49 protein-coding genes and 1 pseudogene are annotated in these 53,807 nt (G+C 57.2%); 21 read left to right on the top strand and 29 right to left on the bottom strand.

Annotated elements, in window-relative coordinates:
- The coding region (locus PFY00_RS18450; RefSeq protein ID WP_271434075.1) for a serine/threonine protein kinase at positions 1-775 on the top strand (775 nt) is incomplete at its 5' end.
- 15 nt (positions 776-790) lie between these two features.
- Here PFY00_RS18450 and PFY00_RS18445 read toward each other — a convergent pair.
- Complete coding sequence (locus PFY00_RS18445) at positions 791-2,764, bottom strand: sensor histidine kinase (protein ID WP_271434074.1); 1,974 nt, start codon at positions 2,762-2,764, stop codon at positions 791-793.
- Positions 2,765-2,971: 207 nt separating this feature from the next.
- Between PFY00_RS18445 and PFY00_RS18440 the strand changes: the two genes are divergently transcribed.
- Positions 2,972-3,163 carry a hypothetical protein gene (locus PFY00_RS18440; RefSeq protein WP_271434073.1) on the top strand — a complete coding sequence of 64 codons (192 nt, stop codon included), beginning with the start codon at positions 2,972-2,974 and terminating at the stop codon, positions 3,161-3,163.
- A gap of 295 nt (positions 3,164-3,458) precedes the next feature.
- Here the strand turns inward: PFY00_RS18440 and PFY00_RS18435 are convergent, their stop codons facing one another.
- The 14 genes from PFY00_RS18435 to PFY00_RS18365 all read right to left on the bottom strand — a co-directional run bounded on the left by PFY00_RS18435 (position 3,459) and on the right by PFY00_RS18365 (position 18,850).
- Complete coding sequence (locus PFY00_RS18435) at positions 3,459-4,019, bottom strand: hypothetical protein (protein ID WP_271434072.1); 561 nt, start codon at positions 4,017-4,019, stop codon at positions 3,459-3,461.
- A gap of 399 nt (positions 4,020-4,418) precedes the next feature.
- Positions 4,419-4,826 (bottom strand): universal stress protein, encoded by a 408-nt coding sequence (locus tag PFY00_RS18425; RefSeq protein ID WP_271434071.1) that lies wholly within the window; start codon positions 4,824-4,826, stop codon positions 4,419-4,421.
- Positions 4,827-4,880: 54 nt separating this feature from the next.
- Complete coding sequence (locus tag PFY00_RS18420; RefSeq protein ID WP_271434070.1) at positions 4,881-6,674, bottom strand: thiamine pyrophosphate-binding protein; 1,794 nt, start codon at positions 6,672-6,674, stop codon at positions 4,881-4,883.
- Positions 6,674-8,194: an aldehyde dehydrogenase family protein gene (locus tag PFY00_RS18415; protein WP_271434069.1), complete on the bottom strand. Its 1,521-nt coding sequence runs from the start codon at positions 8,192-8,194 to the stop codon at positions 6,674-6,676. The genes PFY00_RS18420 and PFY00_RS18415 overlap by 1 nt, the downstream gene beginning before the upstream one ends.
- Positions 8,109-8,984 (bottom strand): sugar phosphate isomerase/epimerase family protein, encoded by an 876-nt coding sequence (locus PFY00_RS18410; RefSeq protein ID WP_271434068.1) that lies wholly within the window; start codon positions 8,982-8,984, stop codon positions 8,109-8,111. Before PFY00_RS18410 ends, PFY00_RS18415 begins: the two co-directional genes overlap by 86 nt.
- A gap of 89 nt (positions 8,985-9,073) precedes the next feature.
- Positions 9,074-10,258 carry a Gfo/Idh/MocA family protein gene (locus PFY00_RS18405; RefSeq protein ID WP_271434067.1) on the bottom strand — a complete coding sequence of 395 codons (1,185 nt, stop codon included), beginning with the start codon at positions 10,256-10,258 and terminating at the stop codon, positions 9,074-9,076.
- Positions 10,259-10,261: 3 nt separating this feature from the next.
- The gene (locus PFY00_RS18400) at positions 10,262-10,921 is read right to left on the bottom strand and encodes a hypothetical protein (protein WP_271434066.1); all 660 of its coding nucleotides are present in this window, start codon (positions 10,919-10,921) and stop codon (positions 10,262-10,264) included.
- The gene (locus PFY00_RS18395) at positions 10,918-12,096 is read right to left on the bottom strand and encodes a Gfo/Idh/MocA family protein (RefSeq protein WP_271434065.1); all 1,179 of its coding nucleotides are present in this window, start codon (positions 12,094-12,096) and stop codon (positions 10,918-10,920) included. Before PFY00_RS18395 ends, PFY00_RS18400 begins: the two co-directional genes overlap by 4 nt.
- Before the next feature lie 4 nt (positions 12,097-12,100).
- The gene (locus PFY00_RS18390) at positions 12,101-12,901 is read right to left on the bottom strand and encodes a citryl-CoA lyase (RefSeq protein ID WP_271434064.1); all 801 of its coding nucleotides are present in this window, start codon (positions 12,899-12,901) and stop codon (positions 12,101-12,103) included.
- On the bottom strand, positions 12,898-14,781 hold the full coding sequence (locus PFY00_RS18385) for a bifunctional sugar phosphate isomerase/epimerase/4-hydroxyphenylpyruvate dioxygenase family protein (RefSeq protein ID WP_271434063.1): 1,884 nt from the start codon (positions 14,779-14,781) through the stop codon (positions 12,898-12,900). The genes PFY00_RS18390 and PFY00_RS18385 overlap by 4 nt, the downstream gene beginning before the upstream one ends.
- The gene (locus tag PFY00_RS18380; RefSeq protein ID WP_271434062.1) at positions 14,781-16,076 is read right to left on the bottom strand and encodes a TRAP transporter large permease; all 1,296 of its coding nucleotides are present in this window, start codon (positions 16,074-16,076) and stop codon (positions 14,781-14,783) included. The genes PFY00_RS18385 and PFY00_RS18380 overlap by 1 nt, the downstream gene beginning before the upstream one ends.
- On the bottom strand, positions 16,073-16,630 hold the full coding sequence (locus tag PFY00_RS18375; RefSeq protein WP_271434061.1) for a TRAP transporter small permease: 558 nt from the start codon (positions 16,628-16,630) through the stop codon (positions 16,073-16,075). Before PFY00_RS18375 ends, PFY00_RS18380 begins: the two co-directional genes overlap by 4 nt.
- Before the next feature lie 27 nt (positions 16,631-16,657).
- Positions 16,658-17,668: a TRAP transporter substrate-binding protein DctP gene (gene dctP / locus PFY00_RS18370; protein ID WP_271434060.1), complete on the bottom strand. Its 1,011-nt coding sequence runs from the start codon at positions 17,666-17,668 to the stop codon at positions 16,658-16,660.
- 96 nt (positions 17,669-17,764) lie between these two features.
- Positions 17,765-18,850 carry a Gfo/Idh/MocA family protein gene (locus PFY00_RS18365; RefSeq protein WP_271434059.1) on the bottom strand — a complete coding sequence of 362 codons (1,086 nt, stop codon included), beginning with the start codon at positions 18,848-18,850 and terminating at the stop codon, positions 17,765-17,767.
- A gap of 164 nt (positions 18,851-19,014) precedes the next feature.
- Here PFY00_RS18365 and PFY00_RS18360 point away from each other — a divergent pair, with 164 nt between their 5' ends.
- Positions 19,015-19,668: a GntR family transcriptional regulator gene (locus tag PFY00_RS18360; RefSeq protein ID WP_271434058.1), complete on the top strand. Its 654-nt coding sequence runs from the start codon at positions 19,015-19,017 to the stop codon at positions 19,666-19,668.
- 55 nt (positions 19,669-19,723) lie between these two features.
- A complete protein-coding gene (locus PFY00_RS18355; RefSeq protein WP_271434057.1) occupies positions 19,724-20,461 on the top strand; it encodes a ribonuclease activity regulator RraA in 738 nt (245 codons plus the stop codon).
- Here the strand turns inward: PFY00_RS18355 and PFY00_RS18350 are convergent.
- From PFY00_RS18350 to PFY00_RS18335, 4 genes are read right to left on the bottom strand one after another with little or no spacing between them, the layout of a single operon-like run.
- Positions 20,458-21,723, bottom strand: coding sequence for a flavin-dependent oxidoreductase (locus PFY00_RS18350; protein ID WP_271434056.1), 1,266 nt, complete (start codon positions 21,721-21,723; stop codon positions 20,458-20,460). The two genes, PFY00_RS18355 and PFY00_RS18350, sit on opposite strands and share 4 nt — an antisense overlap.
- The gene (locus PFY00_RS18345) at positions 21,720-23,264 is read right to left on the bottom strand and encodes an acyl-CoA dehydrogenase family protein (RefSeq protein ID WP_271434055.1); all 1,545 of its coding nucleotides are present in this window, start codon (positions 23,262-23,264) and stop codon (positions 21,720-21,722) included. The genes PFY00_RS18350 and PFY00_RS18345 overlap by 4 nt, the downstream gene beginning before the upstream one ends.
- A gap of 5 nt (positions 23,265-23,269) precedes the next feature.
- Entirely contained in the window at positions 23,270-24,448 is a 1,179-nt protein-coding gene (locus PFY00_RS18340) for a cytochrome P450 (RefSeq protein WP_271434054.1), read from the bottom strand.
- On the bottom strand, positions 24,448-25,332 hold the full coding sequence (locus tag PFY00_RS18335) for an amidohydrolase family protein (protein ID WP_271434053.1): 885 nt from the start codon (positions 25,330-25,332) through the stop codon (positions 24,448-24,450). Before PFY00_RS18335 ends, PFY00_RS18340 begins: the two co-directional genes overlap by 1 nt.
- A gap of 128 nt (positions 25,333-25,460) precedes the next feature.
- Between PFY00_RS18335 and PFY00_RS18330 the strand changes: the two genes are divergently transcribed.
- Positions 25,461-27,299, top strand: a complete 1,839-nt coding sequence (locus PFY00_RS18330; RefSeq protein ID WP_271434052.1) for an FAD-dependent monooxygenase — start codon at positions 25,461-25,463, stop codon at positions 27,297-27,299.
- 20 nt (positions 27,300-27,319) lie between these two features.
- Here the strand turns inward: PFY00_RS18330 and PFY00_RS18325 are convergent, their stop codons facing one another.
- The 3 genes from PFY00_RS18325 to PFY00_RS18315 all read right to left on the bottom strand — a co-directional run bounded on the left by PFY00_RS18325 (position 27,320) and on the right by PFY00_RS18315 (position 30,100).
- Positions 27,320-28,054 (bottom strand): metallophosphoesterase, encoded by a 735-nt coding sequence (locus PFY00_RS18325; protein WP_271434051.1) that lies wholly within the window; start codon positions 28,052-28,054, stop codon positions 27,320-27,322.
- Positions 28,055-28,125: 71 nt separating this feature from the next.
- The gene (locus PFY00_RS18320; RefSeq protein ID WP_271434050.1) at positions 28,126-29,133 is read right to left on the bottom strand and encodes an NAD-dependent epimerase/dehydratase family protein; all 1,008 of its coding nucleotides are present in this window, start codon (positions 29,131-29,133) and stop codon (positions 28,126-28,128) included.
- A 364-nt stretch (positions 29,134-29,497) separates the two neighbouring features.
- Positions 29,498-30,100, bottom strand: coding sequence for a response regulator transcription factor (locus tag PFY00_RS18315; RefSeq protein WP_271434049.1), 603 nt, complete (start codon positions 30,098-30,100; stop codon positions 29,498-29,500).
- A 156-nt stretch (positions 30,101-30,256) separates the two neighbouring features.
- On the opposite strand from PFY00_RS18315, the gene PFY00_RS18310 reads away from it, so the two are divergent.
- Both PFY00_RS18310 and PFY00_RS18305 read left to right on the top strand, forming a co-directional pair.
- Positions 30,257-30,862: a molybdopterin-dependent oxidoreductase gene (locus PFY00_RS18310; RefSeq protein ID WP_271434048.1), complete on the top strand. Its 606-nt coding sequence runs from the start codon at positions 30,257-30,259 to the stop codon at positions 30,860-30,862.
- A gap of 157 nt (positions 30,863-31,019) precedes the next feature.
- The gene (locus PFY00_RS18305; protein ID WP_271434047.1) at positions 31,020-33,077 is read left to right on the top strand and encodes an ATP-binding protein; all 2,058 of its coding nucleotides are present in this window, start codon (positions 31,020-31,022) and stop codon (positions 33,075-33,077) included.
- Between the two features lie 59 nt (positions 33,078-33,136).
- On the opposite strand, the gene PFY00_RS18300 is transcribed toward PFY00_RS18305, so the two are convergent.
- A complete protein-coding gene (locus PFY00_RS18300) occupies positions 33,137-34,135 on the bottom strand; it encodes a ParB/RepB/Spo0J family partition protein (protein WP_271434046.1) in 999 nt (332 codons plus the stop codon).
- Positions 34,132-35,334 (bottom strand): AAA family ATPase, encoded by a 1,203-nt coding sequence (locus PFY00_RS18295; protein WP_271434045.1) that lies wholly within the window; start codon positions 35,332-35,334, stop codon positions 34,132-34,134. The genes PFY00_RS18300 and PFY00_RS18295 overlap by 4 nt, the downstream gene beginning before the upstream one ends.
- A 614-nt stretch (positions 35,335-35,948) precedes the next feature.
- Here PFY00_RS18295 and PFY00_RS18290 point away from each other — a divergent pair.
- Positions 35,949-36,965, top strand: coding sequence for a replication initiation protein (locus tag PFY00_RS18290; protein ID WP_271434044.1), 1,017 nt, complete (start codon positions 35,949-35,951; stop codon positions 36,963-36,965).
- Between the two features lie 42 nt (positions 36,966-37,007).
- On the opposite strand, the gene PFY00_RS18285 is transcribed toward PFY00_RS18290, so the two are convergent.
- The 4 genes from PFY00_RS18285 to PFY00_RS18270 are packed head-to-tail and all read right to left on the bottom strand — an operon-like array spanning position 37,008 to position 39,532.
- Positions 37,008-37,520, bottom strand: a complete 513-nt coding sequence (locus tag PFY00_RS18285; protein WP_271434043.1) for a DUF6505 family protein — start codon at positions 37,518-37,520, stop codon at positions 37,008-37,010.
- Positions 37,517-38,239, bottom strand: coding sequence for a biotin/lipoate--protein ligase family protein (locus PFY00_RS18280; protein ID WP_271434042.1), 723 nt, complete (start codon positions 38,237-38,239; stop codon positions 37,517-37,519). The genes PFY00_RS18285 and PFY00_RS18280 overlap by 4 nt, the downstream gene beginning before the upstream one ends.
- Before the next feature lie 27 nt (positions 38,240-38,266).
- Positions 38,267-39,337: an Mrp/NBP35 family ATP-binding protein gene (locus tag PFY00_RS18275; protein ID WP_271434041.1), complete on the bottom strand. Its 1,071-nt coding sequence runs from the start codon at positions 39,335-39,337 to the stop codon at positions 38,267-38,269.
- Between the two features lie 3 nt (positions 39,338-39,340).
- Positions 39,341-39,532: a DUF6494 family protein gene (locus tag PFY00_RS18270; protein WP_271434040.1), complete on the bottom strand. Its 192-nt coding sequence runs from the start codon at positions 39,530-39,532 to the stop codon at positions 39,341-39,343.
- A 57-nt stretch (positions 39,533-39,589) separates the two neighbouring features.
- On the opposite strand from PFY00_RS18270, the gene PFY00_RS18265 reads away from it, so the two are divergent.
- Entirely contained in the window at positions 39,590-40,330 is a 741-nt protein-coding gene (locus PFY00_RS18265; RefSeq protein ID WP_271434039.1) for a cytochrome c family protein, read from the top strand.
- On the opposite strand, the gene PFY00_RS18260 is transcribed toward PFY00_RS18265, so the two are convergent.
- Positions 40,324-42,273: a 4Fe-4S binding protein gene (locus tag PFY00_RS18260; RefSeq protein WP_271434038.1), complete on the bottom strand. Its 1,950-nt coding sequence runs from the start codon at positions 42,271-42,273 to the stop codon at positions 40,324-40,326. The two genes, PFY00_RS18265 and PFY00_RS18260, sit on opposite strands and share 7 nt — an antisense overlap.
- Positions 42,274-42,637: 364 nt before the next feature.
- Here PFY00_RS18260 and PFY00_RS18255 point away from each other — a divergent pair, with 364 nt between their 5' ends.
- The 12 genes and pseudogenes from PFY00_RS18255 to PFY00_RS18200 all read left to right on the top strand — a co-directional run.
- Positions 42,638-43,183 (top strand): DUF3305 domain-containing protein, encoded by a 546-nt coding sequence (locus PFY00_RS18255; RefSeq protein WP_271434078.1) that lies wholly within the window; start codon positions 42,638-42,640, stop codon positions 43,181-43,183.
- Positions 43,183-43,815, top strand: a complete 633-nt coding sequence (locus PFY00_RS18250) for a DUF3306 domain-containing protein (protein ID WP_271434037.1) — start codon at positions 43,183-43,185, stop codon at positions 43,813-43,815. The genes PFY00_RS18255 and PFY00_RS18250 overlap by 1 nt, the downstream gene beginning before the upstream one ends.
- 14 nt (positions 43,816-43,829) lie before the next feature.
- On the top strand, positions 43,830-44,435 hold the full coding sequence (locus PFY00_RS18245) for a TorD/DmsD family molecular chaperone (protein ID WP_271434077.1): 606 nt from the start codon (positions 43,830-43,832) through the stop codon (positions 44,433-44,435).
- 127 nt (positions 44,436-44,562) lie between these two features.
- On the top strand, positions 44,563-44,748 hold the full coding sequence (locus tag PFY00_RS18240) for a twin-arginine translocation pathway signal protein (protein WP_271434036.1): 186 nt from the start codon (positions 44,563-44,565) through the stop codon (positions 44,746-44,748).
- Between the two features lie 133 nt (positions 44,749-44,881).
- Positions 44,882-47,776 (top strand): formate dehydrogenase subunit alpha, encoded by a 2,895-nt coding sequence (locus tag PFY00_RS18235; protein ID WP_271434035.1) that lies wholly within the window; start codon positions 44,882-44,884, stop codon positions 47,774-47,776.
- Between the two features lie 12 nt (positions 47,777-47,788).
- Complete coding sequence (gene fdh3B, locus PFY00_RS18230) at positions 47,789-48,382, top strand: formate dehydrogenase FDH3 subunit beta (RefSeq protein ID WP_271434034.1); 594 nt, start codon at positions 47,789-47,791, stop codon at positions 48,380-48,382.
- A gap of 202 nt (positions 48,383-48,584) precedes the next feature.
- The gene (locus PFY00_RS18225) at positions 48,585-49,799 is read left to right on the top strand and encodes a formate dehydrogenase subunit gamma (RefSeq protein ID WP_271434033.1); all 1,215 of its coding nucleotides are present in this window, start codon (positions 48,585-48,587) and stop codon (positions 49,797-49,799) included.
- 7 nt (positions 49,800-49,806) lie between these two features.
- Positions 49,807-51,084: a c-type cytochrome gene (locus tag PFY00_RS18220; RefSeq protein WP_271434076.1), complete on the top strand. Its 1,278-nt coding sequence runs from the start codon at positions 49,807-49,809 to the stop codon at positions 51,082-51,084.
- A 28-nt stretch (positions 51,085-51,112) separates the two neighbouring features.
- The gene (locus tag PFY00_RS18215; protein ID WP_271434032.1) at positions 51,113-51,238 is read left to right on the top strand and encodes a hypothetical protein; all 126 of its coding nucleotides are present in this window, start codon (positions 51,113-51,115) and stop codon (positions 51,236-51,238) included.
- A 73-nt stretch (positions 51,239-51,311) separates the two neighbouring features.
- A complete protein-coding gene (locus tag PFY00_RS18210) occupies positions 51,312-52,646 on the top strand; it encodes a sigma-54-dependent transcriptional regulator (RefSeq protein ID WP_271434031.1) in 1,335 nt (444 codons plus the stop codon).
- A gap of 106 nt (positions 52,647-52,752) precedes the next feature.
- Entirely contained in the window at positions 52,753-53,142 is a 390-nt protein-coding gene (locus PFY00_RS18205) for a hypothetical protein (RefSeq protein ID WP_271434030.1), read from the top strand.
- A 211-nt stretch (positions 53,143-53,353) separates the two neighbouring features.
- Positions 53,354-53,807, top strand: a pseudogene (locus tag PFY00_RS18200) (serine/threonine protein kinase); the annotation flags it as partial.

Raw genomic sequence — 53,807 nt, 5'->3', positions numbered from 1 at the left:
AGTTGGGTCGGAAATCCTTGAGGCAACGATGTCTTATCGCTGCCGTTGGTTTGAATATTTGAACTACCGCCCTTTGATGCAGCGCTATTGGGAAGAAGACCCGAACTTTCGCCACGAAGCGGCGCCCAAACCGCGTTTGACTGATGCGGATTATCATCCTGACTACCTGTCCGAAAAGATCGGAGAGGCCAAGCGGCTGGAATGGGCGGCCGAGAAGTTTTTTGTCACGACCGAGGAAGAGCCGCTGTTCGATGCCGCTGATGTTCTGCGGTTCGGCAAGGATCTGGTGGTGCAGCATGGCTTTACAACCAACCTCAAGGGCATTGAATGGATTCGCCGCCACTTCCCGGATCATCGGGTTCATGCGGTGAACTTCCCCGGCGATCCCTATCCGATCCACATCGACGCAACCTTTACGCCGTTGCGTCCCGGTTTGATCCTGAACAACCCGCAGCGCCGGTTGCCCCAAGATCAGCGCGAGATGTTCGAAAAGAATGGCTGGGAAATCGTGGATGCTGCGCAGCCGGCGCACAATCAGCCACCGCCGCTTTGCTATTCGTCGGTTTGGCTGTCCATGAACGTTCTGGTTCTGGACCCAAAGACGGTCTGCGTTGAAAAGTCCGAAGTCTATCAGGCCGAGCAGATGGACAAGTTGGGTATGGAAGTCGTCGAGGTCGAATTGCGCGATGCCTACGCCTTTGGTGGCGGCCTGCATTGCTGTACCGCGGACGTCTACCGTGAAGGCAAGTGCGAAGACTACTTCCCGAACCTTTGACCGACGGGCGGCGCGTTATTGCGCCGCCATTTCCCGGCCTGCTGTCTGGGGTAGCCAAACTTCGAAAGCGGCCCCACCAGCCTCCAGGTTTTTCGCTGAAATGATCCCGCCGGCACGTTGAACAATGGTCTGGCTGATTGAAAGGCCCAGCCCGGTGCCTTCGGCTATTTTGGTGGTGTAAAACGGGTCAAATACCGAGGCGATGCGATCCGCCGGTATGCCAGGGCCAGTGTCCTGCACGGTCAGGCACGCACCGGGTACACCTTCTCGAGATTGTGGAGACACTTTCAAAGTCAGCCGGCCCTGATCGCCCATAGCCTGCAAAGCGTTGACGATCAGATTGATGACGACCTGTTGCAGTTCTCCGGGATCAATTCGAACAGAAGGCACCTGATCCAGGACCGTAACGGTTTCGATTTGGCTGCGTGTGAGCATGTGTTCGACCAGAACAAGGCAGTCCGCAACGATTGGAGGGATGTCGACCGCAGTCGCAGTTTCCGCGTATTCGCCGGGGCGGGCGAACTGCAACAGCTTTCCGACGATCGCGGAAATGCGTGTCACCTGCCGGTCGATCAGATCCAGCTCGGTCCTCACGGGTTCGGCGTTGTCAGCCAGCGTTTCGCGCATGACGTCCACATTGCCCTGAATCACGGCAACCGGGTTATTGATCTCATGCGCGACACCGGCGGTAATTTCGCCGATGGAAGCCAGTTTTTCGCTCATGACCAGCTGTTGAAAGGTCTGTTCCAGTTTGGCGTTTGCTTCGCGCAGTTCTGCGGTGCGCTGATCGACCCGTTCGTTCAATTCTCCGGCCCAAGTTCTGAGATCTCTGTCCCGATCCTGTATCTGGTTCAAAAGGCTGTCGAGGTGCGCCGCAACCTGACCGATTTCGTCGCGTGACCCGATGCTGCCGTTGCGTGCTGACAAATCGCCATCTTCAACCCTTTGCATGGTCTGGGTCATGCGTTCGAGCGGGGCAAAGATGCCACCGGCGAGCCACAGGAAAACCGGAACCGAAATGGCCAGAACCGCAATAAATGCGCCGATCATCCAAAGGTAGGCTTCGCGTTTGGCAGCGGCAAAAGGTGCCTCCAGAAATCCGACGTAGAGCATGCCGACACGCTCACCAAAGCTGTCGGTGATTGGCAGGTAACCCGAGATGTACCAGTCGTTCACAACAAAGGCCCGATCCAGCCAGGTTTGGCCCTTGTCCAATACGCCACTGCGGACAACAGCGGATACGCGAGTGCCAAGCGCGCGAACGTCTTCGAACAGTCGAACGTTTGTCGATACGCGCACATCCTCAAGAAACAGGGTCGCCGTGCCCTGACGTTCGCCACCAGTGACGGCGTTCAGATAGACCAGCGCGTTGATCGTATCGATAAAGTCCAGATTCCGGTTCAGGAGAATGCCGCCAACCAAAACGCCATCATGTCCGGGCACGCGCACAGGGGCGGCGGCGTGGACGACCATGCCGCGGTCTTCGACGGTTCTTTGTGTTGGAACGGCTGCTTCTGTTGCAATCAGCTGAATACGGGCGCGTCCTGCCAGTCTGCCCGGCAGCGCCTCAAGGTCTTTTGCGGCAAAGATATCAACGGCGGTGCGAGGTGTGCCCTGCAAAGCGGTTTGCACAACGGGCCACCGTTCAGCAGCGTCCTGTGCGGCGCCCCGTGGCAGGTAGTACAGAAAGTCGAGACCAAGCTCAGCGCGCTTGGTTTCGAAGAACTGGCCGGCCCGCTCGGGTTCCTGCATCAGGATGTTGGTGAAGTCCGCCGCTTCGGAAATGCCGCGCAAGTCCAAGCCGGTGCCTTCCATAATCCGTGCGAGATATTGCTCGGCAATGCGCAGGTCGCTTTCCACATTGGCAATCAGCACTTCGTCGTAGTCAGCCGTCCAGCGCGTCATTCCAAGAATGAGCAGCAAAGGCATGAGCACGATCAACGGCAGCAAGGCCAAGGTCAGCAATCGAAGGCGGACTGAGGTTAACATGGTTTGAAAAGCTTAGAGCAGGGCAGTCGATAACCGCAACAAAACACTGCCCACGTACAGAAAACGCCATTCAGAAATGTCACCGGGTTTGCAAAGCGGGAGTGTCACTGTGATTGCAACTGTAGCATGACTTGTAAGCCCGTAGCCCCCGCATTTCGAAGGGATGAAAAGCCTTGCGGCGGTCGGTGGATTTCGCATGCTGTCCTTATGACTGTATTTGTTAAAAAGTTATCCGTCTGGACAATTGCCACGGCTTTGATTTCAGCTGCTTTCTTTGGTCTAGGACTGACTGTTGGTATTTCTTTGGGTAGTTTGAACGCAGAGATCGATTTTTGCGCGGATTCGACATCCGGCCGCTATATCTTTGATGACAGTGCGCGTCGCGACGTTTGTGATTGATAGCGTTGAAATCTTGACGACCAGTCGCGACAGCTGGTGATTGCAGCATGGGTGGCGCGCTTGTTCATCATGAGTTCGTTTTGCGAGGAGAGTGATGCCGTTGTCTTGCGGCTACATGCGCAACGCGCGTAATCCGTTTTATGTTAAGTGATTGTAGTGCTTTTGTTTGGAGGTCCTCCAGATTATTCCAAACACTTCTTGAACCGCTCGACGCAGCGGGCCGGACCGTCGTGCTTTTAAGCGTTCTTTTTGGGGTCAGTTGCGGACAGGGGCGAAATCCTGCGCTAAGGGATTTTTAGTCTCCATATCTCAAACGAACAGCGAGCCGAATTTCAGGTGCATAGATATGCATCACTTGATGCTCACTGCTTCCGTGGATGGAAAACCATGCACCCGGGTGTTGTAGAATGTCCCAGATTTCCTCGCCGTAGCCGTCGATGCCTATGCCGTCGGGCTTATAGGGGAAGTCGGCCATGCCAATAAGACAATTCTTTCGGCCGCGAAGATCTGTGTCGGAGGGGACAGGCGTAGCCCGCCAAGCACCCAATTTTGCAAAGTTTTGGCTATACCCTCGGGACATCAAGCGAATATTTGGCGGCGTTTGGGGGCTGCCTTCCGCGATACGAACAACGACAAAGGTACAACCATAGGCGTGGAATTTCCCTGTTCTATGGGTTCTTTTGATCGCCAAGACGCGTGAGATTTGGATATCCTCAAAGACGTGTTCGGCTAACTCTCTGCCACTGCGTGGCAAGCAAGATGTTAGAAACATCATTGAAAGCATAACCGTGAATTTCGCCAATATTGGAATGAACCGGCGCTGATCAATTTTGCCATGACCGTGGGGTATCTTCATGAGGCAGCCCTTTGACGTTTGGCAATGGCGAGGACAGTGTTTTTGCTGATACCGAAGTCGCGGGCGATCCATCGGTAGGTGCGACCCTCTTCGATAAGCGCCCTGACTTTGGGCGTTGACCGGGTTGGCGGCCGAGCTTTTTGCCGCGCGCCTTTGCGGCTGTGAGGCCGGATTTGATGCGCTCGCTCATAAGGTCGCGTTCGAACTGGGCGATGACCGCCAGCTTGCAGCCAGCCTTGTCGGTCACTGCGTTTGGACAGAGCTCGGAACCGTGCAGGCGGCATCTTGGACCGATACCACTGAATATTCAGCGCATTCGTTGCATCAGCCAGTGGTGGGTGCTCTGACATGTCCCTGCCCTCCTGCGGAAATCATGTATTCATGTACAGAGCCTAGCGGCTATCGCAGGACCAGTACAGCGCAGGGTGCCCGCCGAACCACGCGAGATGTGGTGGACCCAAGAAAATAGTCTTCGACGCCGGGCTTGTGCGAATTGATCACAATCAGATCCGCGCTTGTCTCGGCCGCCAAATCAGGGATGGCAACGCCGGGTTTTCCTGTGAGCACCGAAACCGCAAGCCCGTCCTGCCCTTTGGCAATGTCTTTCAGGCGGTTTTTAAGGGTCTCACGAATATGCTCGGCTGGTTTTACAGCCGCGTATTCAGCGACATAGGCAGGCACGTCTTCAAAGACGGCGACCAAGGTCATCGTGCCACCCGGTGCCAGAAGCTTGCGGGCGGTATCAATCGTCGCTTTGACGTCTATTTCGTGATCCAGCGCTATCGGGATCAATATGGATTTGAACATGGGGCTATCCTCAAAAAAGCCAGGCGCATGAGGACGCCTGGCTTTGATCTGGTGTTATGTCGCAACGTGGCTGACGTCTTTGTCCGGCGAGTAGATGTCCAGAATGTTCCAATGCCCCGTGGTCGGCGTTGGGTTGTTGATCATCGGAACATCGAGAACGGTTGGCTTGCCACTGGCAATTGCGGCCTGCAAGGCTGGCAACAATTCGTCTGCAGCACTGATCCGGATGCCTTCTGCTCCATAGGCTCGTGCAATTTCCGCGTATCCGGGGCCGTTGGTGGGCGCGTCAGGTGTGCCGGGGAATGTTGTCCCGTATGTCAGGCCGTAGTGCGCTTTTTGCAGCCCTGCGATTGTCCCGAACGCATTGTTGTTCATCACCAGCCAAATAATGCCGAGGTTCAGTTCGACCGCGGTGGCCAGCATCGAAGGATTTTGGCCAAAGCCACCATCGCCGACCAAGCTGATCACGACGCGGTCCGGCGCGGCAAGCTTTGCGCCCAAGGCTCCGGGAGGACCGAAACCCATGGTCGCGAAACCACCCGGTGTCAGGATCGATCCCGGCGTCAGAATATCGAATTGCTGACCAACGCCATTCTTGTTCCAACCCACGTCCGTCGTGATGATCGCATCATCTGGCAAGGCTGCGCGGGCGTCTGCCAGAATGCGTTCTGGCATCATTGGAAAGGCGCTCGAGGTTTGCATCTCGACATTCGATGCTTTGAACGCTGTCCGGAACGCGGCGATTTCGGCTTTTTTCTCGCTGCGGTCAAAGCCTTCGGGATACATTTCCTTGGCAACGCGCGTCAGAACCCGCAGCGCTGCCTTTGCATCGGCAACAACGCCGATTTCTGTCGGATAGTTCCGACCAATTTCCTGCGGCTCAATATCGATGTGGATGACCTTGGTGTCGTTGCCTTCAGCGCCGATATTGAAGGTGTAACCCGGGTACCAGCTGGAACAATCGGCTTCTTTGAACCGTGTCCCGACCGCGAAAACGTAATCCGCGTTCAGGCAGCTTTGATTGACGAGTTCGGTACCCCAGAACCCGGTCATACCCATCACCAGCGGATGATCGTCGCGCAAGGCGCCCTTGCCCATCAATGAATGCGCGACTGGCAGCCCCATGTGCTCTACGAAAGCACGCAATTCTTCGCTGGCTTTGCTCAGCAGAATGCCGCCGCCTACGTAGGCAACCGGTTTTTCCGCTTTGGCCAGCGCAGCGACAATTTCCCGTGCCGTGTCATCATCGATAGAGGGCTTGCGAAGCGCAGCCGTGTTGCGGGCCACGCGGTCGAATGTGTCTGCCGGGATGACCTCGCTGAAGATATCCATCGGAACATTCACCAGAACCGGGCCGGGCTGACCGCTCTCGGCAAGATGAAAAGCCTTCTCGAGGATTTCCGCCATCAGGTCGGCACGATCCACCCGCCAAGCGCGTTTGACAAAGGGGCGGTAGATTTCCCACTGGGCTGCATCGGCATGCAGGTTCACCTCTTGGTGCGGATGCTTGCCATAATAATGCGTTGGAATATCGCCTGCGATAACCACCATCGGGATGCAATCAAGCGCCGCGTTGGCAACACCTGTTGCGCAGTTTGTCAGACCCGGGGAGAGGTGGGACAGAACAACCGAAGCCCTGCCCTGTACACGCGCATAGGCGTCTGCGGCGTGGCTGGCAATTTGTTCGTGGCGAACAGTTACGAAATCAATCGGGCTCTCCGCCAAGGCTGCAAGCACCGAAATATTCGTATGACCACATAGCCCGAAGACATGCGTGACCGAGCGCCGTTCGAGAAAGTCGACGATGTGCTCGGCGACTGTTTTTCCGGTCAGTTTGCTGCCGTCCATTATGCTACCTCCTGACCAAAGAACTCACCAAACAGCTCTTCTTCAGAAGGGCGGTCTTCGGCGATGGGGCGGCTGACCCACGTGTAGTTCATCATGTGCTTCATGGTGACGTTTTCGTTGGTGATGTTCCCACCCCAGATCCCGCAACCGAGACTCGAGGTCATGGGCATCCCGTTGGTCCAGGCGCCTGCATTGGCCTTTGACTGCGGTTGACGCACCATCATCCGGCTAACGGGCGCAAGGCGCGCAAGGCGGTCGATGTTTTCGTCATTGTGGCTGTAGATGCCACAGGAATGTCCAGTGCCACCGACCGCATAGATCTGGCTGACCGTCTCCAGAGCATCGTCAAAGGTCTCAAAGTGGTAGAGCGCCATCAGCGTTGTCAGTTTTTCTTTGCTGAACTTGTGCTCTGGGCCAATCTGCCCCTGATTTTCGACCATCAGAAACTTGCGGTCTTCCGGGATTGAAAAACCGGCGACGTCCGCTGTTTGCTGGGGGCGACATGCAATCGTCGGGAAGGTGCGATTGCCCTTTTCGTCCCACATGGCCTTTTCCAGCAGGGCCTTTTCCTCGGCCGAGCACAAATACCCGCCTTCTGCCTCCAATGCGGCCACCATCTGATCGTAGATCGAGCGCTGAATGATGATGTTGCCATCAGCGGAACAGCCCGACCCAAAGTCAGAGGTTTTCGATATCCGGGTATTCTGCGCGGCAATGTCGATATCTGCCGTTTCATCAATCACAATGGAAGAATTGCCCGCGCCAACACCATAAGCAGGCTTGCCGCTGGAGTAGGCTGCCTGAACCATGGGTTTGCCACCCGTCGCCAATGTCAGATCGCAGATTTGCATCAGATACTGAGTCAGCGGGATCGACGGCTGACGGATGGCCTGGAACAGATCCTCTGGCGCGCCTGCAACGCGACAGGCGTTGCGCATAACTTCGGTCATTTCCCAAGTTGTCTGAGCTGTGCGCGGATGCGGAGAAAAGATAACCGCGTTGCGCGCATTGGCAGACGAAACCCCGGTTACAGGTGGGGTCATCGCCGGGTTGGTCATTGGGATGAGCGAGGCAATCACACCCGCAGGCTTGGCGTATTTGACCAGACCCCGCGCTTCGTCGACTTCGACAATGCCGGTGGATGGGGTACGCAGCACATCGCGCAGAACCATGTGGATCTTGAAACGTTTTGCCGGGCGTCCCGCGCGGTCGCCAATGCCGGATTCATCAACGCCCTGCTGTGCCAGACGGGTAAACGTCTTTTCGTTGCCAGCGTGCCAGGCAATGGCCTGACTGAGGCGATCCAGTTGCGCCTGGCTCCAGTCTTCGATCTGTTTTTGCGCAACGCGGGCGCGTGCGACCATATCCTCGGCCAATGCCCGTTCGTCTTCGGTCAGTTCTCTTGCCATGTCAGGCGTCCTTCTTTGTGTATTTTCAAGCTGCGTTCGCCAGGGGCGTGCGTCGTTTGGATCTGGCTGATCCAAAGGTCTGCCTGGCGTGATCGAGGCATCGTCTGGCATGTTCCTCGTAACCGAGTTCTGCGACACGGCTCTGGTTCGGAAGCTCGATCGAATAGTTCATCGGGGGGCAGCGTTCGATTATTCCCTGAAAATCGATCCAGCCCTCGCCGGGATAAAGACGGGCATCTCTGGCCAGTTGGATCATGCCTTCGCGCGTATCCGCGATACCCGGCAGGCAATCCGAAATATGCAAGAAGTGCAGCCATTCCTGCGGCACATGCAGCAGTTCACCCAGATCAACCCGGCTGAGATGCAAATAGAGGGTATCAACCAGAATACCGCCGTTGGGGCGGTCAGCGGCGCGCACGATATCAAGCACTTCGTCCAGTGTGCGCAGCCGGGAAAAAGATGGAAATTCCAAATCGACCGTCAAACCGTAGGGCGCAGCCAAGTCACAGGTTTCCGCGTAGGTATCGAGGATAAAGTTGCGGTCGTCGCGGCGCGGCGTCCAAGCAGACATGATCATGTGCCGCGCGCCCAGCTCCCCGCCCAGCTCCAGCGCAGGCTCAAAATCGCGTGGATCGCAGTCTTCGGTGATCCGTGCCAGTTCGATGTCCAGCACGTCCAAACCGGTTGTCGCCAACGCTGTCTTGGTGGCCTGCACTTGCGCGGGATCCAAAGGGGAATGCGCAAACTCACCTGGTACGTTCATCGGAATGAAACGCGGACTGACCGCATCATACCCGGCCCGCGCCGCCACATAGACGAGCTCGGCAGGCGTGCAATTGATCAGCGTCAGATGAGCCAGCGAAAAGAGCGGCTCTTCGTTCATTGGATTTGAAACAGGCATAGGACGCACCCTCCGACTCGGCAATTGTGCGGTATGCCCTATGATTTACAAAATATCAGATATTTTGTAAATCATCATTTTCGTTGCCTTCATACGGAAACCCAGTCGCCCCCGGACTCGTGCGACCGAACCGTGGCGTCGATGAACCTGACACCGTCTGCGCCCTGCTCCACGCGGGGCATGTCCAACCATGTCAAAGGAACGGATCGCCCGTCCTTGCGCGCCGCAACGGCCATGGCAAACTCGGTATAGAGGTTGCCCCAGGCTTCAATAATGCCTTCGGGAAAGCCGCGCGCCGTTCTGACCAGCCGTTCCACACGGCCAGTCACACCATGCCCGTGGCCCCGCGACAGTATTTGATCCGGTTGGCCAAAGCGGTTGAATTTAAGCTGATCGCACTTTTCCAGATCCCACTCCAAACCACCTTCTGACCCGAAAATCCGCAGCCGCAGACCACCCCTGTTTCCCGGTGCAAGACGGGTCGCCATCAGCGTTCCGGGCACAGAATTGTCAAAGCGTGTCCAAGCGAAAAAGGTATCCTCCAAGGGTTTTGGCGCACCGCACACATGAAACTCTGCCCGCAACTCAGACAGTGGCAGATGGCTTACGAAACTGGCCAGATGGGCCGCGTGTGTACCGATATCCCCAACACAGGACGTGCGCCCGGATTTGGCGGGATCCAACCGCCACTGAACATGGGGCGCATCGGCGACGTTGTCAGGCGTCATCCAATCCTGCATGAACTCCACATGAATCTGATTGATTGCTCCGATGCCGCCGTCTTCAACGATCTGACGCGCCTGCCGGATCATCGGAAAGCAGGACATCACGTAGGAAACGCCAAAAACACTGCCGGTTTCCCGGGCAAGCTCAACAAGTGTCTGAGCTTCATCGATCTCATTTGTCAGCGGCTTGTCACAGAGCACGTCTATACCGGCCTCAAGGAAGGCTTTCGCAGACGAAAAATGGACATGGTTGGGTGTGGTGATCATCACGGCATCCACACCGTCTGGGCGCTTTGCCTCTGCCTGCGCCATTTCCTGAAACGATGCATAGCAGCGGTCTTGCGGCAAATACCAATCGGCAGCGGCTTTCTTGGCCCGGTCTGGATCAGACGAAAAAGCCCCGGCGGTGATTTCCCACATGTCTGTTAGCCGGGCGGCCGTTGCTTGCATTCCGGAAATGCGGCCACCTCCGACAACACCCAACCGAAGCCGTCTGGACAGACGCGGGAACGGTCCATCAAAATCGATCTTTTCAGGCAGAATAGACATAGATCAGAGCTCCGGAGGTGTCGCGCCGTCAGGCAACATTTCGACGGCCATGAAAACAGAAGGCGTGATGGTTTCAAACTGGTGCCAAGGATAGTTGCCCTCAGCATCATACATGGGCTTATGCGTCGTGCCGGGTGCCATAGGTTCTTCGAGATAGAGTGTCCCGATATCCTTCTCGCGGCATTGCTGCATTTTGCCGAAACCGACGATCTGGGTGTGCACTTCACGAAACCCCGGAACCGGGCAAAACGCGTGCTCTTTGTGCAAACCGACATTCAACGGCACAGAAGCCGAGTGATAAAGCGTGAAGCCGAATTGTCCGAGCCAGACCTTGGGCGACATGTAGTGTTCAACACCGCGCAGGCGTTCCTCGCCGCGCACTTCAAACGCCGATGGCCAGGTTTTCCTGATCGCCGCCATCAACAACTCATCGTCACTGTGACGCGACAAGCCTTCGATCACGATCGCATGTTTCACATTCTCGATCGCTGTTTGATACAGGACCACGGACTCAAGCGGCCCGACAGTCTGCTCGCGTACGGTGATCGGCGCATCTGACAAATTCAAAACAATCGTCTTGTCGTGAATGTCATAGCGATCTTCGTCTTGCAGAACGCGCAGTGCAAAGAAAGGATCGCCAATTGTCAGGTTTTCCACGGTCATGTGTTCACTCCCAAATCGACATTCAGACCAGTCTGTTTTGTTTCCGGCAGCAGCGGCGGCCGTTCGCATGTGCTTTGGATGTTAACGAACTGACCCAGTCCCGGACTATCCAGCATACCCTGCATCACCTCACACAAATGTTGGCCCAATGCGCCGCTCGCCCTTGGTGATCTACCATCGCGAATGGCCTGCACCATCTCGGCCAGACCGACTCCACGGGCATCAAAATTCAAACCGTGCGTATTCTCTGCTATAGCCCAGTCGGCAGGTGCTGCTGGACGGGGGCGCATGGTCCATCGTGAGGTTGCCCGAGTGCGCAACCAGACCGGACCTTGAAAGATGTTTGCTCCATCACCGGGATCCGGATCAGGGATGCACAAAGTGCCATCAGTCCCGTAGATTTCGACACGGGGTGTTTCGCTTTCCCAGACATCAAAGCTCACCATCATCTGCCCGATGACGCCACTTTCGAACTCGATAAGACTCAGGCAGTGGGTATCAACTTCCACCGGCATCATTTGACCGTTGCGCGGCCCGTTTTCGATCATGCGTTCAGGGAAGGTTTTGCGCGACAGGCCCGCAACCCGGGCAATCGGCCCAAGACAAAAGACCATGGCCGCCAGATAGTAAGGGCCAAGGTCCAGCAAAGGGCCGCCACCTTTCGCATAGTAGAAATCCGGGTTTGGATGGTGCCGTTCAACCCCATGGGTTGGCACGAATGCGCTGACACCTGTCACCTCACCAATTGCACCGGCATCAATGTATTTGCGAAGTGTTTGCCAACGCCCCCCCAGAAAGGTGTCAGGCGCGTTGCCCACCGCAAGGTTTCTCGCAGCCGCGAGATCAAGGACTTTCTGACCATCCGCCAGATCCGTCACAAATGGTTTTTCTGAATAGACGTGCTTGCCAGACTCAAGCGCAGCGATTGAGACGCCAGCGTGGGCCGCAGGAATTGTTAGGTTCAGAATACCGTCAATATTCGGGTCCGCGATGATCGCATCCGGGGTCGCAACGTTGGGAATTCCAAATTGCGCCGCCTTCGCCTTGCTTTCTTCCATATTGAGGCTGCCGCAGCACATGATATCGAGGCCTTCGAAATCTGCGCAGTTCTTCAGATACACGTCGCTGATTTTGCCCGTGCCGATCAGCCCGACACGAAAAGGATTGGTCTTCATTGGTTTATCTCGGTTCAAATTCCGGCAAATAAGCAGGTGGCATTGGGCCTTTGTTCCGGCCGCCTTGCTGCATCTGTTCCCACCCATGAGACAGAACCCCAACAGAGCGTGAGAGACAGAAAAGACCACGCGACAAAGGTGGCGGGAACCCGAGTTCGCAGAAGATGACGGCCGTCGCACCATCAATATTCATCGCGATTTCTGTTCCCCGTTGCGACCCTATTTCGGCCTGAACAGCCTCGCCAATGTCAGCAAAGCGGCCCGATACAGCACCGTCACTCGCGGCTTGGCGCACAAGTGCCATCAGTCTGGGCGCCCTTGGGTCGACGGGTTTATGGAACCGATGACCAAAGCCGGAAACGATCTTGCCATATGTTTCACGCCAATGGGCTATGCCGTCCCGCGTGGCTGTTTGCAGGTCAGCCCCATCGTCCATGCGGGCGGCAATATCGAGGTAGAGTTCGGCGCATTGTTCACCCGCGCCGCCATGAACGTCCCCCAGCATGTTCACGCCAGTCGCCATGACGTTGTTCAACCCCACACCACAGGTCGCTGCCATACGCGCAGCGGCAATGGATGGCGCTTGTGGCCCATGGTCCACCCCTGCCACCAGTGCGCTTTCCAACAACGCGGCCTGTTCCGGACTGGGCAAATCCCCACGGGTCATAAGCCAGATCATCTGGGCGAAACTGACGTTGCCGATCAGATCCTGAATCGGATGTCCGCGAAAGGCGATGCGACCCGGCTCCATGTCAATGATTGACGTGCGCCACCAATGACGGACCGCTTTTGCATCTTCGCTCATGATTGCTGCCTTTCTTTTGTGTCCCGCATTTGCGCCGCCAGCCTGATCGGCGCGTTGCGCGCACCGTAACCTTGGTATCCGGATTTTCGTTCGACAATCTCGAAAAAGAAGCCGCGGAAAATCGGGGCGCTGTAGATCTGAAAGTACTCTGTATCGCCTTCTCGGTCATACAGAATATGCCCGGCCTTCAGCCGCTCGACGAAAGTGGGCTCAAGCGCAAAGGTCACGGCCAGATCGTCATAATAGTTGTCGGGCATTTTCAGGCGCGGAAACCCGGCGCTTTGCAAATGATCCGATGTCTCAAGAATATCGTCGGTCAGAAATGCGATGTGCTGAACACCAGCGCCGAATTGATCGGCTAGGAACGCACCGGCAAAGGTCCGGCGTTCTCCGGCACCGTTCAGGTTCAGACGGACCTCGCCTTCTGGGCTGGACAGAGCCTGAGAAAGCGTAACACCCGATGGATCAGCCACATCAACTACTGGCGCTTTTTCCATTTCGAAGGTCGACGTGTAGTAGGTCAGCCAGCTCTGCATGTCCTGATACCGCATCGTCTGCGCGACATGATCGATCCGGCGCAACCCAGCCGGGGGATGAACCTTCGTCCGTGGAACCGGTTCAAATTCGATATCCCACACACGATGCAGATCCGACTTCTCGTCGATGAAGTGGACAACGCTGCCGCCTACCCCTTTGACTGCGGGAATATCCAGCTCTCCTGTCCCAACAGGTTGAGAAAAAGGCGGCGCGCCCAGCATGGTCGCGCGGGTGACGGTCTGTTCAGCGTCACTGACCCGCAGCCCCATATCGCATACGGATGGTCCATGCCTATCCAGCGCGCTGGCCGCGAAACCAGTGGCCTCGGAATTCAGAACAAGGTTGATCGCACCCTGACGCCATAGCTCGACCGATTTGGACACATGTTGCCGTTCCTTGCGAAAACAAAGTCCGGTCAGCAAATCAGTCAATGCGGTCTTGGATGCTTTATCAACGGCAAATTCGACAAACTCGATCCCTTTGGGAGTAACCCGACCCGGCAAACCACTCAGTGGATGATCCAGCGCGGGCTCGGTTGTTGCAACCTCATCCAGTAGGGACACCAAGGCTCGAAAACCATCGCGAGTATAGGTATCGCGGCTGCCTTGTGCGGTGTCACTGATCCGTGCCAGAGACCATGGCCCTGAATACCCGGTGCGCGCCACAACCCGGATGAACCCGGCAAGGTTCAGACCCCCCTGCCCCGGCAAGACGCCAAAATGACTTTTGAGCTTGGAAATATCCAAATTCATCGCAGGCGCGTCAGACAGCTGGACATGGAACAGTCGGTGGCCTGGAATGTCGCGCAAGCGTGCAGGACGGGACCCATCGGCCAGCGAAAAGAATGAATTGAGCGCCAGTCCGAGGTGTGGGCTATCGATTGCCTCAACGATCCTGAGGGCATCCAATTCGGTTCGGATGTGCTTGGCCCAAGGCAGGGCAATCAGCGCAGCGCGCAGACCCATCTGACCTGCCCGATCCGCCAATTCTGCAAAATCCGTTTGAATGGCCTCTGGATCACCTGATGCCTTGGCGTGCGTAGAAGTCCCTACCAGCAGCGTTTTCGCGCCCAACTTTTGCATCAGGGCGAGCTTGGCATCCAGTCTTTGAAAGGCTTGCAGTCTCGCGTCGCCCTGCAAACCCTCGAAGTCATGGAACGGCTGCAAAACGTCTATGGTTAGACCGAGGTCAGCGGCGCGTTTGCCAATCTGCTCTGGCGTTTCAGCGCAGCCTGTCAGGTCTGGTTCGTTCAGCTCAAGGCCGGTGAAACCGTTCCCGGCGATCGTTTCCAATTTATCAAACAGATCGCCGGGAACAGATGTTGTTGCCACGGATAAATGCATCAGCCTTGATATCCGAAGACCCTTGGCAACCAGAGCACCATGTCTGGCAACAGAAGCATGGCCAGCAATGCCACGATGAGAACCGCAAGGAAGGCCCAGATTTCCGAGATGATCTCGCGCAGCGGGATATCCGTTACGGCATTAATCACAAACAGCAGGATACCGTAGGGTGGGGTGATCAAGCCGATCATGGAATTGACCACGACCAAGACACCAAAGTGGACCAGATCAATTCCCAAGGCTTCACAGGTCGGTATGAACAATGGGACGATCACGAGAATGATGGTCGTCGCATCCAGAACGCATCCCAGCAGCAGGATCAAAACGTTGACCATAATCAGGAACACGATCGGACTGATGTCAGCGCCTTCCAACAAGGCCGAAATCGACTGCGGAATTTGTTCCTGAATGACGATGAAGTTCAGAATGAACGCGCCGCCGATCACGATGCCAACAGAGGCTGACGAACGGGCGCTGTCTACGAATACGCGGTAGAGACCACCAAGGCTGATTGCGCGGTAGAACATCGCCGCCAGCATCAACGCATAGAATGCCGCGACCGCTGCCGCTTCGGTGGGCGTCGTAACCCCGCCATAGATCCCATAGAGCAGAATGGCCGGCATCAGCAGCGCAGGGAAAGCATTGGCTGTTTTGGCCGGAAGCTCACGCAGTGGAACTGGTTCTTCCAAAGCAAAACCGCGTTTGCCAGCCAGGTAGGTGTTCATGGCCATAAGAACACCGCCCATGATCAATCCTGGCAGAATGCCTGCAAGGAACAGCGATCCGATCGATGCTTTGGACACCAGCGCATAGAGAACCATGGGAATCGACGGCGGAATGATCGGGCCAATTGTTGCGGACGCGGCGGTAATGGCTGCGGCGTATCCGCGGCTGTACCGGTTTTCCTTGGTCATCATCTCAATGATGATTTTGCCAATGCCTGCGGCGTCTGCAACGGCCGAACCGGACATGCCGGAAAAGATCAGCGAGGCGACGACATTCACATGCCCCAGACCGCCTTTGAACCGGCCCACCGCAGCGACGCAGAAGTTCAGCAGGCGATCGGTGATCGATCCCGCGTTCATGATGTTCGCGGCGACGATGAACAGCGGAACCGCCAGCAGGATTGTGCTTTTGTAAAAACCCTGAAGGATCTTTTCACCGGCCAAGGCGACGTCGAGACCGGCAACCGCCAGATAGGCAACCGATGCGAGCAGGATCGAGTAACCAATCGGCGTTCCGACACCTGCCAGCAAAAACAGGGTGAACAGGCAAACAAGAAGCTCATAGCTCATGACTTGTCTCCTTCTTTGTCCTGATCGTTTTCGTGGACAGCCTCGACCACCAGCTCAAGTTCGGTCTTGGGGGGGCCGTTTCTCAAAACGTCGAAGAACAGCCATGCATAGCGCGCCGCAACGGCAACGATGAAAACGCCATAGATCGAGAAAACAGTCCGCATCGGGATCTTGTCGCCAGTGAACGGATTGCGCACCGTCGTCGTTTTACGGATCTTCATCCAGTCGATGTAATCCCACGTCGGCAGAAGCGTGTAGAGCATGCCAAGCGCGATGGCTGCTGCTGCAATCAGCGCGAATATCTGACGGGTCCGCTTGCCCACCGAAAGATAGATAATGTCGAATTTCACGTGATCTGCTTCGCGCACGACAAAGGCACAGGCGAAAAAGATGACCCAGACCCAAAGGATGCCGATCAGTTCAAGCGTCCATCCCGCTGGCGTGAAAAAGTAACGCAACACGATCTGCAAGAGAAAGATTGCGAAGATTGCCGCCAGCATCCCGCCGGCAATCGCTTCTGCTAATCGGGAGAACCCCCTGATTACATTTTTCATGGTGGTTCCCCCCTATTTTAGCGCGGCTTAGTTGCCCAGTGCGTTGATCTGGTCCAACACGCCTTCTGGCCATGTTTCTGCGAATTCGCTTTCGAGATACATGGACTGCACCTGATTGCGGAACGCAGCCAGATCAGGCTCGTAGATGCTCATGCCTTGCTCTTCGAGGAAAGCAACGAGATCAGCCTCTTTCTGAAGCTGCTTCTGGCGACCGGATTCTGCCGCAGCATCTGCCGCTTTCTGAACGGTGGCCTGCTGTTCTGCGCTCATGCCATCCCAAACACCTTTGCCGATGGCAATGTAGTTCAGGTCAACAAGGTGCGACGTCAGAACAATCTGGTTGGTCACTTCATAGAACTTGGCATCCACAACGGTCGGAAGCGGGTTGTCCTGACCGTCAACTGCGCCTGTCGACAAGGCGGTGTAGACTTCGGAGAAGGCCATTGGTGTCGGCGCTGCGCCCAGAGCCTTGCCGAGGAACTGCCATGCATCGGTGCCCGGCATACGCAGGTTCACGCCATCCAGATCTGCTGGTGTGGACACTGTCAGCTCATCTTTGGTCTGACGCAGGTTCACCTGACGACGGCCAAGATACATGACAGACAACAGCTTTACGCCCAGCTCATCTTCGGCCTTCTGCTTGAACGCATCCATGAGAGGGTCATTGAAAACCGCAACCTGATGTGCTGCGTCCTGATGAACATAGCCTGCTGTAAAGATCGAAAACTCGGGGAAGAACTGTGCCAGTTCCTGCGCCGATGTGATCGACATTTCGAGGTTGCCACGGCTGATGGCGTCCAGCTCGGTGCCCTGAGCAAAGATCGTGCCGTTGTAGCTGGGCTGGTAGTCGACGAAGTCTGCAACCATCGGTGCGAACACTTCGGCCATCGCAACAGATCGCTGATCCGTTTCAGAACCCGATGTCGCCATGCGCAGCTGAATTTTTTCGTCGGCCAAAGCAGGGCCAGCAACGCTTGCTGCAAGGCTCAGAGCTGTGAGCGACGCGATGGTCGCACGACGGGTGAGTTTGGTGATCATGGTTTCCTCCCTTTGATCAGTCCGTAGCTATTTGATCGAGTCAGTTATTGCGGATTTTTTACTGTTTGCAAGATATTTTGTAAAACGTCTGACATTTTAAGCAGCTGGTTTCTGCGCAGGCTCTCTGCTCTGTGCATCAGATTTTTGTATCGAAACGGCATCGCCGGTGGCCGCCGAGATGGCGATCGCCTCGACGACTTCCAGCGACCGCATGCCCTCAACTCCGGAAACCAGCGGCTGGCACTTGCCCTGAATCACTTGTGCGAAATGGTGCATCTGGGTCGCCAGAGGGTCTTCGAAACTGCGAAGCAAGGTTTGCGAACCGATTGGCGTCCACCAATCCTGTGTCTCTTCGTGGCGCCAGACCCGCAAATCGGGCAAGGACAGCCCGCCTTCGGACCCGCCAATCAGGTAACAGCTTTCATTAGTCGCGGGATAAGCCGGATTCTCGCAAGAGGTCAGCTCCCAGCTCCACGGAGCGACAATGCTGTCCGACACCGAAATAGTCGCAACACAGCCTTGTTCGAATGTCAGGATTGCCGTTGCCAGATCTTCATTCTCAAATCCACGTGCAGACGGAACGGCAATCGCCTGAACAGAGCGGACCTCACCACAGAAGTGACGAAGCAGATCAACATCATGCACGAGGTTGACCGAGATCGGCCCCGCCCCCTTGTGTTTGCGCCATGGTGCAGCATCGAAGTAGTAGTCCGGTTTATAGAACCAGCACGTGGCCTGAACCGCCCGGATTGATCCGATTGACCCATTGTCAATTGCCGCTTTGGCCGCGCGCACCATGCCGTTGTGTCGCCGGTGATGGCCAACCAGCAAAGCCACATTGGCCTGTTCCGCCGCCACGGTCAGCTGTTCGGCTTCTGCCGCCGTCACTGCAATGGGCTTTTCGATCAGAACAGGACAATTGTTGGCAATGCAGCAAAGCCCCTGCTCCAGATGCATCGGGGTGGGTGTCGCCAAAACGACTCCGTCGGGTGGCGCTTGTTCGAACATCTGCTCGAGCGATTCAAATGCCGCGTAACCCATGGCAACCGCCGCCGCCCGGGATTCTGCGTCCGGATCCACCACCGCGGCCAGTGCAAGGCCCGGTGACCGGCGCAACACCTCTGCATGACGCTTACCAATAAGCCCAAAGCCCACAACGGCGATACGCGTTTCGTTTTGCATGGGTTGTGTCCCTCGAATCTCGACTTCGAGCGCACACTAATCACTTCAACTGATGTTAACAAGAATGTCTGATATTTTTTATTTCACCCTTTAAATCTTCAAACTTGGAGCCCCGTCATTCTGTGGTATGTATAGGATGAAACCGGAAATCTCAGGCCCAAGTCATGGCAAAATCACTCAACGAAATCGGGTCCTCCACGTATCAGCGGATCAAGCGCGACATCATATTCGGAGAACTTGAACCCGGCTCCAAGCTCAAACTTGAAGGATTGCGGCAGCGGTATTCGGCCAGCATGTCGACCCTGCGTGAGACCCTGAACCGACTATCGAGCGAAGGCTTTGTCGATGCCCAGGATCAACGCGGATTCTTTGTGACCCCGGTATCCCGTCAGGATCTGATCGAAATCGCCAATCTGCGTGTACTGCTCGAATGCCATGCCCTGCGGTTGTCCGTCGAAAAAGGCGACACGGACTGGGAAGGCAATCTGGTTGCTGCGCATCACAAACTGCACCTCATGGAACAAAAGATGATGGGCGGCGACGACAGTCAGAAAGAGGACTGGAAGCGATACGACTGGGAATTCCACAAAGCATTGATCCAGGCTTGCGGGTCACAGAACCTGCTGTCTTTGCACGCAGTGCTCTATGACAAATACCTGCGTTATCAGATGCTCGTTCTGACCTACCGTGGCGACGAAGCCGTGGAAGAACACCGCCAGATGTTTGACGCCGCTTTGGCAAGAGACGTGGATCGTGCATCCACTGTGCTGCAAACGCATATCGAAAAAGGTCTGGAACACACGTTGGCGTCGTTCTGAATCCTCAATCAGCTCACTACCGCCCTTTCGCAACCGTCCACGAAGCAGGTCAAAGATGCCCAACCCTCCTCATGCTGACACGATATCGCTGAAAGCAGACACCCTGCACCGTCTACAGGGCGCAAGCACCGCAACCGTTGCGACGCTCTTGTTCAAACGCGGCTATCAAAACGCGTATATTCAAGGCGCGCTTCCGCTGGGTACAGGCAAGAAGACCATGGTTGGGCCAGCTTATACGCTGCGCTACATCCCGACCCGCCCCGACACCGACCCGCTCGAGGCGTTTCGCGAACCGGATCACCCGCAGCGCGTTGCTGTCGAAGAATGCCCCGAAGGCGCAGTTCTGGTCATGGATTGTCGGGGGGATGCCTCTGCGGCCTCAGCCGGATCAATCCTGCTGACCCGGATGCAGGTCCGCGGTGTTGCCGGGGTCGTTTCTGATGGTGGAATACGCGATGCCGAAGGGGCCGCTGCACTGGATATGCCGGTCTTTGCCGCCAAACCATCGGCCCCGACGAACCTAACGAAACACCATGCCGTGGACATCGGGCTGCCAATCGCTTGTGGCGGCGTCGCAGTCTATCCCGGCGATATCCTTCTGGGGGATGCGGATGGGGTCATGGTCATCCCGCGGCATCTGGCCGATGAAGTCGCCGAAGAAAGCATTGGCATGGAACTATTCGAAGCGTTTGTTCTGGAAGAGGTAAACCGGGGGGTGCCCACCCGTGGGCTCTATCCGCCTACCGATCCCGACACGCTGGTTCGTTTCGAAGCATGGAAAGCTGATCGCTAACCCCGGACTTGCGCGCCTTCTTCAATCGTTGGCGGGGCGGCGTTCAACTGCTCCATCGCAAAACCAGCCGCCGCCTTGTATTTGGCCATGAACTCGCGCCGTTCCTCTGCGGGCAGCACGGTTTCGATGTCATCAAAGACGCCGCCGCATCTTTCGTCCAGCATGTTCAAAAGCCCGAACGGCCCTGCGCCGCGATTGCGCAGAACCAGTTCCGAAACCGGCCCGCACAGCTGTTCGTCATAGGCTTCCAGAGCGGCAGGTGTTGCGCCGTGTCGTACAATCTTGGCGCCCAGCACGCGCGCATCCACAATGGCCTGACTGGCCCCGTTTGACCCCGTGGGATACATGGCGTGGGCCGCATCGCCCATCAGCGCAACGGGCCCTTGTACCCAAGTGTCGACAGGATCGCGATCGATCATCGGATTTTCATAGGCACAATCTGCCTGTGCCAGCATGGCTGGAACGTCCAGCCATTCGTAGCGAAAGTCTTCGAAATGATGCACGAAATGCGCCAGCTCAACGGGTCTGAACCAGCCATCGTGTTGCCAACCCTCGGCGCTGTCCATGGTGACTTCGGCAATCCAGTTGACCAGACAGCTTCCATCCGGATCAGGCGAAGAAATCGGATAGATCACCATCCGGTGTCGGTGTGTGCCCAGACCAACAAAGGATGAGCCGGTGCGCAACGGCTTGGTGCGTACCGTTCCCCGCCACATAACCGCGCCACCCCAATGGATTGGCGGTTGCTGTGGATGCATCTGCGCCCGCACCACCGAATGAATCCCGTCAGCACCGATCAACAATCGGCCTGTCACACGTGTTCCATCGCTCAACGAAACCTGAACAGACTCTGCGCCTGCTGAATAACCCTCAACCTTAACACCCAGACGGACCGACTCCTGTCCGAGTCGGTCCAACACGGTGCGGTAGAGCAGCATGTGCAACTCGCCGCGATGGACCGCATACTGCGGCCAGCGATACCCGGCCTGCATTCCGCGTGGCTCGGCGTAGACTTCTTTGCCATTCAGCCCAACCAAAGCCCATTCGCGCGCCTGGACGCCGACCCGGTCAAGCGCGTCTGCGCCAATACCCAGATCGAACAGTTCGCGCACTGCGTTGGGCTGGATGTTGATCCCGACACCCAATGGTTTCATGTCGCGCGAGGCTTCGATGACAAGGCAAGGAACACCGATCTGGTGCAGGGTCAGCGCCAGTGCAAGGCCGCCGATCCCGCCACCGGCAATAATGACAGGCTCATTCACATCAGGACCTCTTGGGTGTTCAGGATTTTCGCTGCCAGAGCTTTTAACACGCGGGCGTCCGAATGCGCATCCGCAACGGCATCAATCCGCGCCCAAACGGCACGCAAAGCCAGATCAGCCGTCAGCCGATAGAACCGGTGGGCCAGTTCGGTCGCATCCTTTGCCGCGGCGATCTCGTCCTTGACGGTCGCCCAACGGGCCAGAGTGGGCCGCACCCGCTCGTCATGTCCAGCCAGTTCCCGGCACAGCGTTTCAAATCCATCAGCGCCACCACTCCGCAGCCCACGCGTGGCAAGGCTTCGCGTATGAATGCCATTTGCCCCCTCATAAATCGCGCAGATACGGGCATCGCGCCAGATCTGCTCGATCCCGTATTCCTTGAGGTACCCATATCCTCCTAGCACCTGAATTCCGAGATCGGCGGCCTGAATACCTGCTTCTGATCCAAGCACCTTGCAAAGAGGTGTCAGAAACTCGACCAGTTCTGGCCGATTCCCCAATTCCAGCTCAACCAATGCGATGTGGCAAAGCGCCCTTGAGCCAAGCTCTAGCATGCGCTGGGTTTCGATCATGCGCCGAACGTCCGCGTGGTCGTGCAGGACGGCAGTGGCCCCGTCAGCCCCCCTGCCCTGCTTTCGTTCGGCTGCATAGCTAGCGGTGATATCTGCCGCACGCGCGGCATGGGCCACACCTTGCAAAGCAACATCCAACCGCGCGTGGTTCATAAGCGTGAACATCGCCTTAAGCCCTGCGCCTTCCTCACCAACCAACTCGGCCTTGGCATCGTCAAAAAGCATCTGACAGGTAGGCGAGGCATGCAGCCCCAGCTTTCCCTCCAGACGCGTAACCCGAGCCGCGGGCTGGCGGCGGCACAAGAACAACGACAAACCGACAATACCGGCGTCGGCCGGTCCGCTCCGTGCCAGCACCAAGTGCAAGATATCATCGGACAGATCCTGATCCCCACCCGAAATGAATATCTTTTCACCGTTCAGCACCCATCCGTCCTGATCCGGTTTCGCGGTGGTTCTGATCGCGGAAAGATCAGAGCCCGCTGCCGGTTCCGTCAGACACATGGTCGACAAAACGGACCCATCCGCCAGACCCGGAATCCATGTGTCCTGTTGCTTCTGCGAGCCAAATCGCTGCAGAGTCGCGATCGCGCCCGGTACCAGATTGCACACCATCTGCAATGCGTGGTTGGCACCCGAGAAAATCTCGGACACCCCTGCCCCATAGACCGACGACAGCCCCATTCCGCCATATTCTTCTGGCGCAGCCAGCCCCTGCCATCCGCCTGCAGCAAGTTGGGCAAACGCATTCCCGAAACCCTCGGGCATCCGGACGCGACCGTTTTGCAATTGCGCACCCTGCTCATCCCCAACAGCGTTCAGCGGCGCGATCACAGATTCCGCGAAAGGGGCGAAATGGTTCAGGATATCCGATGCAATCACCGCGTCCCATTCGTCCAGACGCGCGGCATCGGCAACGTGGTTCAACGAAAACAGGATATCTTCGGCGGGGGCTTTGAAGCTGGTCATGGTGCTCAATTCAAAAGGACAGGCAGGTTGATAGGTCCGCGAAAACCAAAGCCCCGCCAAATCACCGCATCCGGGTCGGGCAGCGTCATATTGTGAAAACGGTCAAACAGCACTGGCAGCATGATCTGTGCAATCGCCCGGCGCGCCACATGAGTGCCCTGGCAGAAATGCGGCCCGTTGCCAAAACTTTGGTGCTGGGTCTTTTCACGGTAGACGTTGAAGGTCTCTCCATCCTCCACGACCTCTTCGTCACGGTTGGCGCTAGCCTGAATGGTCATGACCGTCTCGCCCTTTTCAATCAGGCAACCACGGATCTCCGTATCCTCTTTGACCAGCCGCGACGAGGCCGAGATTGGCGCAACCCAGCGCACCCCTTCCTCAAAGGCTTTGTCCCAATCTCCCTGACGCTTGACCTGTTCCAACTGTTCCGGATTTGTCAGCAATCCGAACAGAATGGTGTTCAACGCATCTCTTGGCTCGTTGATGCCCCCGCCGATGGCAATCTTGATATTGGCATAGATCTGGGTCTGCTCAATCGGGTCGTCGGCATTCAGCATGACCGAGAGGGCAGAATTGTTCGGCTCTGCCCTGTGCCGGTCTTGCAGCCGGTCAAAAAGAGCGTGCATTTCTTCGTTAGCCAGATCCGAGCGAGCAAATGGGGCATCCTTCCAACCGAAGTTACCTGCGCCATCGATCAACGCCTGAGACCAACGCTGCATCTCGTCGTCGCTGGCCTCTTCGAGGCCTAGGAGCACTGCCAGCCCCCGCGCGGCATAGGGCCCAGAGAGTGCCGGAAACAGATCCACCACCTCTCCACGGGGCAGGCGCGCAACGTAGTCCTCGGCAATCCGCTGATAGCGAGGGACCCATTCGTCTCGGATGACGCGCGGGGCAAAAGCCGGAGCCATGGCCATGCGTTCGCGCAGGTGTGCCTCCCCATCCTTCCGCATGAGGGTATGCGCCCAAAAGGCGCGCTTCATGGGTGTTACAGGATCGTCTGAACTGAAGATGTCAGGGTTGTCCTTGACGTATTTTGTATCGGCCGCCTTGGTCAGAAAGATACGCCGTGCCTGACTGATCCGGCACACGGGCGCGTCAGCCCGCAGGCGGCGATAGATCGGAAAGGGATCGCGATCCAGCGCCTCAAGAGTGATCTGATCACTGACGGGGACCGGCCGTGCCACTATGCTTCACCCAGCAACCGCAGCGCATTTTCCTTGAGGATCAAAGGCCGTACTTCATCCTTGAACGGTGCCGCTTCGAAATCAGCCAACCAGCGGTCAGGCGTGATTGCAGGCCAGTCAGATCCGAAGAGCATTTTTTTCTTCAGGATAGAATTGGCATAGCGAATGAAGGTTTCCGGGAAATACTTCGGGCTCCAACCGCTCATGTCATAGTAGACATTCGGTTTGTGCTGGCACACGGCCAGCCCTTCTTCGGTCCAGGGGAAGCTGGGATGCGCGAGGATGATCGGCATGTCCGGAAAATCAACCGCGACGTCATCAAGATGCATCGGGTTGGAATACTTCAGGCGCATTCCCATCCCGCCACGCATACCAGAACCAACACCAGTCTGACCGGTATGGAACAGGGTGATCACACCCTCTTCGGCGCAGGCTTCCAGAACAGTGTAACAGGCTTCTCGGTCATTAGGGAAAAAGCCCTGCATTGTCGGATGGAACTTGAACCCGCGCACGCCGAAATCACGCACCAACCGCCGCACTTCCCGCGCGCCCGCCTTGCCCTTGTGCGGATCGATGGACGCAAAAGGGATCAGGATATCGTCATTTTCGGCACAGATCTGCGCAACTTCTTCGTTTGAATACCGCTTGAACCCCGTTTCACGTTCGGCATCGACTGGGAAGATAACCGCCGCAATGTTGCGTTCCCGATAGTAGGCTGCGGTGTCCTGAACCGTGGGCAGCATGCCTTCGGCACCGGCCGGATTCTTGAAATAGGCGGCCATGCCTGCCTGAAATTCGTTGTAGCCGTCATCGCGACCGTGGTTGCAGGGCTCTTCGGCGTGCGTGTGAAAATCGATGGCTTTGACCGCGCTGAAATCAACCATTGCATTCTCCTCCGATGCTGCCCTTGGCCATGCGCCGGGGCTGTTTAGAATGCTATACAGAAAAACCGTTATCCTATACAACAAATTTGCTGCGCACTCGGCAAACCAAGACCGGAGGACAAAAACAGATGCAGTATCATGATAACGGCTTTCGCCCCGGTGATCCTGATTTGAAACCGGCGTCGCACCAAGACCCCGGCGATCCGTTGGACGTACTTATCGTTGGTGCCGGACCGGCCGGATTGACACTGGCAGCGTATCTGGCTGGTTTCCCGGGCATCCGGACTGCAATCGTGGAACGCAAATCCGGCCCGATGGAAAAAGGCCAAGCCGATGGCGTGTCCTGCCGATCGATGGAGATGTTTCAGACCTTTGGATTTGTCGAAAGCGTCAAGCGCGAAGCCTATTGGGTCAACGAAGCAACCTTCTGGAAACCCGATCCCGACAACCCCGCGGCCATCGTTCGAAACGGCCGGGTGCAAGACGTTGAAGATGGCCTGTCCGAAATGCCTCATGTCATTCTCAATCAGGCACGCGTGCATGACATGTATCTCAATGTCATGCGCAATTCTCCAACTCGGCTGGAGCCTTTGTACGATCGCCAGCTGGTTGATCTGAAACGGGACGCATCCGGTGTCACCGTGACGCTCGATCACAACGGACAGAGTGAGGTCATGCGCGCGAAATACGTTGTTGGCTGCGACGGCGCGCGCAGCAACGTGCGCCGCGCCATCGGGCGAACACTTGAGGGCGACAGCGCCCATCAGGCGTGGGGCGTCATGGATGTGCTGTGCAACACCGACTTCCCGGACGTTCGGTTCAAAAGCCTCATCCAATCGGCAAACGAAGGCACTGTATTGGTGATCCCGCGCGAAGGCGGATACCTCGTGCGGCTCTATGTCGAAATGGACAAGCTGAGTCCGGACGAACGGGTCAGCCAGCGCGACCTGACAGCAGAGGATTTGATCGCGGCCGCCAACCGTATTCTGGCCCCCTACTCTATCGATGTAGCAGAGGTCGCTTGGTGGTCGGTCTACGAAATCGGCCAGCGCCTGACCGACTGCTTTGACGACCGCGCCGAGGGGCAAGACCCGCGCGTGTTCATCGCTGGCGATGCCTGCCACACCCACAGCCCCAAGGCGGGTCAGGGGATGAATGTGTCCATGGGGGACGCCTTTAATCTGGGTTGGAAACTGGTCTCGGTTTTGTTGGGCCGATCAGATGAGACACTGTTACGGAGCTATTCGGACGAACGTCAGGCCGTGGCGCAAACACTGATCGATTTTGACGAAGAATGGGCCCGCATCATGAGCGCTGCGCCGGAAACCCAAGAAGGCGACAGCGCGCCAAGGTTCCAACAGTACTTCATAGAGCATGGGCGCTACACGGCCGGCGTGTCGGTCCGGTATAACCCTTCTGCACTGACAGCCGGAGACGGCAAGCAGCATCTGGCCACCGGATTTCCCATTGGTATGCGATTTCACTCGGCCCCGGTTGTACGCCTCGCTGATGGCAAACCCCTGCATCTGGGCCATGTCCAGAAAACCGATTCCCGTTGGGTGATTTTCGCCTTTACCGCCAAGGGCAAACCCGAAGAGCAACTGAGCCAACTCCATTCGCTTTGCAGTGAGTTAGACCCTGTTCTGGCAAGAATAACCCCCAACGGCGCAGATCTGGACGCCGTTATCGATCTACGGGCCGTTCTGCAATGCCATCACCACAACCTCGACATCACCCAAATGCCGGATCGGTTGTTCCCGCCCAAGGGTCGTTTGGCGCTGCGGGACTACGAAAAGGTGTTTTGCCCGGACCCGGCAGGCGAAGACCTCTTTGATCTGCGCGGAATTGATCGTGAGAGAGGCTGCCTCGTGCTGGTGCGACCCGATCAATACGTCGCCGGACTCTTTGAGCTGACCGACACAGAGTCACTGGGCCGCATGCTGAATGGCGTATTCAAAGCAATCTGAAGGCTCTGCCTAACACCGGATCACGTCTGGAAAAACTTGGGCTTTCCCTCTTGGATCAGCGCACAGGTGAGACGACCGGTGGCATAGGCGCCGGTATCGATTGCGATGCGTCCGGCTTCTGCGTTGGGTTTGCGCGTGATGGTATGACCATGCAGGATCCAGAGCCCGTCCCGGCGCGATTTGCGTATGAATTCAGGGTGTCCGAACAACAAGGCTTTTGGTTTTTGTTCGGCCAGTGGGGCGGCAGGGTCTGCGCCTGCATGCACCACGCCGATATTGCCACTTTGCCAAAAGAGAGGACGCGCACGCAGCCACGCCAAGAGATCCGTTCCCATCGCACCCAGCAAAGCATGTGCCAGGCCTGCCAGTTCATCCGGACTTGCCGCAGCATCGGCACCTGAAATGCCAAAGCTCTGCATCGTGGCTACACCGCCGTTCCGCAACCAGCGCGGACCCGACCGTTCTGGATGATCCAGAAAATCCAGCAGCATCTGTTCGTGGTTGCCCATCAGGCAAATGATCGGTTGATCCCCGTCCTCACTGCCCGAAGAAAGAAGTTGCAGGACAGTCGCACTGTCCGGCCCGCGATCCACATAGTCGCCGACAAAGACCGCCGGAATACCCGGCGCTTCACGAAGCATGATGGACTCGGCCTGCTCCAGCAAATCTGCACGACCATGGATATCCCCGATCGCCCAAAATGGCGCCTCAGGAGAAGGGTCTGCAAAAGATTTACCAGTGCCTAAACCAAACATACCAAAGCCAGATAGCAACCCACCTAAATTGGCAAGACCCCCCTGCCCTGCATGATGCCGCAGGGCCGGATTCAACCGTAATAATCGATGTACCAGTCGACAAATTGCTGAACACCCGTGCGCACGTCCGTCTGAGGCCGATATCCCGTCAGGGTTTGTAGCAATCGGGCGTCTGCCCAGGTTGCGGGAACATCACCCTTTTGCATGTCCATGTAGTTTCGGATGGCTTCCTGCCCAAGACTGGCCTCGATGGCATCCACAAAGTCCAGCAACTTGACCTTGTCCGAATTGCCGATGTTCACCACACGCCAGGGCGCAACGGGGCTTAGGCTGTCACCTTCTGGCACAACACCATCTTCGGGCCGTTCCGGAACAGCATCCACAAGCAACCGAATCCCGCGCACCAGATCGGTTACATAGGTGAAATCGCGGTACATCTCACCATGGTTATATATGTCGATTGGGCGGCCTTCGCGGATCGCTTTGACGAATTTGAACAGGGCCATGTCCGGACGACCCCAGGGACCATAGACCGTGAAAAACCGGAACATCGTGGTCGGCAGGTTCCACAGATGCGCGTAGGCATGCCCCATGCTTTCCGTTGCCTTCTTGGTGGCCGCGTAGATCGTAATCTGTGTGTCGGCCTTGTCCGTCTCGCTGAACGGCATCTGTTCGTTGGCCCCATAGACTGAAGACGTGGACGCCATCAGCAAATGATCCACTGAATGACGGCGCGCGGCCTCCATTACGTTGAAGGTCCCGACCACGTTGCTGTCTACATAGGCCCGCGGGTTTTCGAGGCTGTAGCGCACCCCGGCCTGCGCGGCGAGATGCACAATCACATCCGGCTCAAACGCGTCTGCCACCCGGTCAAACAGGTCACGATCTTCGAGCATACCTTCGGTGGCCGAAAAATTCGGGTTTTGCAGCAGCATCTGATGCCGACGCTGTTTCAGACTGACATCGTAGTAGTCCGTCATCCCGTCGTAGCCGTGTACAACAAACCCTTCATCAAGCAGCACCTGCGCCAGATGATACCCGATGAACCCGGCACTCCCGGTTATAAAGACTTTGCGCATCTGATTGCCTTTCGCGACGACGCACTGCGACCGTCCTGCCAAATTCCCGCGCTTGCTGGCACAAAGTACAGGGAAATGTCCACGCTATCCGTTCAACAATACACGAGGAAACCATGCTTCGCTATCAATCCGGAAACGCTGTGCCAAGAAAGGATAGCGGCGCTGTCCGCAGGGGATCAAATTTGCCCATCTGAACGGTATGCAAGCGGGTCTTGCCCGCATAACATCAAGATAACAAATGGATCTCTGGGGTGCTCACAACCCTGCTCTCTTGGACAAGGCTCGCCGCTTCATCAACGGCTGAGCCTTTTTCAATTTTAACAAGCGAGCGTGGATCAAGACAGGTAAGGCCGCGCAGGCAATTTCAGATCAGGTTGCGATCCCGTCCGATCATGGCGGCGTGTGTCCGGTTGCGGGCTTCCAGTTTCCGGCTCAGCGTTTTCACGTGAAGTTTGACCGTAACTTCCTGTACGCCCAGCTCGAACCCAATTTCCTTATTGGACTTCCCGTCACAGATCCCGCGCAGGACGTCCCGTTCGCGACTCGTCAACGGGTTCTCGTCGACCTCTTCTCTGTCGCGCAACATTTCGATGGGCGCATAAACCTCACCAGCAGCCATAAACCGAGCGGCCGTCAGGAAGGAGCGTGCCGGGAGTGTCTTGGGCACAAATCCCTGCGCTCCGGCTTTCAGGGCGGCCTGAGCCACTTCACGCGGCGCGGTGCCCGACAAGATCGCAACCGGCTTGCCGCCGTTCACTTCTTGCATGCGGGTCAAACCATCCAACCCATTCATGCCGGGCATTTGGTAATCCAGTAGAACCAGATCGAAATTTCCGTGTTTTTCGACACTGTCTACGGCATCGTCTAGCGTCGCAACCGTTTGAATTTCCTCAATATCTTCGCCATTGAGGAACGCTGCGATGGTTTCGCGAACCAGATCGTGGTCGTCTGCCAATAGAATACGCATCTGCAGGTGTCTTTCGGTTTTTTTCGTTTGACGTTAGGTTATTCACACTAAAGTCAAAACAGGCATCCACGAAGGCCGTCTGTGCTGAATTGCACATGGCATATCCCGAAGTATAGCCGTGCTATGCCTAAGCACCAACGACAAATGTAGAGCTGTATGGCATCACTTATTCACGCTGAAAACGGTTTTTCAGCTGTACGTACAGATATCGGGTGGACCATTTCAATGTTGGATCAATTTTCTCAAGGCAGACGTTGGGCACTTGGTTGCCTGAGCGCCGCGGTTTTTTTGCCGGTAGCGTTGTCGGCCGAGTCTGTTGCCCCACTTGAAAAGCCAGCCGGGCCAGTCGTTCTGCGTTTCTCTGGAGAGCTTTCCAATACAAATGTTGGAGAGGAAGCACATTTCGACATCGCCATGCTGGAATCGCTTGGGGCTATCACCCTGCGAACCACAACCATCTGGACAGACGGAGAGCAAGTTTTCCGAGGAACACCACTGGCAGAAATCGTCCGCGTGTTGGGTATCAGTGACGGGGTCCTGCGCGCACAGGCAATAAACGATTACGCCGTGGAAATCCCCTTGGAAGACGCGTCCGAAGGTAGTGCGTTGATCGCCTTTGAGCGGAACGGAAAGCCGATGTCTGTACGCGACAAGGGGCCCTTGTGGCTCGTTTATCCATACGATGTCGATGAGCAATTCAGATCTGAAGTCTACTACTCACGGAGCATCTGGCAGCTTGACCGGATGACGGTAATGCGGTGACCTGATCCGAGACAATCGGGGGGATCAGTTGAAACGCAGCATCCTGTATGGAATTGCTGGCAACAGCAGCATGCGACGGGGCTTTTTGGGCCTCGTCGCGGTTGCCTGTCTGCTGATGTCTTTGTTGTTCTCATTTGAAGTACGACAACAAATTCGCATGTTGGGCTACGCAGCCTCTGACAACGTGTTATGGGTTTTTTCGCGCGGCGAAATCGAAGCCGCGGCCTTTGAGACAGCCATCATCAACGAATCTGCTGCTGAGGTACCGGATCTCGATTTGGTGCGCCTGCGGTTTGATATTCTCTACAGCCGAATCGCCACTTTACGTGAAAGCGATGTTGTCAGACCTCTAAGAGACAATCCCGAATTGGCCCAAAACCTGCAAAGGTCGGCCCAAAGCGTCGAGCAATTGGTTCCGTGGATAGACGGTAATGATGAAACTCTCATAGCCGCCCTGCCACAGCTCAAAGAAAGTGCGACCCAGATTAACGGCGCAATGCTCTCTATGTCCCTGGCCGCGATTTCGTCTTACGCCGATATCTCTGACGAAAGCAGACAAAGCGTCGCCCTGACGTTGCAAATGATCGGTGTGGTGATCAGCGCTCTGTTTTTGATTCTGCTTGTCATGGTTTATGTCCTCGGGCGCTTGCTGCGTGCACAAGAAGAAAGCGCGAAAGCCCTCACAGAAGCCCGTGACAAGGCCATCGAGGGCGAACGGTCAAAGGCCCATATGCTCGCCGTTATGAGCCACGAAATGCGCACACCACTCAACGGTGTGATGGGTGCATTGGAATTGATCGATTCCAACGATCTGCCAGCAGAGCAACATACCTACATCAAGACCGCACGCAATGCGGCCAACCAGTTGGTTGGTCATGTTGATGACGTTCTCGACATATCACGCCTGGACGCGGGGCATCAGAAGAGCAGACCATACCAGTTTGATCTGATCACCATGCTTGAAGAGGTTGTTGAATCGCAGCAACCCAGCGCCAAGCTGCATGGCAATTCACTTTCGTTGAACCCGCCGCACCCTGACCTACACGATTGCTTTGGAGACGGCGCAAGAATTCAACAGGTCTTGCTCAACTATATTGGCAACGCGATCAAGTTCACCCGTGACGGCAAAATCACCATCGAAGCGGACTGTAACGATGGGCTCAGTGACGTTGAAATTCGGGTGACGGACACGGGTATAGGCATCGAACAAGCCGACCTCGATCGCATCTTTGCTGACTTTGTAACGCTGGACGTTGGGTATGATCGAACGAATGTGGGGACTGGCCTGGGGCTGGGTATTGTGCGCCGTCTCGCTGCATCGTTAGGCGGGACCGTGGGTGCCGAAAGCGAAGTCGGTCAGGGCAGTGTGTTCTGGCTTCGCCTACCTCTGCATCCCACAGTGACCGAAACCACCCAACATCCAGAAAAGGCAAAGCCGCGTCGAAAATCGCTGTCGGGCCTCAAAATTCTTATCGTAGAAGACAACGCCACAAACCGCATGATCCTGCGCAGCATGCTGCTGCGCATGGGGCATACGGTTGAAGATGCCTCTAACGGTCTCGAAGGCGTGGAAGCCGCGCGTGAGACACTGTTTGACGTGATCCTGATGGATATCTCGATGCCCGTTATGGATGGGTTGACCGCAACGCGCCAATTGCGATCCAGCAATCGCCCCGAAGCCAACGTCCCAATTATAGCCACAACAGCCCATGCTCTGCCCGAAGAACGGGATGCCTACCTGAAGGCGGGCATGCGGGGCATCCTGACCAAACCGCTCAGCGCAGAGGCTATTCAGGAGGCTTTGGCCGATGCGCTGTCGGACGACGACGGCACCGCCGAGCCAGATCCAACAGATGAGGCAATGGAATTAATCGATGCTGCGCAAATCCGGATGCTCAAACAGACGATGGAACCGTCCAAATTGGCGCAGGCATTGGCTGCGTTTTTTGACGAAATGAGTTCCTTTACCGGTACCGCCGGGCAAACCGACGCAGAGCCTGATCAAGCCCACCGTATGGCTGGATCGGCGGCATTGTTCGGAGCCGCCGCGTTAGCAGCGCATCTGCGTACCATGTGTGAGAGCGGCAAACGCAATCAAAACCGTATGTGGCGGCGGCAGGCACAAGAACTTCACCCGATTTGGGCCGACACCAAAGCGGCTTACGCATACACTGATTTGCCCGAGATCCAAAAAATTGCCCACGGGCAATTTTGACCGTGGGCTTTATTTTTTTTATGCGAATTGCCCGTGGGCAATTTTGGGAAAATGACGTTCTATTCCTTCTTGAACCGAGCATTCAGATAACTCTGAAATGCCGCTTCTAGCGAAGCCCGCGTCAGGTTTTCTTCAAACTCCATGGTCACCTTGCGGCCCTTTTTGTGAACGGTAATGCCCCGTTCCCCGGCGCTGCGGCGATATAGGGTCCCCGGGTCCTTTGCGGCCTTTGGCTTGGCGGGCTTTCCTGCCTGCAAGAGCCTGCGCATGACCGCCTGAGGCTCTACAAATGCGCCGCGCCCCTGCCTCGCTCTTTCCTGCTCACGCGCCAATGACCCTGCCTCCTCGAGGATGGCTGCAGATGCCTTGGGATCACCCAACAAGGGTTTGAGATCCCGGGCGTTGCGCTCACGCAGATCCCGAATGGAGGCAAAGGCCTGCACAATGATGTCCGGAAGTTTTGCCAGCTGCAAATAGCGCGACAGCCACGGCTGGCTGACTTCGAGCCTCTCGGCCATCGATTTCTGCTTGCCGCCATAGTAGCGTTCAATCGCGTCCGCATAGTCTACGGCGCGTTCATAATCCGAGATATCCTCACGATCCCGGTTTTCGATATCGGCCAGCCGAAAAGCTTCTTCGTCAGTCAGATCGCGGACATCGATCAGATACTTGAACTGCGTATAATTGTTGGCCCGAAGCCAGCTGACGGCAAAGTGCCGCCGCGCGCCGCAGATGACTTCATAGGGTTGATCACTGTCACCCGTGGCCCGGACGATCGCCGGGAATTCCTGCCGCCCTTGCGATCGAATACCATCGATAAGGTCTCGGCAGTTGTCCTCGTTCAAAAGACTGTATTCCCGGTTATGCCGTTCCCACAATTTGCATTCGGCCGGATCAACCCAGCGCAGCGTCTTTTCCTCAAGATCACCAGACAAGCGATCCGCAATTGAGGTCGAACGCTTTAGAAAGCGCGCGCCAGCGCGATCTTCGCGCTGGGGGGCAGGGGCATCCAAATCACTTAGAACATCGTCAAAGATGGCGTCGTGTTTACGGCTCATAGCAAGCCCTCCTTTCGCAAGGCAGCGTGGTGGCTGGGCCAGGTCTTGCGGATCAACACTTCGATCTCACGGTTGACCGCGTCCAGATAGGCCCGACAGCGTTTGTGCGTCTCGGTGCGGGTGGCAGCGCCCGTCAGCTCATAGACCGTGCTGAGATTGGCCGCCGCGTTGTCGATTTCCGCGCTGTCTTTCAGAACAGCCTGCAACATATCCATTGGAAAGACGGCATCCATCATTCGCTTGATCGCCACATGCGCCGATTTGCTGTCGTTCATCTTCGTGGCGAGGATCTTAACGAATGCATAATCGCGCGCACCGCCAGCCCTTGCCAATTCGTTAAGCGTGGCGCCCATCATTTTTAGAAAATGCGCAGTCGACCCAAAATCAATATTGTTGGGCGGGGCAGGGATGACCAAGGCATCAGCGGCACGCAATACGCTCAGCGACAGCATTCCCAAGGCAGGGGGCGGGTCCATCAGGATCACGTCAAACTGGTCTCGAATAGAGTCTATTCCAGCGCGAAGCCGATCCAGAACAAAGGTCTGGTCGCGGGCCATACGGGCGGCAAACTCATATTCCGCGTCGTATAGCCCAAGATTGGCCGGGATCAGCGCAATGCCGGGCCAATAGGTCGCCCTTAGTGCATAATGCAGACTGGCCGGCCCACCGTGCCTGAAAAACGGGTAAAGCGTGTCTTCGTCTTCATCCACGTCGATGTCGGGGTTCAGCCCGAACATGGATGTCGTACTGGCCTGACTGTCGCAGTCGATCACACACACACGATAGCCACGCAACGCGAGATACTGGGCAAGATGGCAAACCATGGTCGACTTGCCGACCCCGCCCTTAAAGTTCTGGACAGCCAGAACCATGGCGCGATCTGTTTCACTACGATGGGGCAGGGTGCCAAACACGCTGCGCATCCGATTGACATCAGCAAGACTGTAACCGGTGCGTCGGCCTGTCTCGGGGTCTTTTTCAGGCGCGGGCAAACGCCCGTCAGCCTCTGCATCGCGGATCGCCTTGTCGGTACGGCCAACCATTTCAGCGGCACGCCTGACATTGAACCTTAGATCAAGCGTCTTTTCAGTTCCCGGCGAATACAAACGATCGCGCAGACGCGCGATCACAGTAGAAGCGCGGCCAGCAAGTTGATCCAACTCGTCCAGCGTTACTGGGGGTAGGGCGGACTGCTCCATAATCATCCTCTTGTCGGGTATGCTGGTCGAATCATGACGGGTTGCCCGCCTGCACTCAAGTGCGAATATTTACGGTATAGCACCAAATAATCGGAAATTAGAGAAAGCTGCGGAAAAGGTCAGAGTTTGAGGTGTCGATAATGCTGAATACCAAGCCCCAAGCATAGCAACACCCGATTTGTAAGCTTTGGGATAAATTTCAGGATCCGGGTCGATCCAGGGGACTTATCCACAAAAATCCCAAATTTAAAAACACCCCTTCTGTTCAGGATTCTATATTTCTCTGTTCCAGTCCGGCAAAGCTTTGGAAAACCATTGTTTTTAGGCTCTAATCTTACACTTTGGGGTGTATTGGCTTACGGATCGGGATCGAAGGCCTTACACATTGGGGCGGTTAAACTTACGGCTCGGGTGGACCTTAAACCTTACGTTTTGGGTGCAGGCTTATCCACAGGAATCACTTGATTTTTTGGCTATAGTTTCAATGCTCTGCGAATCGGATGCGGGTTTTGGCCGGATTTAACGCTTACAAATTGGGTGCGTTGATCGACACTGCCGCTCATGATACCTTACGCGCAAAACAATACAAAAGTAAGAGCAGGGGTGTAAGCTGAATGGCTGCAACCAAACCATACCGCACTGTAGAGGCGCGGCCAAATGCAGAAAGCCTGATCAAACCGGGTGAGCTGGTCGATCTCGTTGAGGTCACGCCGCTGACGCTGGCGGACAGGCGGATTTACAACCAGCTTCTCGAAAATGCCTGGGATGCGATCGACCGGCCTGTGACTCACGTGATTTCCAAGTCGGACTTGCGCGGCTCTCATAACTCTAATGATCGGGTCGGAGAGTCCGTGGAACGGCTGATGTCCTGCATCGTCAAGGTGAAGGTCCTGCGAGACGGCGAAGAGGCGATTGAACGTGTTCAGCTGCTTGGCGGAAATATAGAAACGACCCGACGCGACGGATTGCTCGAATATGAAATTCCGCAGCGTTTGAGACGCATCATCAAGGACAGCACGGTTTTTGCCCGGCTTCAGCGCGAGGTGATGTTTGCGCTGTCCAGCAAATACGCACTGACGCTTTACGAGATGATTCAGAAGCGTGGGAACCTAAAGTACCGGTCTTCCGAACGATTCAGCCTCGATGATCTGCGCGGTGTTCTGGGTGTGCCAAAGGGCAAATTGACGTCCTGGTCAAACCTCAAGCTGCGCGCAATTGATCCGGCGATGGCCGAGGTTAATGCCCTTTCGGATTTCGTGGTTTCGATTGAGCCGATCAAAACCGGGCGCCGTGTCACCCACATAGAATTGCGGTGGTGGCGCAAGGACAGCGGCGGCACGGCGGCCGCTGAACGAGAGCTGAGCTTTTCCAAGGTTGGCCGCAAGGCGCGGATAGAAGGCCAGTCCGAGACCGTGACACCATCCAAGCCGCGCCCGGCGTGGTTGGATGCAAAAGGCGCGGCGTTGAAAACGGAGACCTATGAAACAGCGCGATTGCGTCACCCGGGCTATGATATTTACCATGTCGAGGGCGAATGGCGCAGCTGGTCCGCGGGCAAGGAGCCAGCCCGGGATCCTGATCGGGCCTTTCTCGCATTTTTCCGAAGCTTCGCGGAAAAAAACCCACTTTAGGCCGGGTTAGACACGCGGCACCTCAAAATTGCCCGTGGGCAATCAGTGACTATGGCCGTGCCCATCATCGTCCAATGACCCGTGAATTGCGAATTGCTCCATCCCGGCGTCTTGCGGTGCAATGGATCTGTAGGCTTCGCGTACCCCGGCATCGGACAGTTCACGCGCGACGGTCAGCAGCGTGTTTGGGTCAAACTCGTCACACAGGTCCACCATCTGCGCGATTTCCTCGGCGGCGACGGGCCGGGCTGCGTCTTTGTCGGGTGCCCCGTAGTACGTAACGAAATGCTGAGCCAGCAAATCGGTCAGGGTTGCGATCTCGGCTTCTTCGACCTGCGTGACGGCAACGAAAGTCACCCGGCCACCGGTTTCCAGTCCGAACCACCCATTGGAAAACGCCTGACGTGCCTTGCCTTCCAGATCGGCTTCACCCCAGTTGGAAAACTCGAACCCACCAGAGATGCACCATTCGCCGGTGCGGGCAGGGCTGGCAAAGACCCTTTGATCGGATTCGTCGAAGTGGATTGCACGAGCCAGCTTGCTGACTTTGGTCATGGCGTTTCCTCCAATAGGGTGGTCAGCGGGATCAGATGTGTTGTTTCGTCGTCGCGCAACAGCATGCCGAACCGCTCATCTACACCCAGAAAAGTTCCGGTCAGACCGTTTTGGCTGGCGGGTTCGCCGACGCCATGCGCCAGTCCGCGCCATTCGTTGTGCAAGGCTTTGGCACCATCGTCTTCCCACCGGTTGATCCAGTGCAGACTGTGCCGTGCCCAGCTTTCCAACAACCTTGGAGGAGAGACATCCGCGCAACCCTCGGCATAGAGCGAGGTTTCGTCCGGGTTTGTGCCCGGATTGTCGGAATCTGGCCAGAGGGGCAGGGTAAAGCCGACAACCAGCCAGTCGGGAACCGTGTCCGGGTCTGTCTGCGCCGCGACAAGGCGTAGCCGGCCGCAGGCAGCGCCATTCACCAGAATGCCGCCATCCCAGCGCAGATGCACTGCCACCTCGGGCGGCGCAAGCGCGCCAAGGGCGTTTTGAAAACCAACCCCGCAGAGCGGCAGCATCTGGGCTGCGTCGGCCAGAGGCACCTCGGGGGCGAATACCAGCGTGCCTTCCAGCACACTGTCCGTGATTCTATAGGCCACAAGACCGGCATCGCAGCCAAGCGTTGCCCTCTGGCATGCGTGGCGCAATGCGCTGTCCTGTGCCTCTTCCCCCCACATCAGCGGGGGAAAGGTTGGGGCTTCTTCGGTTTCAAGATCAGATGTCATGGGACTACCTAATTCGAAGCCAGTGGCTTATGCCACCCCCTTCGCGACCAAGGCTTTGGCCACGTCATGGAACGCGGCCGCTTGCGGGCTATCGGGTTGGGTCACAACCAGAGGTGCACCGCCATCGGCAGCCAGACGAATGTCCAGATGCAGGGGTACTTCCGCCAGCAAAGGAACACCCAGCTTGGCAGCTTCGGCTGCGACACCACCGTGACCAAACACATGTTCTTCGTGTCCGCATTGCGAACAGATGTGTGTGCTCATGTTTTCGATCATTCCGAGGATCGGCACCTTGAGCTGCTGGAACATGTCGATGCCCTTGCGCGCATCGAGCAACGCAACATCCTGCGGGGTGCTGACCACAACAGCGCCATCGATCTGGAACTTTTGGGTCAGGGTCATCTGCACGTCGCCAGTGCCGGGCGGAAGATCGACGATCAGCACGTCGAGCGCGCCCCATTGCACCTGATTCATCATCTGTTGCAATGCGCCCATCAGCATGGGCCCGCGCCAGACAACAGCCTGATCTTCGTTGGTCATCAGACCGATGGACATCATGGTAACGCCATGATTGCGCATGGGCAGGATGGTTTTGCCGTCCGGGGACGCGGGTCTGCCGCTGACGCCAAGCATGCGCGGTTGCGACGGACCATAGACGTCTGCATCCAGCAAGCCGACGCGGCGGCCTTGCTGTGCCAGGGCGCAGGCCAAATTGGCGGAAACGGTGCTTTTGCCCACGCCGCCTTTGCCCGAGGCAACGGCGATGATGTGCGTGACGCCCGGGACCGGCTGTGGCCCTTGCGGTTCTGCCTGACGCTGGGGTTTCAGATCGGGCGGCGGGGCCTTTTCGGTGTGCCCGGTCAATACGATCGAGACAGTCCCGACACCTTCGACGCCAGCAAGCGCTTTTTCGGCCTCGTCCTTGACGGCCTCATAGGCCTTGGCCTGACTGGGTGCGATTTCCATGACAAAACGAACAGCGCCATCGCCGCCCACGTTTAGAGCACGGACAACGCCGGCCCCGACAATGTCGCTGCCGGATACAGGGTCTGTTACGCCTTTGAGGGCTTCCAGAACGGCTTCACGGGTTGCGGCCACGGGTTACTCCTGCGCCTTGATTTCGCCGGTGACCTCATGGGCCAGTCCCAGCTCTTCACATGTGATGACCGCCTTGACGGCATAGGTTTTGCCGCTTCCGCCAGCGCTGCGCACGGCCTCTTCAATCGCTTGCTGGCTGGTCACACCAACCTGCTTGAGGAACTTGCGCATGGACATGTTGAAATCGTCGCTCATCTTTTACTTCCTTTGTCTTCGTTGACGGATGGCGCGCATGGGGCCTAGGCTGACCGCATGAGACGCGTATTGCTGGTTTTGATGATGGCTTGCCTGCCGATGCTGGCAGCCGCCAATGATAAACAGGTTGCTTTGCACGCGCCCGAGGCGCTGGTGCAGTCTGGTCTGCTGAAACACATCCTGCCGCGATTTTCGCTGAAAACGCAGGTGCGGGTCACGCTTGTGACTGAGGATCAGGCCGACATGGTGTTCGGGCCCGAAAAGGGCAGGGCGCTTTTCGAGGGTGTGGGTGCTGTCTGGCATATGGACCTGCGCAGCCCCGATCATCCGGGCACGCAGCGCTTTGCCAAATGGCTGACGTCTGACGTAGGGCGCAACACGATTCAGGGCTTTGCGCCGGAAGGCACCGCGCAGTTTGGCCCGCCGCCAGCCCGCGAGGCCAAGGTGGCTGCGGTCGAATTGGATGGCGACGCGGTTCTGGGCAAAACCGTGAGTCACGTAAAATGCGGACGCTGCCACGTCACCAGCGAAGAGAACCGTATGAACGGCATTGGCTCGACCCCGAGCTTTTTCGTCTTGCGGACCTTTGACGACTGGGATTTGCGGTTCTCGGGTTTTTATGCCCTGAAACCGCATGGTGCTTTCACCCAGATCGAAGACGTGACCGATCCATTTCCCGAAGACAGGCCGTCGCCGATTGCGCCCATCGATTTGACATTGGACGAACTTGAGGCCGTGATCGCCTATGTGCGCAGCCTCGCGGCCGCTGATTTGGGAAAACCAATCGAACATCAGTGATCGCGTCGCTTTGACAGATAGTCATCCGTGGTGCGCACGCGGGGGCGTTCACCGGCTGCGAATGGGTTGTTTTCCGAATGATACTGCGCGTTGACCCGGCAGTTGTCACACATCTGGATCATCCGCAGCTTGGCCCCATCGGCGAACATGGAATGGCCTTGCAGCTTTTCGGTGATCCGTTCGATGGTGCTCTTGGATCCGAACAGCACGCCACATTCGACACAGGCAAACGGCTCTTCCTCGTTCAGAACCTGTTGGGTCAGTGCTTCCCCCGACATGTTCAGCTGGGGTTGAAGCGTGATTGCGTCTTCGGGGCAGATATTCGCGCAAAGACCACATTGCAGGCAGGCGTCTTCCTGGAACCGCAACTGAGGCAGGTCCGGGTTGTCACCCAAGGCTCCGGACGGACAGAGCGACACACAAGACAGACACAGCGTGCAGGCGCCCTTGTCCACGACGATTGCGCCATAGGGTGCACCTTCTGGCAGGGGGATCGTGTCGGTGTCAGGGTGCAGGGCTTTTGCAGCGGTTCTGGTGATCTGACGGCGTGTTCCCATCGGACGCATTGGGTTGTCGATCGACGCAGAGGCTGAGCCATCGAACAGGATGTCCGACATCGCATCGGGATCCGGCGTATCAATCAGCGTGATCCGTTCCACGCCGCCGATCGCGCTGGCCAGCGCCATTTGCGCCTCCAATGCGTCGCGATCCGCCTTGGGTCCGGGCAAAACAGCGATGTCTGTAAACCCGGCTGCGAGGGCCGCAATCATTTCCGCGTGTCCAAAGGCACCCAGAGCCTCCATTTCGATTGGCACGACATCCGCGGGCAATCCGCGACCGTGACGGGCAGAAAGGCGGATCATTTCTGCGCCATGCGCATCGTGAACCAACAGGCGGGGTGCTTGGCCGCCGGCATCCAGATATCCTTTGGCCAGTGTTTGTACGCGGCGCATGGTCAGATCAACGGGCGGGGCATCATAGCTGACAGCGCCGGATGGGCAGGCGGCAGAGCAGGCGCCGCACCCGGCACAGATCATCGGATCAATGGTGACATGTTCCCCGGCAGGGGTGATGGCCCCGGTTGGGCACAGATCAAGGCAGCGGGAACACCCCGTTTGCTCGGCACGCGAATGGGCACAGAGCAGTGGCTCTACCTTGATATAGAGAGGTTGCTCAAAGGTGCCGATCAGGTGAGACGCAGCCAGAACCGCAGCGGCGACACCGGCGGGATGCCCGGGATCAGCGCGCAAGTAGCCTTCGCGTTTTTCATGTGCGGGAAAGAGCGGGGTTTCCCCGCGCAGATCGAGGATCACATCGCATTGCGTCGCGCCACCATCTCGCGGTTCGGTCAGAGTGAACCCGCCGCGCCCACCCGGTTGAACCATTTGCAGCGCGTCGATGCGCAGATCGAATTGCCCCAGTGCGCCCCGCGCACTGTGCAGTTTGCCAACTACAATGTCATAATCCCGGGCATCCGGAACATCCTCTGCGCTATCCAACAGAACCGTGACGCCAAGGAAATCCTTGAGCTGTTCAGCGGCTTCCAAGGCGATCTGCGCAGGCCCGAGGATCAGGCAAAGGCCTTCGGAAATCACGTCGATTGTCTTGGAGGGTGCCGCAGGCAGAAGGGCTTCGGCCGCGAGGGCGGACATTTTGGGTAGCGTTTGGGCGGAATCATCGGTCCATCCGGCCCTGTCCCTTAGGTCAAGCAGGGGGGCAGGGGGCCGCTCCAGTTCGGCGGCAAGGTCTTCGAAAACGCGGGCCTCCTGCGTGCAGCAAATAATTGTGTCGCTGTCCTGAAGAGCCGCCGCCGCGCGGTCTATCTGCGTGGTGCAGAGGGCCGAACAGGGTTTTGGGACAGTCAGACCGGTGGCCGTTGCCAACCCATCGGTGTCGATCGTCTGTGTTCCCAAACAATCGCATGTAATCAGTGTCTTAGACATCTTTTATTCCCTCCCTTTTCCGGGGTTTTGACCCGCTGGAAAAAGCCTCGCCCGGACAAATCGTAGGCACGATTCGAATGCGGCGGCAACCGCTTTTGGGTCTGGCCAAGCCTGTCAGATGGGGCGGCCGAAGGGCGAATCAATCGAGGTGATTCGAATTGCTGCGATGCCGCGATTTTCTGAGTGTTTTAGTTGGATTAGACATTTCGTCCGGTGGCTTTGCCCGAACCGGGTGGGCCTGCCCAAATTGTCCAGTCAGGGGACAGAATACAGGCGTACACAATTTGGCGCTTTGCCGGACGTTTCTACTCTGCGCAAATTATTGGCACAGGGAGGAGTGGTCTGATTGATCCATAATCCGAACATGTACCGCACATTGCCGGTCGGGGTTGTCTTGCGCAAAACCCCGGGCGTAACGCGTTGGGCCGCTTGGTCGTGGACGGCCTCGGCTGTCTTGCCCGGTGCTGGCGCCGCCGATTGGCGCGAGTTGCGCCGCGAAGGTGAGGCGGTCGAGTATCACGCTGCGACTCTGGCGCTTGAATTGCACGGTGCCGAAACCGAAGCCTACCTGCATGGGCTGACCGCCAAGGTTCCAAGTCTCTACGTGGTCATGCGGGATGACGCAGACGGTGATTGCCCACTCGATGTCTTGCTCGTCACCGCTTCGCCCTATGAGGCGCAGGATTACACCGACAGCGGTGAAGAGATCGTCGAAAAGGTGCCAATGCCAGCCGGACTGATTGCTTGGGTGCGGGAGTTCGTCGAGGAATTTCACGAGGACGAGGTTTTTGTGAAACGCCGCCGTGACAAGAAACGCATCGATCTGGTGCAGGATGGCGTGGGCGATGCCCGTATCTCTCAGATCAGCGATGTCTATGCCTCTCCGGCTAGAAAGCGGAGGTTGCACTGATGGCTAGTTTCTGGGAACGCCGCAGAGCCGCCGTTGAGGCCGAGGAACGCGCCGAGCAGGACGCACTTGCGCAAGCCGAAGCGCAGGCACGCGAAGCGGCTCTCGAAGAGAAAACCGACGAAGAGCTTTTGACCGAGCTTGAGTTGGATGCGCCGGAAACTTTGGATAGCCCCGAAGAGCTGCGCAAGTTCCTGACAGATGCAGTGCCTCAGCGGCTCAAGACACGGGCGTTGCGCCGGATGTGGCGGCTGAACCCGGTGCTGGCCAATCTCGATGGGCTGGTGGACTACGGCGAAGATTTTACCGACAGCGCGAATGTCGTCGAAAACATGCAGACTGCCTATCAGGTCGGGAAAGGTATGTTGAAGCACGTCGAGGAAATGGCGCGTCAGGCAGAAGAAAAGGCCAAGGCTCTGGCCGCCGCCAATGATCCTGAGGCTGAGACCGAGGCGGAAAACACCGAAGAGCTGCCTGTCGAAGACACGGCCGAGGATTTGATTGCTGAGGGTCCAGAGGAAACGCCGGCCCCGATTGTAACGACGATGACGGCGCCGCCTGTGCTGATGGATGACGAATCCGAAGGGGTTCCACGCCGCCGGATGACTTTCACTTTTGACGATGCCACCGCATGAATGAGGAAACACACATGAGCGCCGCACCGGATACACGCATCGCCGAAGAAGACCGTCTTCGCGCCGATCTGTACAACTTCATGGGTTTGATCCTGTCCGGTCCGCCAGATGAAATGCTTTTGGCGCAGACTGCCAGCCTGACCGGCGATGACAGTGTGTTGGGGCAGGGCATCGGGACGCTGGCCAAAATGGCAAAGCTGTCCAAACCCAAGGCTGTGGAAAGCGAATACAACCGATTGTTCATTGGTCTGGGGCGCGGTGAATTGTTGCCCTACGCTTCGTACTATCTGACCGGGTTCCTGAACGAGAAACCACTGGCGATCCTGCGGCGCGATATGGCTGCGCGGGGCTTGACCCGCGCCGACAATGTTTTCGAGCCAGAAGACAATATCGCAAGCCTGCTGGAAATGATGGGTGCCCTGATTGTCGGACGGTTCGGCCAGCCCGCTGCGCTGGACGATCAAAAGACTTTCTTCAACCGGCATCTGGGTCCTTGGGCGACCCACTTCTTTACGGATCTCGAGGGCGCGAAAAACTCGGTCTTCTATGCATCGGTCGGCACGGTTGGCCGGGCGTTCATGGAAATCGAAGCCGAAGCATTTCGTCTCGTCGGAGACTGAATTCACGCCGCCGGAGCCCCGGCGGTATCGAGCGGCGGGCAACCGTCGGAACACATCAAAGGCTGCACCGCGGGATCAGGGCTTTGGATCCCGGCTACCGGCAGCACCACAAAAAGGAGGAGCTTTGATGGCACAGGAAAAAGAGGCAAGCCGCCGCGATTTCCTAAAGCTGGCTGGAACCACAGCGCCGATAGCGGCAGTTGCGGTTGCGACAGCGGGCACAACCGCCGAGGCGGCGGAGCCCGATCTGACATCTGAAAAGATGCAGGATACCGCGCACACGCGTGCGTATCTCGACAGCGCCCGCTTCTAAGGGTCGCGCGCCGTCCGGGTGGGCCGGACGGAGCAGGGAAAAGCAACTGGTTGCGTGACGCCCGACCGCTTTGCCCAAAATTCGTAGCCAGGCTCGTGCGGGGTTTCCCCAAGCCAGCAAGGGAGAGAGAAACATGCTTAGGAAAAAGACCAACGGGGTTGCGCGACGCCCCCAGCGGACAAGTATCCTGTCTGAGGCAGCCAATGCTTCAGTGGACCGCCGTGCATTCTTGCGCGGATCCGGTCTGGCCGTTGGCGGACTTGCCGCCATCGCTGCAACGGGTGGTACCGTTCAGCAGGCCAGTGCCGCAACTGCCGCCAATGGCGCAGTTGAACTTAAGAAATCCGTCTGCACCCACTGCTCTGTCGGTTGTACCGTCGTAGCAGAGGTCAGCAACGGTGTCTGGGTCGGCCAAGAGCCGGGCTGGGACAGCCCGTTCAACCTCGGTGCGCATTGCGCCAAGGGTGCAGCCGTGCGTGAGCACGCGCATGGTGAACGCCGCCTCAAGTACCCGATGAAGAAAGAGGGTGGAGAGTGGAAGCGCATCAGCTGGGAGCAGGCGATCAACGAGATCGGCGACGGCATGATGCAGATCCGGGACGAAAGCGGCCCGGACAGCGTTTACTGGCTCGGCTCTGCCAAGCACAACAACGAACAGGCCTACCTGTTCCGCAAGTTTGCGGCCTACTGGGGCACAAACAACGTGGATCACCAGGCGCGGATCTGTCACTCGACCACGGTTGCGGGTGTTGCGAACACATGGGGCTACGGCGCCATGACCAACAGCTACAATGACATCCATCAGTCCAAGGCGATCTTTATCATCGGTGGCAACCCGGCCGAAGCACACCCGGTTTCATTGCTGCACGTTCTGAAGGCCAAGGAACAGAACAACGCACCTCTGATCGTGTGTGACCCGCGCTTTACGCGTACGGCTGCACATGCTGATGAATACGTGCGGTTCCGTCCCGGCACCGACGTTGCATTGGTCTGGGGCATTCTGTGGCACATCTTTGAAAACGGTTGGGAAGACAAAGAGTTCATCCGCACCCGTGTCTGGGGAATGGACCAGATCAAGGAAGAAGTGGCAAAGTGGACGCCCGAAGAGGTCGAGCGTGTAACCGGTACACCGGGCAGTCAGCTGCGCCGCGTGGCCCGCACCATGGCCAACAACCGCCCCGGCACCGTGATTTGGTGCATGGGTGGCACGCAGCACACCAACGGCAACAACAACACCCGTGCCTACTGTGTGCTCCAGCTTGCTCTGGGTAACATGGGTACTGCTGGTGGCGGCACCAACATCTTCCGCGGCCACGACAACGTGCAGGGTGCAACGGACCTTGGCGTTCTGTCCCACACGCTTCCGGGTTACTACGGTCTTTCGGCCGGTTCCTGGGGTCACTGGGCGCGCGTTTGGGGAGAAGATCCGGAATGGCTGAGTGGCCAGTTCGACAAGCTCACCGGCGCCGATGGCAAGGAAAAGTCGCTTCAGAACCTCACTGGTATTCCGGTGTCGCGCTGGATCGACGGTATCCTCGAAGATCCCGAAAACATGGATCAGCCCAACAATGTCCGGGCCATGGTTCTTTGGGGTCACGCGCCGAACTCTCAGACCCGTATGACGGAAATGAAGACGGCTATGGAGAAACTGGACATGCTGGTCGTGATCGACCCGTTCCCGACAGTTTCGGCCGTACTGCATGACCGTGAAGACGGAGTGTATCTGCTTCCGGCATCCACTCAGTTCGAAACACATGGCTCTGTTACTGCCTCGAACCGCTCTATCCAGTGGCGCGAGCAGGTGATCGATCCGTTGTTCGAATCCAAGCCTGATCACGAGATCATCGGTTTGTTTGCGAACAAGTTCGGCTGGGCAGATCGGTTCTTCCGCAATATCGAGATGGAAGACGAAAACACGCCGGTTGTTGAGAGTGTCACGCGAGAGATCAACGCGGGTATGTGGACGGTGGGTTACACCGGCCAGTCGCCCGAGCGGATCAAGCTGCACATGGCAAACCAGCACACCTTTGATCGCACGACGCTTCAGGCCGTTGGTGGCCCGGCGGATGGTGATTACTACGGTATGCCGTGGCCATGCTGGGGAACAGCCGACATGAAGCACCCGGGTACGCCCAACCTCTATGACATGTCCAAGCCTGTCGCAGAGGGTGGTCTGACTTTCCGTGCACGTTTCGGCGTGGAACGGGACGGTGACAACCTGTTGGCCGAAGGCGTCTACTCGGTGGGATCGGAAATCCAGGATGGATATCCCGAATTCACCATGCAGATGCTGATGGACCTGGGTTGGGACGGTGATCTGACCGACGAGGAACGCGCGGCAATCGATGCTGTCGCGGGTCCGAAAACCAACTGGAAGACCGACCTGTCGGGCGGCATCCAGCGGGTTGCAATTGCACATGGTTGCGCGCCCTTCGGGAACGCGAAGGCCCGTGCTGTTGTCTGGACCTTCCCCGATCCGGTTCCGGTCCACCGCGAACCGCTCTACACCAACCGTCGCGATCTGGTCGAAGACTATCCGACCTACGAAGATCGCAAGTTCTACCGTCTGCCGACCATGTATGCGTCGATCCAGAAGCAGGACTTCAGCAAGGATTATCCCATGATCCTCACATCCGGCCGTCTGGTCGAATATGAGGGTGGCGGCGATGAGACTCGTTCGAACCCCTGGCTGGCCGAACTGCAGCAGGACATGTTTGTCGAAATCCACCCGCGTGATGCCAACAACCTTGGTGTGCGGGACGGCGAACAGGTCTGGGTCGAAGGACCGGAAGGCGGAAAGGTCAAGGTTATGGCAATGGTAACCGAGCGGGTCGGAGAAGGCGTTGCCTTCATGCCGTTCCACTTTGGTGGTCATTTCCAGGGTGAAGATCTGCGGTCCAAATATCCGGACGGCGCAGATCCCTACGTGCTTGGTGAATCCACCAACACCGCCCAGACCTATGGCTATGATTCAGTGACCCAGATGCAAGAGACCAAAGCGACTCTTTGCAAAATCTGGGCAGCGTAAGGAGGAAAGAGAATGGCAAGAGCAAAGTTTCTCTGCGACGCCGAGCGCTGCATTGAATGCAACGCCTGTGTCACGGCCTGTAAGAACGAGCACGAGGTGCCTTGGGGCATCAACCGGCGCCGTGTTGTGACGATCAACGACGGTAGCCCGGGTGAGCGTTCGATTTCTGTAGCTTGCATGCACTGTTCAGACGCGCCTTGTATGGCCGTCTGCCCGGTGGACTGCTTCTATCAGAATGAAGAAGGCGTGGTGCTGCACTCCAAGGACTTGTGCATTGGCTGTGGCTACTGCTTCTACGCGTGCCCCTTCGGTGCGCCGCAGTTCCCGCAGGCTGGCAACTTCGGTTCCCGTGGCAAGATGGACAAATGTACCTTCTGTGCCGGTGGCCCCGAGGAAACGCACTCGACCGAAGAGTTCGCCAAGTACGGACGCAACCGGATCGCAGAAGGCAAACTGCCAATCTGCGCCGAGATGTGTTCGACCAAAGCCCTGCTGGCGGGTGATGGGGATGTTGTGTCCGCCATCTACCGTGAGCGCGTGGTGGCCCGTGGCTTCGGCTCGGGTGCCTGGGGCTGGGGTTCGGCCTACGGTCAGCGCGACGGTTAAACACACTGCGGTGGCGCATCCGGCCTTGGCCGGGTGCGCCACCTGCGGATTGTTTGATCCAGATGCCAATATGCTCCGGCGCGGCAATCGCGCCGGGCATCTCAAAATTTCCCAGCCTGATTTCAAAATGGAAATCGGCTCAGACACATCAAAAAACCGAGGACAGCTTTCTGTCCCATCGCTTCGCCACAAGAGGACCCCGATGCGCGCTCTTCTCTGCTTGATTGCTCTATGTTTCGCCGTGTCCCAGCCTGCACTGGCTCAGGACACCACAGCCGAGGTCGATACCGGGGCCGCGGCTGTCGATCGCAGTGCCACCGGCGGTGCCCAGACACTCGAAGATATTCTGCGCCGCCAGCGGGGCGAAGAAGTGGCCCCACGCGGCGACGCTGAAATTGACGACGGATCTGCAGCGGCAATGGTCGGACAATTGGCGCCGCTTGGCGGTGCATCGGATTCCGAAGTCTGGCGCGCGCTGCGTTATGGCTATGACGGGGTCGAGGTCAGTTCCGGTGGGTCCGTTGGACGGGTCCTGATGCAGGATGGCGGCATGTGGTGGTACGAATTCCGCGCTGGCCCTCTGTCAAAATACGGCGGCTGGTTGCTGCTCGGCACCATTGGGTTCCTCTTCGTTTTCTTTTTGCTACGCGGGCGGATTCGGATCGACGGCGAAAAAACCGGTAGCACTGTCACACGGTTCCAGTTCATCGAACGCTCTGCGCATTGGTTGCTGGCAGGTTCGTTCCTGCTGCTCGGGTTTACCGGCCTGTTTGTGAAATATGGCCGTGAACTGATCGCACCGCTCATTGGCAAGGATATGAATGCCACCTTGTTGCTGGCGTCCAAGTTTGTTCACAACAATGTCGCCTGGGCCTTTATGCTGGCGCTTGTCATGGTGTTTTTCATGTGGGTTTGGCACAATATTCCAAACCGTCACGACCTGACCTGGTTTGCGCAGGCGGGCGGTATCGTTGGCTCCAAGCACCCACCTGCCAAGAAGTTCAACGCCGGGCAAAAGATCATCTTCTGGAGTGTGATCTTGCTGGGCGGGTCGATTTCCGTTTCCGGCTTGTCACTGCTGTTCCCGTTCGAATTGCCGCTCTTTGCCAAGACTTTTGTGGTTCTCAACGATATCGGTGTGCCGGGCTGGTTGGGTATGGCGCCGTTCCCGGTCGAGTTGTCCCCGCAGGAGGAAATGCAGTTCGCACAGCTTTGGCATGCGATTGTCAGTTTTGTCCTGATGGCGATCATCATCGCGCACATCTACATCGGCTCTGTCGGGATGGAAGGTGCATTTGATGCCATGGGCAGTGGTGAAGTGGACGAAGCCTGGGCCCATCAGCACCATTCCATCTGGCTCGAAGAGGTCAAGGCCAAGGAACAGGCCGGCCCGAAAGACGCAACCCCGGCGGAGTAACCCGGTGCTGCGCGGTCTGATAGCCGCCCTTGTCTTGTGGGCAGCGCCTGTTTTGGCGCAGGAGTTCAGCACGCTCAAGGGACATGGCGGGCCGATCATGGGACTTGCGGTGTCACCAGACGGGCAGATCGCAACCGCGAGTTTCGACAATTCGGTGGGGCTATGGGATGGCCGCACACCCACTTGGCTGGAAGGGCATGATGCGGCAGTCACGGCGATCACATTTGGACAGCAAGGGCAGCTTGTGACCGGCGGCGACGATTTCGCCATCCTGCTCTGGGATCAGGAAACAGGGCAGGGGGCCCGGATCGGTCAGCACAAAGGCAAAGTGACGTCATTGGCCCTGTCGCCGGATGGATCCTTTGTCGTGTCGGGAAGCTGGGATGGCAGCGTCATGATCTGGCCGTTGGACGGTTCCGGCGATCCTTTGGAACTGCCCTATCCGGGGGCTGGCGTCAGCGCAGTTGCCTTGTCTGAAAATGCAAAGGATCTCTATGTTGCCACGTCGCAGGGTCGATTGCTGGCCTATGATCTGACAGATCGGGGCACGCCGAATGTTCTGGCGCGTCATGGTTTCGGCATCAACCGCTTGGCTCTTGGCCCGGGGTGGATTGCCTATGGCGCGGTGGATGGTGGAACCCGCGTGCTGGATTTGAAAACAGGCGAGCAGATCCGGGATTTCACTTTGGACCGAAGGCCCATCCTTGCCATGACTTACCATGCGAGCACGCAACAAATCGCGGTCGGTGATGGCGAAGGTTATATCATGATGATCGATGCCGAACGCTGGCGTATCAGCCATGATTTCCGTGCCGCGCGCCGCGGCCCTGTCTGGGCGCTGGCTTTTTCGACCGATGGTGCGGTGATCCATGCCGGCGGGATCGATGATCTGGCCTACAGCTGGCCGGTTGCTGCGCTCGACAGTTTCGACGCCGAAATGGGACAAGAGCGAAGCTTTCTTCGCGATGCCGCCTCGATGCCAAATGGCGAGAGGCAGTTCATGAGAAAGTGTTCGATATGCCATGCGCTGGATGCCGGGCCGTCCCGAAAGGCGGGGCCGACATTGCATGGTGTCTTTGGGCGCAATGCGGGATCTGTCGACGGCTACCCCTATTCGCCAATCCTAACGGGGTCGGACATTGTGTGGAATGACAAGACGATAGATGCGCTGTTTGACGAGGGTCCGGATCACTATATTCCGGGCTCCAAAATGCCGATGCAGGTGATCGCCAAGCCCAATGACCGGGCCGATTTGATCGCCTTTTTGAAAGAGGCCACGCAATAGTCGCGGCCAGAGCAGGGGAGAGAATTGAATGAAATCGGTTGTTACCGGACTTGTCCTTATGGTGCTTGTCTCTTTGGGCGCGTATTTCACGCTGCAACAAATGGGATATTCATCCGAAGATACATTTTCAGGCCCTTCGGTGCGCCTCGACTAAGGTTGTCCTGAACGATGCGGATCGGGAAAGTGTCGCAGCTATGCCGCCCAGTGAGGCGTGTTAGGGTCAAGGAATGAACGACAAAGACGACTATGGCAGCGATCTGGAACGCGCTTCGATCCTCGTGATCGATGATGAACCGGGTATGCGCAATTTCCTGACCAAGATTCTGGAGCCACGCGCCAAAAGAGTGGAACAGGCTTCCAGCCCGGCTGAGGCCAGCCAGCGACTGGATGAATCCCATTTTGATCTGGTGATCGTCGACAACATCATGCCCGGCAAGACGGGTCTGGACTGGATCACCGAACAGCGCCGCAAGGGTTTTTTCGCCGATGTCATAATGATCACCGCCTATGCGGATCTGGACGTGGCAATTGCGGCCTTGCGCGCCGGGGTGAGCGATTTTGTTCTCAAACCGTTTCGGGCAAACCAGATTCTGGGCGCTGTGTCCCGGACGCTCGATCGCAAGATGCTGCGCCGGGATAACACGCTGTTGCGCCATGCATTGTCGTCGGGCGACAACCATCCCCAGTTACTTGGAACGTCACCGGCCTTGGCCGAGGTTCGGCAAATTCTGGAAAGATTGGCGCCGCTTCCGACGCCCGTGCTTTTCACCGGGGCCAGCGGAACAGGCAAAGAGGTTGCTGCCCGCAGTTTGCACCAATTGTCGGATCGGGCCGGCAATCCTTTTGTGGCCGTGAACTGTGCCGCGATTGCGCCGGATCGGATTGCGCAGGATCTGTTTGGCGTTAGTGACGAAGGAGCGCAGCGTAAGGCGGGTTTGTTCCTTCTGGCGGATGGCGGAACATTGTTCCTCGACGAAGTTGCCCAGATGCCCGAAGCCGTTCAGGCAGCGCTCTTGCGGGTATTGGAAGATCAGCGCATCCGTCCTCTGGGTGCCGAACGGGACATTCCCCTGAATCTGCGACTGGCGTTTGCAACGAACATTGATCTGGCAACAGCCGTTGCTGATGGTCGGTTCCGGGCGGACCTTTATCACAGGATCAATGTGGTAAACGTACAAATGCCGCTGTTGCAGGATCGGTCCGAAGACATTGTCGAATTGGCTGCGCTCTTCATGAAGCAGTTTTCAACGCTGCTCGGCATGCCCGCGCTGGATTTGGACGAACAGACCTTGCTCAAGCTGCGCCGCTATGAGTGGCCGGGCAATGTGCGCGAGTTGCGCAATCTGATCGAACGGTCGGTTATCCTTGGGGCGTTTCCCAAAGACTTCGCGGGCAGTGGTTCCGTCACCGGTGCTCAGGCCATTGAGAACCTCGATCTCGTGATGCAGCGCCACATGGTGCATATTCTGGATTTATGCGATGGAAACCGGGCCGAAGCCGCCCGGCGTCTGGGGGTTTCGCGCAAGACCATCGACCGAAAGATGGCAGTCTGGGAAGGGTAGGGCCCAACCCGACATTGGCTCCGAAACCCTTCGGGCAAAAGTCGCACTGGAACCTTCACGTCTTGGCGCGGTCGTATTACTGTGAGGCCGCATCAACCAAAAACCATTGATTGGCGTAGTCATGAATTATTTTCCTAAACTCGTTTCGGCGGTATTTGCCGCTAGTCTTTCATCAGCTGCACTGGCGGGAGGCCTGCAGACCGCTGCAGGCAAAACAGATTTGTCAGCCACAGATTGCGCCACAAGAGCACTCGAAGCATTCAAGGCTCTTGGGGTCGAAAACGCCCGGACAAGCCAGAATCTGAAGAACTGGAAACCCGAAACCGCCGAAAAGGGCTCTTCCCGGACATTGTCCGTCTTTGGTGGTGCAAACGGTGTCTCGGCGTCTGTAATGTGCAAACCGTTTGAAGGAGACCTTGTCTTCTTCACGTCCACCGACTCGGAAAGCGTCGTTTCGGTGACCGCTCTTTGGAATGCGTTTTATGGCCTGAACTGATCCGCGCGTTTCTGGGATCGCTCATTTCAAAATGCGACCTGATCGCGCTTCTTGTGCCAGAACTTTCGGGAAACAACTGCAGAAACGGATGCTGGCAATTGCGCGCGTATGTCCTGCGACGCAAGCGTCCTATTTTCGGTCGCTCGTAGGTCTTGTATCGCAGGCCAGTGCTGCATAAACCGCCTGAGATACAAAGACAGGGGAGAGGGACATGACCAAGACTGTTGTGAATAGCTGGAACGAATGGGATCCGCTGAAACATGTGATCGTCGGGCGCGCAGATGATTGTCATATCCCACCCGAAGAACCAGCCCTGGACGCCAAGGTTCCCGAAGACAGCGACATGCGTGGTCAGTGGGGCAGGCGCCCACAGGAAACCATTGATCGGGCCAATGAATTGCTCGACAATTTCGCAGCTCAGCTTGAGGCGCGTGGCGTGCGGGTTGATCGCCCGGACTGCATTGATCACAGCCAGCCGGTTACCACGCCGGATTTCCACACGGACAGCCAGTTCGGATGCATGCCGCCCCGGGATGTACTGCTGACAGTTGGGTCGGAAATCCTTGAGGCAACGATGTCTTATCGCTGCCGTTGGTTTGAATATTTGAACTACCGCCCTTTGATGCAGCGCTATTGGGAAGAAGACCCGAACTTTCGCCACGAAG

This window comes from Thalassococcus lentus, from assembly GCF_028023555.1.
GTDB classification, from domain to species: Bacteria; Pseudomonadota; Alphaproteobacteria; order Rhodobacterales; family Rhodobacteraceae; genus Thalassococcus_A; species Thalassococcus_A lentus.
Note: the sequence above shows the minus strand (reverse complement) of the source record. Positions and strands in the feature narration are given on the sequence as shown.

What these genes read in the sequence shown, in the direction of transcription:
- PFY00_RS18265 (WP_271434039.1), top strand. Translation starts at nt 39,590, where the DNA reads ATGAGACGCGTATTGCTGGTTTTGATGATGGCTTGCCTGCCGATGCTG.
- PFY00_RS18320 (WP_271434050.1), bottom strand. Translation starts at nt 29,133, where the DNA reads ATGCGCAAAGTCTTTATAACCGGGAGTGCCGGGTTCATCGGGTATCAT.
- PFY00_RS18225 (WP_271434033.1), top strand. Translation starts at nt 48,585, where the DNA reads ATGCGCGCTCTTCTCTGCTTGATTGCTCTATGTTTCGCCGTGTCCCAG.
- PFY00_RS18305 (WP_271434047.1), top strand. Translation starts at nt 31,020, where the DNA reads ATGTTGGGCTACGCAGCCTCTGACAACGTGTTATGGGTTTTTTCGCGC.
- PFY00_RS18355 (WP_271434057.1), top strand. Translation starts at nt 19,724, where the DNA reads ATGCCCAACCCTCCTCATGCTGACACGATATCGCTGAAAGCAGACACC.
- PFY00_RS18210 (WP_271434031.1), top strand. Translation starts at nt 51,312, where the DNA reads ATGAACGACAAAGACGACTATGGCAGCGATCTGGAACGCGCTTCGATC.
- PFY00_RS18395 (WP_271434065.1), bottom strand. Translation starts at nt 12,096, where the DNA reads ATGAAGACCAATCCTTTTCGTGTCGGGCTGATCGGCACGGGCAAAATC.
- PFY00_RS18425 (WP_271434071.1), bottom strand. Translation starts at nt 4,826, where the DNA reads ATGTTCAAATCCATATTGATCCCGATAGCGCTGGATCACGAAATAGAC.
- PFY00_RS18245 (WP_271434077.1), top strand. Translation starts at nt 43,830, where the DNA reads ATGAGCGCCGCACCGGATACACGCATCGCCGAAGAAGACCGTCTTCGC.
- PFY00_RS18410 (WP_271434068.1), bottom strand. Translation starts at nt 8,984, where the DNA reads ATGCCTGTTTCAAATCCAATGAACGAAGAGCCGCTCTTTTCGCTGGCT.
- PFY00_RS18280 (WP_271434042.1), bottom strand. Translation starts at nt 38,239, where the DNA reads ATGACATCTGATCTTGAAACCGAAGAAGCCCCAACCTTTCCCCCGCTG.
- PFY00_RS18420 (WP_271434070.1), bottom strand. Translation starts at nt 6,674, where the DNA reads ATGGACGGCAGCAAACTGACCGGAAAAACAGTCGCCGAGCACATCGTC.
- PFY00_RS18400 (WP_271434066.1), bottom strand. Translation starts at nt 10,921, where the DNA reads ATGACCGTGGAAAACCTGACAATTGGCGATCCTTTCTTTGCACTGCGC.
- PFY00_RS18405 (WP_271434067.1), bottom strand. Translation starts at nt 10,258, where the DNA reads ATGTCTATTCTGCCTGAAAAGATCGATTTTGATGGACCGTTCCCGCGT.
- PFY00_RS18345 (WP_271434055.1), bottom strand. Translation starts at nt 23,264, where the DNA reads ATGACCAGCTTCAAAGCCCCCGCCGAAGATATCCTGTTTTCGTTGAAC.
- PFY00_RS18390 (WP_271434064.1), bottom strand. Translation starts at nt 12,901, where the DNA reads ATGAGCGAAGATGCAAAAGCGGTCCGTCATTGGTGGCGCACGTCAATC.
- PFY00_RS18285 (WP_271434043.1), bottom strand. Translation starts at nt 37,520, where the DNA reads ATGACCAAAGTCAGCAAGCTGGCTCGTGCAATCCACTTCGACGAATCC.
- fdh3B (WP_271434034.1), top strand. Translation starts at nt 47,789, where the DNA reads ATGGCAAGAGCAAAGTTTCTCTGCGACGCCGAGCGCTGCATTGAATGC.
- PFY00_RS18315 (WP_271434049.1), bottom strand. Translation starts at nt 30,100, where the DNA reads ATGCGTATTCTATTGGCAGACGACCACGATCTGGTTCGCGAAACCATC.
- PFY00_RS18365 (WP_271434059.1), bottom strand. Translation starts at nt 18,850, where the DNA reads ATGCAAAACGAAACGCGTATCGCCGTTGTGGGCTTTGGGCTTATTGGT.
- PFY00_RS18360 (WP_271434058.1), top strand. Translation starts at nt 19,015, where the DNA reads ATGGCAAAATCACTCAACGAAATCGGGTCCTCCACGTATCAGCGGATC.
- dctP (WP_271434060.1), bottom strand. Translation starts at nt 17,668, where the DNA reads ATGATCACCAAACTCACCCGTCGTGCGACCATCGCGTCGCTCACAGCT.
- PFY00_RS18380 (WP_271434062.1), bottom strand. Translation starts at nt 16,076, where the DNA reads ATGAGCTATGAGCTTCTTGTTTGCCTGTTCACCCTGTTTTTGCTGGCA.
- PFY00_RS18330 (WP_271434052.1), top strand. Translation starts at nt 25,461, where the DNA reads ATGCAGTATCATGATAACGGCTTTCGCCCCGGTGATCCTGATTTGAAA.
- PFY00_RS18375 (WP_271434061.1), bottom strand. Translation starts at nt 16,630, where the DNA reads ATGAAAAATGTAATCAGGGGGTTCTCCCGATTAGCAGAAGCGATTGCC.
- PFY00_RS18385 (WP_271434063.1), bottom strand. Translation starts at nt 14,781, where the DNA reads ATGCATTTATCCGTGGCAACAACATCTGTTCCCGGCGATCTGTTTGAT.
- PFY00_RS18335 (WP_271434053.1), bottom strand. Translation starts at nt 25,332, where the DNA reads ATGGTTGATTTCAGCGCGGTCAAAGCCATCGATTTTCACACGCACGCC.
- PFY00_RS18240 (WP_271434036.1), top strand. Translation starts at nt 44,563, where the DNA reads ATGGCACAGGAAAAAGAGGCAAGCCGCCGCGATTTCCTAAAGCTGGCT.
- PFY00_RS18270 (WP_271434040.1), bottom strand. Translation starts at nt 39,532, where the DNA reads ATGAGCGACGATTTCAACATGTCCATGCGCAAGTTCCTCAAGCAGGTT.
- PFY00_RS18310 (WP_271434048.1), top strand. Translation starts at nt 30,257, where the DNA reads ATGGCATCACTTATTCACGCTGAAAACGGTTTTTCAGCTGTACGTACA.
- PFY00_RS18440 (WP_271434073.1), top strand. Translation starts at nt 2,972, where the DNA reads ATGACTGTATTTGTTAAAAAGTTATCCGTCTGGACAATTGCCACGGCT.
- PFY00_RS18250 (WP_271434037.1), top strand. Translation starts at nt 43,183, where the DNA reads ATGGCTAGTTTCTGGGAACGCCGCAGAGCCGCCGTTGAGGCCGAGGAA.
- PFY00_RS18255 (WP_271434078.1), top strand. Translation starts at nt 42,638, where the DNA reads ATGTACCGCACATTGCCGGTCGGGGTTGTCTTGCGCAAAACCCCGGGC.
- PFY00_RS18435 (WP_271434072.1), bottom strand. Translation starts at nt 4,019, where the DNA reads ATGAAGATACCCCACGGTCATGGCAAAATTGATCAGCGCCGGTTCATT.
- PFY00_RS18415 (WP_271434069.1), bottom strand. Translation starts at nt 8,194, where the DNA reads ATGCCAGACGATGCCTCGATCACGCCAGGCAGACCTTTGGATCAGCCA.
- PFY00_RS18325 (WP_271434051.1), bottom strand. Translation starts at nt 28,054, where the DNA reads ATGTTTGGTTTAGGCACTGGTAAATCTTTTGCAGACCCTTCTCCTGAG.
- PFY00_RS18295 (WP_271434045.1), bottom strand. Translation starts at nt 35,334, where the DNA reads ATGGAGCAGTCCGCCCTACCCCCAGTAACGCTGGACGAGTTGGATCAA.
- PFY00_RS18445 (WP_271434074.1), bottom strand. Translation starts at nt 2,764, where the DNA reads ATGTTAACCTCAGTCCGCCTTCGATTGCTGACCTTGGCCTTGCTGCCG.
- PFY00_RS18300 (WP_271434046.1), bottom strand. Translation starts at nt 34,135, where the DNA reads ATGAGCCGTAAACACGACGCCATCTTTGACGATGTTCTAAGTGATTTG.
- PFY00_RS18260 (WP_271434038.1), bottom strand. Translation starts at nt 42,273, where the DNA reads ATGTCTAAGACACTGATTACATGCGATTGTTTGGGAACACAGACGATC.
- PFY00_RS18215 (WP_271434032.1), top strand. Translation starts at nt 51,113, where the DNA reads ATGAAATCGGTTGTTACCGGACTTGTCCTTATGGTGCTTGTCTCTTTG.
- PFY00_RS18290 (WP_271434044.1), top strand. Translation starts at nt 35,949, where the DNA reads ATGGCTGCAACCAAACCATACCGCACTGTAGAGGCGCGGCCAAATGCA.
- PFY00_RS18235 (WP_271434035.1), top strand. Translation starts at nt 44,882, where the DNA reads ATGCTTAGGAAAAAGACCAACGGGGTTGCGCGACGCCCCCAGCGGACA.